Genomic DNA, 56,249 nt, shown 5'->3' with positions numbered 1-56,249 from the left:
AGAGTCCGCTAGCGAGCACTACCTGAAGTGAAGGAAGCAACTCCATCAGACCGATCAACTCGCGGCTCCCTTCCCGAAGGTCGTCCGCCGTCGGCTTGACGCTGGCAACGCCGAGGTACCAAGGCACGATATTCCAGTGCAGCGCCACATCGTGTCCGAGACCTGCCTCAGACCGCAAGTTCCAGCTGTTCTCCGCTGTCTTGTCGTTGTTGTCTACCGAAATGAACCCCGATCCCGGACGACGGTTGCCCTGATTCGTCATTGGTCCGGGCGCTTCGAACAAGATCAAGACCTTCGCATTGGCTCCTGCGTCAGCGGGATCGATGTGAGGAACCACCGCTTGGCGCCGTGATGCGAGATCGTCAGACCACGCGCGAATCTCCTGGATCGACTCCGTCGTATCGAGCATTTGATGTCTCTGTGCGAGAGTCACCGGGTCTTTGAGTCCGCGTGGGGAAGTAAGGAACATGGTCACAGGCTAGCGACTGCTGGCGACAACGAACCGATGCCCAAACCGTTCAGCCGACGGCATCCGCTCTCTGACTACTACCGCCCGAGGCGGTACCGCTCCTGACCGATCAAGGACTGCAGGTACGCGACTCGGTTGAACACATCCGCACGTTGTGCCTCGTTTGCCACCGGCACGTTCTCGACGAATGACTGCCCATTCGGCTCAATCGTGACCGTGATGTATCCAGAGATGCGCGACTCGCGTGCGAGAAGGAACAGCAGGCTCAGCAGGAAGAACAGATGAAAATGACCACCATGATGATCGCCCACGCGGGCGTGTGCGTGGTGACCTGGGTGCGATCCACCGCTGACACGTTGATCTCGGCGACTGGCCAGGTGCCCGCCGGTGTAACGACGTGATGCTGCGTCGCGTGGATGTTGCCGATGGACACGAGGAACGGTGCCGGCTGCTGATGCGTCGGGTTGGCGAGAGTCGCGAGCCGATACTAACGGCCGGGGCAGGCCGCACCCGGGCCATTGCCGATGGCTGCCGCCGTGTCTGCATCGCGCGGCAACATCACGTCGCGACGATGCACTCCGACTGCACATTAATCGAGATGCCGTCCGCCATCCCGCGGATCGACAACAACTCCAGTTCGACTCGTCCGGCGCCATCGTCGTGTGGGCCCAGCAGCGAGTAGAAGTCCCGGCCCATGGCGCGATCCGTCGCAGAGTATCCGTCTGCGACCCACGACGCCGTGATGGCTTCGAAGGCCTCGTCGGCACTTTCAGCGATCTCGAAAATCGGGATCACCACCGAACCGCTGACCTGCTCCCCCACGCCAGAGCTGCAGGCGACAGTCGAGACGTTCGCCGGCCCACGGATGCCGGCCGCGTCGCCCGCGTCGTTCAGCAGCATCTCGATCAGAAGCTGATCGCCCTGCAGTCGCGCGGCGGCGGCATCCGCTTCGAGTGGGATACCGAAGGCGGCCGGGTCGATGGGTGGCACGATATGGTCGTCGGGCTCTGCCGAACCGAGCGGCAGGCCCACATACCCTGCTCGCTCGATCGTCGTTGGGGTCTCAGTGGATGTGGCTCCCCCGTCGGCGGAGACCGTGAACGACGCCCGCGGAATGCCCTCCACGGCCATCTGCGAGTCGTCTAGTTGCACCAGCATCGCGGTGATCCGCTCGACATCAGCTTTCGCTGCTGCCCTGGCCTTCGACCTAGCCGTCGGCGCGCCGGTCGACCCCTCAGTGGCCTGCGCGGCCGCATCCGCTGACACCCTGACGTAAAGCGATGGCCGCCAGGTCGCCAACCCGCTGGAGTCGCCATTTGGTGGTGCACCGGAGTAGCCGAGCGCCTCAACCGCAGGATCCACAGCCAGCGCGCTGAGATCCGCGATGAGGCTCTGGCTTGGCGACACGGAATCGAGGGTCAGCAGCGAGCTGGAGAGCGAACTATCCATTGACACGGCGGCGAGAGCCCGATCGCCAAATCCGGGGACCGCGCGCACCGCAGTTGCAACGCGCGGCCACTCACGGGGTGAATTCACCGACACTCTCGCCGGTCGGTTGTCGTCCGAAACCTGGACGTCAATCACGCCGTCGATTCCTCGAAGCGACACTGCGGCGGCCGCAAGCTCTGCAAGGGTGAGCGGCCCAGCCGGATAGTCATCGTGAGAGGAGAACGTGAGCGATGCCTGCACGCCGCCAGCGTCCGCCGGGATGCGAATCGTCCCGAAGGTCGCAACTGTGGCATTTGCGGCCGCGACTTCCTGCTCGACGCTGTTGGACACCGCGCTCAGATCACGCAGGTTTGGTTCCACATCGATGCTGATGCTCGCACTCCAAGCCTCTGCCCTCGACAGCGGGCCGCCCCGCAGGACATCAGCCGATATGTGCGAGTCAGCGGATGCGACGCCCTCGACCATCTGAATCATCGCCACCGCGTGGTCAACGATCGCCGTGACCGCAACCGGTGGTGGTGGAATGACCGCAGTGCAGCCCATCAGCATGCTGCTCATCCCGGCTGTCACCACTGCCGCCGCGACCCACCGAACGCTCCCCCGAGTCTTCATTCGCTCACCATATCGTTCATGCGTCTGGGCAGGCGACGTCGCCTAGTGACACCAGATCATCGCGCTGCAACTTCGGTGGGAACGCCAGCTGTGTTCGTCAGTCGCGCAGCGGCGATCCGACGACATTGAAGCGAAACCCGCCGAACGCACCAGAGAGAAGCGGCCGTGCGGCGGCAATCGATGCTTGAACCTCCGGCAAGGAGAGCGAGGCCTGATGCGCTTCGGCGCTCTCCCATAGTTCGAGGACGAACACCGTGTCGAGGTCGTCGTCGTTGACCCCCACCTCATATGCCACGCAGCCGATCTGCGTGAGCGCGTCACTGCGCCGAGTCAGGTGAGCGACCAGCTCATCACGCTTGCCGGGGACCACACCGAGTGTTCCTGCGTTTGCGAAAGTCATGGCATCACCCTACTCAGGGGTGGCGAGTACGCGGTGGACTGAGGCGATTGCGCTAGACCCCTCGCCGACGGCGGCCGCAACCCGCTTCATCGATCCTCGGCGCACATCTCCGGCTGCGAAGACGCGTGGCGTGGACGTCTCGAAGGGAAGGGGCTCTCGTTCAAGAGCCTGCCAGCGCTCCAGCATCTGGGACGTGATGTCGCTTCCGGTCCGGATGAATCCCGCCTCATCGCAGTCCAGGTCCTTTACCCAGCCCGTCGCGGGGTCGGCGCCGATGAAACAGAACAGGCCGCGTGCCGGGATCGTGCCGGCCGTGTCGATCTGTACGGTCTCGAGGGCGTGACCGCCACCGAGGCTGATGATGTTCGACGACGTGTGCAGGTGAATCCGTGGGTCGTCCACGATCCGGTCGACGAGGTAGGACGACATCCGCGTGCCGAGGTCGTCACCGCGCACCACAAGATGCACGCTGCAGCCGTTAGTAGCGAGATAGATGGCGGCCTGGCCGGCGGAGTTGGCGCCGCCGACAACGACGACCGGGGAGCCGAGTACCTGCTTGAGCTCGAGCGCGGTCGCTGCGTAGTGGATACTCGTGCGTTCGAAGTCTTCCCAGCGCTCCAGGTGCAACCGTTTGTAGGCGGCGCCTGATGTCACGACAGCCGAACGTGCACGGATCACCCGCCCGTCATCAAGCACCACCTCAAGGCCGTCTGCGGTGGAGCGCAATTCGGCGGCCTCGCAGGGGGCGCAGACGCGCACACCGAACTTGATCGCTTGAAGAGTTGCCTGCCCGATCAGCGCCGTTCCGCTGACCCCGAATGGGAACCCGAGGAAGTTCTCGATCCTCGCGGTTGCGCCCGCCTGCCCGCCCGGAGCGACAGCCTCCAACAACAGCGTGCTGAGCCCTTCGGATGCTCCATAGATGGCCGCGGCAAGCCCTGCAGGTCCCCCGCCGATGACGACGAGATCGACGGCGTCCTCGCCGATCGGCTCGTAGCTCAGGCCAAGATGTTCGGCGACCATGCCGGGCGTCGCCCGCACGAACGCCTCCCCCTGGATGAACGCGATGGGCAAATCTTCCGGGCCCCACTCGTAGCCGGGATGCGAAACGGTCTCACCGGGCTCGAGTCCGATGGCCGCGTGCACGAGGTCGAGGCGCTCAGCGAATCGCCGCAGCGCGAGGAATTCGCGGGAGTCGCCGGCCCCGACGAACTTGAGGGTGAGCGCCGCCGACCCCTTCCGGAGCGATTCCCGGCGTGCCCACAGCGCGTGCAGGACCATGTCGCCCAGGTCGTCGTCTTCGGAGAGCACCCGGCGGAGAGCGGTGCGATCCAGACGCCAGACTCGGCTGGGTGTCTTCGCCCGAATGGACAGAAATGCGCGCTGACCATTGAGGAGGCCCAGCTCTCCCGCGAATTTGCGCGGGCCAACGATTGCCAGGACCTCCTCATCAATCCAACGCAACGCATCGCGAACGATCTCGACTTGCCCGGCCTCGACGAGGATCATCGGGTAATCCGGGTCGCCCGTGCCGACGATCTGCTCCCCCGCTGCAACGTCGAACGGCACGGCGTACTGCGTCAGATGGGCCCATTGCACATCCGTGGGCGTCGGAGTTGTCTCGGAACCCGTCTGGTATTCGACCACGGCAAATGCCTCAACTTTCGGTGGAGGCGGCGGCGTGCGGAACGCCCACGCGCGCCGCACGTTACCGCCACGTTGACTTTACGGAGTCCACCACGGGCGCAACGGCAGAGCATCGGCTACAGCCTTGGCGTGAGCGTCGGTGCGCGACATCAGCACCTGGTGCAGCTGGATGCCGTTCTTCTCGAACGCCAGTCGCGACCCCGCCATGTACAGGCCCCACACCTTCGCGGTGGGGAGCCCGACCTCGGCGACCGCCTCGTCCCAGTGCTCGACCAGGTTGGCGCACCAGTCGCGGAGGGTCAGCGCGTAGTGCTGCCGCAGATTCTCTTCGTGCAGCACTTCGAGGCCGGCATCCTGAGCCTTGCTGATGATCCGACCCGAGCCGGTGAGCTCGCCATCGGGAAAGACATAGTGATCGATGAACCCGTGAGCGGCCGGTTCTGAACCGTTCTCCGGCCGCGTGATGCAGTGATTCAGCAGCAGCCCCCCAGGGCGCAGCCTCGACCGCAGAAATTCGAAGTACGACGCATAGTTGCGCACCCCGATGTGCTCCAGCAGCCCAATCGACGACACCGCATCGAAGCCGCCCTCCGCGATGTCGCGGTAGTCGCCGTAGCGCACCTCTGCCAGCTCGCTCAAGCCCTCGTCGGCGATGGCCTGCTGTGCCCACGCCGTCTGCTCGGCCGACAGCGTCACCCCGGTGGCACGCACACCGCGACGCGCGGCGTACCGCACCATGCCGCCCCAGCCGCACCCGACGTCGAGCAACCTGTCCCCCGGCTTCAGCCGCAGCTTCTCAAACACCAGTCGATACTTGTTCTCCTGCGCCTCATCCAGCGACGCATCGGCGGCCGGATAGCACGCACAGGTATAGGTCATCGACGGCCCAAGCACCCACTCATAGAACGTGTTCGACACGTCGTAGTGGTGATGGATCGCATCCGCATCACGGCTTTTGCTGTGCCGAAGTCCCGCGGCCATTCGACGCCAGCGCGGCTGTGCCTCCTCTGGGGGCGGCGCAATCGGACGCAGATGACGGATGCCGATTGAGCGGATGACGTCCACCATCACCCGAGGCGGCGGCAGCTTGAAGACCAGCTCGTCGGCCAGCGCCTTGAGCAGTTCGTAGGGATCGCCGGGGTGCACGCCGTGGATGTCGAGGTCGCCCGCGATGTAAGCGCGGGACAGACCGAGGTCACCCCGACCCGTCGCCAGGTAGGTCGTGCCGCGCGGGGTCTTCACGTCGAGCCCGAACGGCGCATCGACCGGGCCGGACGAGCTGCCGTCGTACGCCGTGAACCGCAGTGGGAGTTGGCTGCCGGCCAGGATCTCCAGGACGTCGGCGAGGGAGAGTGACTTCCCTGCGTCGGCCTCTTCGGCCGCTTCAGCCGCTTCCGTTGCTTCGGCCTGTTCGGCCGCTTCAGCTGCGTCAGTGTTCTTCGCGGTGTCGGCCCCTGTGCCGACATTCTCTGCGGCGCCGACATTCTCCGCGGCACCGACCGCTTCCGCGCCGCCCACTGTCTCCGCCTGCCCAGCAACCTCTGGCGAATCATCCCTGAACGTCGTCATCGTCGTTGTACCGCCTTCGCATAGAGGTCGAGAAGTCGTGCATCGGGGTCGTACTGTTCTTTGACGGCGCGATAGATTTCCCCGCCGTACAGCTGGTTGAACTCCTCGCGGGAGTAATAGGAGTCTGAGTACAGCGACTTGTGGCCGTCGAAATCGGCGACCGAGCGTTCGATCTTCCGATTGGTCTCCCCCTCGGTGGACCCGACCGGCACCGTCGACCAGAAGCCCACGTTGACGTAGCGCCGCTGCGGCTGGATCGGGTAGAGCGGCCATCCGCTCACATCTCGCAACTTCAGCGGGCACAGCCAGATCGGCTCAATCGGCACGTTGTCGAGGAACCAGCCCAGGAACTCCGCACACCGCTCGATCGGCACCTCGACGTCTTGCACGACCCGCTCGCGCGGCGGCCGTCCGCCCAGCTTCTCGATGCGATCGCCGATGTGGAACCGCTGCTCGTACTTCATCAGCTTCCCGTAGACGCTGCTGCGTCGATAGCGTCTCGGCCACATCCGACGGATGCGCTGATCCTGCGCGCCGAACGCCTCCGAGCACCAGAACCAATCCGTGTCCCACCGCCAGAGGTAATCGTGGATGGTGAGGCGGTCATCCGCTGTCGTCTTGTCGTGCCGGCCGCTCGTGTGCTGGACGACCTGCTGCTGGCCGCTCTTCTCTTGAATCGACCGGTAGTAGATCTGCTGGCCGGTGTAATCGCTGACGGGGCCGGGCGCCATCGTCTGCCTGCCCACGCACAGGTAGCTTTCGTCGGCGCTGAACACCACACCGTCGAGGTAGTCGACGGCAACACCGTCGAGGCTGCCGGTGCGGGTGATACCGTCCATCGCGACAATCAGGTCGGTGAGCGAGTGGAACCGCAGGTGGGTGAGCGCGACGAACGGCTTCACCGGTTCGAGTTCGATGCGGAGGCGCACCGCGTAGCCGAGCGTGCCGTAGGAGTTGGGGAAAGCGCGGAACAGATCCGAGTTCTCGCGTGGCGATGCGGTGACCACCTCGCCGGCGCCAGTGAGGATATCCATCTCCAGCACCGACTCGTGCGGCAAGCCGTTGCGGAACGACGTCGACTCGATGCCAAGACCGGTGACCGCGCCGCCGAGCGTGATGGTCTTCAGCTGCGGCACCACCAGCGGCGCCAGCCCGTAGCGCAGCGTCTCGTCGACGAGGTCTTCGTAGGTGCACATGCCGGCCACCTCGGCCGTCCAGGACTCCGCGTCGACACCAATGACGCCCGTCAGCCCCGACGTATCGAGGCCCTTGGCCTGGGTCTTGGTTCGGGTGCGGAACAGATTCGACGTCGGTTTAGCCAGCCGAACAGCGGATGCCGCCGGCACAGCCCGATAGCTCGCCAGAAGGCGCTGCACGCCAGCGGCGTGAGCGCTCCGCACATCGGCTACGGGAGCGGGCACGCCTCCCACGTTAGTCCCGGGTGGTTGCGGGTGAACAGGGCTTTTGGCGGTGAAGTCGACCGGGTCTCGAGACGGCCTGGCGGCCTCCTCGACCAGCGGGAGGGCAGCATCCGACCCTGTCGAGATTGCCTTCTGAACTTGCGGCTCATATGAGCCGGAAGTTCAGGACGCTAAATCGGCACCCCTTCAGCTGAGGCGCTGGCCCGTCATCATCGCAACCACGACGCTCACCGCGAGCACCGCCACCAGCAGGGTCACTGCTGCGAGGGCGGCGAGCGGCCAGGAAGACACCGCCTCCAGCGAACCGGATGCCGTCAACTCGCGGTGCGTGTGCCGATATCGTCTGCGCGCAGTCACGTACGCGACCAGGGCAAGCACGACGCCCCCGGCACCGACCACCACCGCGGTGACACCGATGAGCGGTGCCGCCAGCCGAATTCCCACGGCGCAGCAGATCGCCAGCGACAGAGTGGTGCGCTGCCAGGCCAAAAGCGTGCGCTCAGCCTGCAGGCCAGGATCGAACGGGGACGCCGCGCTCACAACACCAGCCCCAGCACCACCAGCAGTCCGACGAATGAGAGGCCGAGGCCCAGGATCAGGGCGAGGGACGGCCCCGGCATCGGCCGGTTCAGCCGCAGGGCGAGTTCGATACGCATCCAACTGACCCACGCGTAGATCGGCGTGATCACGCCGAGGGCAAGCAGCACCGCGATCACCGTGACCCTGATCCACTCGACCATGTTCAGGTTCAGCGCCTCGACCGCCACTCCGCCGGCCAGCAGCGCGAGCGACGTGCGGATCCACGCCAGGAAGGTGCGCTCATTGGCCAGGCTGAAGCGCGGATCGGGCTCTGTTCCCTGCGCGTACACACGCTGGGGAAATCGTTTCGGACTCACGCTGCGAGTGTAGCGGGCGCGGGTTTCGAGACGCGGCCTCGTACCTCGGGCGCTCCTCAACCAGCGGGAGTCCGGTGGTTGAGGAGGCCGCCCGCGGCCGTCTCGAAACCAGCGCGGGCGTGAATCCCAGACAGATCAGAGATCGGCCTACGAGATTTCGAGACACTCGCTGGCGCTCGTTCCTCAATCAGCGAGGAGTTACTACGCGCTCTGCGACGCCTTCACGTCGGCGAGGCAGCCCTCGGCGGCGACCCAGCCGAGCATCGCGCACTTCACGCGCATCACGAACTTCGAGACGCCGTGGAAGGCGATCGCGTCGCCGAGCACATCCTCGTCGGGTTCGCCTGCACCACGCGAGCGCATCATCTCGCGGAACACATCGATGGTCGACTGCAGTTCAGCCATGGTCTGCCCGGGCGCGATCTCGGCCAGAACGGATGCCGACGCCTGCGAAATACTGCAGCCAGATCCGACCCAGCCCAGCGACGCAATCCGGTCGGAGCCGGACTCCAGCGCAATCTGCAGCGTGATTTCATCGCCACAGGTGGGGTTGCGTTCGAAGCGTTCGGCGTCGGAGTGCTCAAGCGCGCCGTATCCGCTGCGCTTCTTGGAATGGTCGAGGATGAGCTCCTGGTAGAGCCCGGCCAACGGGTCGGTCATGAGGTTTCTCCAAAGTACGGACGGACCTCGGCAACAGCGGCGAGAAAGCGGTCGACCTCTTCGGTCGTTGTGTACAGGTACGCGCTGGCACGCGTGGTGGCGGTGAGGCCGAGGCGACGGTGCAGCGGCTGCGCGCAGTGGTGGCCAACCCGCACAGCGATGCCCTTCGCGTCGAGGTACTGGCCGACATCGTGCGCGTGCACGCCGGCGACGTCGAACGCGACGAGTCCGGCACGCGGGGTGCCAGCCGGCTGGCCCACGATACGGATGCCGTCGATTTTGGCGAGGCCCACCAGCATCCGCTCTGCGAGGAATTCTTCGCGCGCTTCGATGCGGTCAAGGCCGAGGCGCTCGAGGTAGCGCACGGCCTCGGCGAGCGCCACGGCCTGGGAGACGGGCTGCGTGCCGGCCTCGAAGCGCTGCGGGGCTGGGAGGTACTGGGCCGAGTCCATCGTGACAGTCGTGATCATCGACCCGCCGGTGCGGAACGGCGGCAGCGCGTTCAGCAGTTCCTGGCGGCCGTAGAGCATGCCGATGCCGGTGGGGCCGAGCATCTTGTGGCCGGAGAACGCGGCGAAGTCGACGTCGAGGGCGACCAGGTCGAGGCGGCGGTGCGGGGCCGACTGGCAGGCATCGAGCACGACATACGCGCCGACGCCGTGCGCCAGCGTGACGATCGAGGCGACGGGTGCGACGAAGCCGGTGACGTTTGAGACGTGCGCGACGGCAACAACGCGGGTCTTCGAGTTGATGACGGCTTCGACGTCGGCGACCGTGTAGACGCCCTCGTCGTTGACCGGTACGTAGCGCAGCGTGGCGCCGGTGACCGCGGCCAGTTCCTGCCACGGGATGAGGTTCGCGTGATGCTCGGCCTCCGTGATGACGATCTCGTCGCCGGCGCTCAGCGCGAACCGGCGGGCAGCGTCTCCGCCACGGCCGCGACTGGCGTTGGCGAAGCCGTACGCGACGAGGTTGAGGGCATCCGTTGCGTTGGAGGTCCAGACGATCTCGTCTTCACGCGCGCCGACGAACGCGGCGACCGTGGCGCGGGCGTCTTCGTAGGCCTCGGTGGCGAGACCGGCGAGAGTGTGGGCGCCGCGGTGCACGGCAGCATTGCTGTGCACAAGGAAGTCGAGTTCGGCATCGAGCACAGCCTGTGGGCGCTGCGCCGTCGCTCCAGAGTCGAGGTAGGCGAGCGGCAGGCCGTTGACCTGCTCCGCCAGTGCGGGGAAGTCAGCGCGAATCGCCTCGACCTCCTGATCGGTCAAGGGTTCGGCGGCGATGCGATGCGCAGTGGCGCCTGCTTCGCGTGCTTCGGTGTGTGACACGGACTACCTCTCATTGCGGCCGCCCAGGCGACCAACGACTGTAACCATTCTCCTCGCCTTCGTGTTCCGAAACATGCGGACTAAGTGAAACGGATGCCGCTAGCCGCGAACACCCGCCGCTGGCGTTGACCGCGTGCCTGCTCGTGCCAATGCCCGTCGCCAAAACAGGACGAATCGACCATTTGTAATCGAAAACAGGAAGAAGCCGCCCGAATTCGCCCTGGCATCCTGTATTCGCGACATCCGCGAGCGGCGCATGCAGCGCAACAGCCGCGCATCCGCCGCGGGTCAGCCCTGTCCGCCCCCGCGCGACCGCCGCCGCGCATCGCGTTCGTCCACAGCTGCCCCTCAGCTGCCGTCATGCACGATGATGGTGAGATGGCGATGCGACGGGTGCGGGTGGGCGAGTACGACATCGCCTTCACAGACTCCGCCGTCGCCGATACTGCTCGCGACTCCGCTGACGATCCCAACTTCCCCGACATCGCCGTCTTCACCAGCCCCGCATCTCCACTCTTCCTGCTGGTGCACGGCATCGGCATGGGCACGTCGTACTTCGCCGAGCTGCGTGATGCGCTCGAACCGTACGGCCGCGTGATCGCGATCGACCTTCCCGGCTTCGGCGACTCCCCCGAACCAGACAACGACATGAGCATGGCCGAGCTGGGTCGGGTGCTCGTGGAATTCGTGGAGGCGCTGGCACTCGAGCATCCGGTGCTCGTCGGGCATTCCATGGGAACGCAGGTCGTGGCCGAAGCCGCCAGGCAGCGCCCCGACCTGTTCGATGAACTCGTGCTCATCGCGCCGACCGTCAACCGGCATGAGCGAAGCATCGGGCTTCAGGCGTGGCGGATGGTGCAGGACCTCTACAACGACGACCCGCGCGTGCTCGCCCTCGGCATCCAGAACTATCTCAAAGCGGGGCCGCGCTGGTTCGCGAAGAAGCTGCGCAGCATGATGGCGCACGAGATCGAGGCGACGCTGCCGCACATTCAGGCCCGCACCCTGGTGATTCGCGGGCTGCGCGACCCGGTCTGCCCACACGACTGGGCTGCGGAAGTCACGGCGCTCCTGCCGAATGCCCGCCTGGCCGAAATCGAGGGCAGGGGCCACGAAACCATGGTCAAAGACGGCGTCTGCGCCGCGGACCTCATTGTGGAACATCTGCAGCCCGCATGAATCTCCTGCGGCAGCTCGGGTGGCGAGGGCGTGACTACGCCTACGCCGGGTTGCAGCAGGCGCGCTCGCTGTTCCACCGGGACGTTCCCGCGCACTTCACGCACGGCGACCCGGCCCGCCCCGCGGTCGTGCTGCTGCCGGGCGTCTTCGAAACCTGGTTCTTTCTCGAACCGCTCGCGCTGCGGCTGAACTCCCTCGGATACCGGGTGTTCTCCGTGCCGGAACTCGCCTTCAACCGGATGCCGATCCGCCGCTCAGCAGAGATCGTCGAGGACGCGCTGCGCCAGCTGCAGACCGAACAGGGGGTGGACACGTTCATCCTGCTGGCGCACAGCAAGGGCGGCCTCATCGGCAAGCAGCTGATGCTCGCCGCGGCAACCGACCCGGACGACGCGGTCGTGTTGCACGACGCGAGCTTGGTGCCGGATTCGGCTGCACTGCGGGAAACGGATGCCGCGCCGCACGAAACGGACGCCGAGCCTGCCCCTGCTCCTGCTCCGCTCAACATCGTCGGCATGGTGGCCATCTCGACGCCGTTCTCCGGGTCGACGTACGCGCGGTTCATGCCGTCCCGGATCCTCCGCGACTTCTCGCCCCGCGACGAGGTCGTGATGGAGTTGCTTGCCCAGCAGGACGTCAACCAACGCATCGTGTCGATCTACGCCGACTTCGACCCGCACATTCCGAGCAAGAGTGCCCTTACGGGAGCGCGCAACGTTGAGCTGCCGATCGCCGGGCACTTCCTGCCGCTTGTCGACCCGAGCCTCGCGGATGCCGTCGAACAGGCGACGCTCGAGTTGGCCGACGCAGTACGCACGTCCACGGGTGCCAACCCCGATCCAGATCCCAACAGAGATTCCGACCCCGACCCGCGCATATCCCCGACCACACCCGGCGACTCCCCGTAGTTCCTGCACCGAGGTGAGAGTATGTCCACGTGCCTACTTCAGCCACTCGCATCCGTCGTCGAATCGTCCTCATCGCCTGCGCCGCGCTCGCAGTGCTGCTGCTCCTGGTCATCGGCGTGCTGGCGTGGGCCAACATCGTCATGCAGGGCGACCGCGCTGCGGCGCTCGAGGTCTGGCGCAACCCGGCGGTGGAGATCACCTCGACCGACCACTCCGTCATCCTCTCGCCCACCGAGGACCCCTCCGGCACCGGACTCGTCTTCATCCCCGGCGCCAAGGTCGACCCGTACGCGTACATGAATGTGCTGTCGGGCATCGTCGCCGAGAGCGGCGCGACCGTCGTCATCACGAAGCCGACCCTCAATCTGGCGTTCTTCGACACCCGTCCGCTCTCCACATTCACCGACGACGTGGCGGATGTCTCCACCTGGTTCATCGGCGGCCACTCTCTCGGCGGAGTGCGGGCCTGCCAGCTCGCCGACGCACCAGAGGTGAGCGGCCTCGTACTGTTCGGCAGCTACTGCGCCAACGACCTCCGCGACTCCGACCTTGACGTGCTCAGCATCGGCGGCACCGACGACGGCCTCAGCACGCCGGAGAAGATAGCGGATGCCGCCCACCTCCTCCCCGCCAACACCACCTTCGTCGAGATCGACGGCGCCAACCACGCGAGCTTCGGCGACTACGGCGACCAGCCGGGCGACGGAGAGGCGACGATCAGCAACAGTGAGGCGCACGAGCAGATCACGAAGGCGCTGGCCGCGTTCGGCCTGTAGCACTTCCCCCGCTGGTTGAGCAGCGACCGAGGAACGAGGGCGCGTCTCGAAACCGGCACCGGCTCCGCCGAGTGTCGCCGTTGCGACCGAGAGTCGCCGTTGCAACAGCGATTCTGGGTGGAAACGGCGACTCTCGGTGCCTCTGGGCGTGGTCAGTTCGGCGACGTGAGTGCAGAGCTCGCAGCGACGAATGCTGGTTTCGAGACAGCCCTGGCGGGCTTCCTCAACCACCGGAAGGAGCAGTTTCGAGACACCCCTGTCTGGCTCGTGGCTCTCGCGTCTTAGTGTGCGGCGATTACCACGGGGCGACGCTTTTCTCTCCGGGCTGGTTCGCCAGGAGGGAGCCCCAGAACGACCCGGTGGGTCCGTCGTCAGGGAGGAGCGCCAGAGCGACGCTGGCCGACGCACCCTCAGCGGGCGTGCTGTAGCCGGTGCCACCGTTGAGATCCGTGCTCACGTACCCCGGGATCGCAGCGTTGACCTTGATGCCCTGTTCGCGCAGTTCTTTGGCATACATCGTGGTCAGCATGTTCACCGCCCCCTTGGATGCCTGGTAGGCCATGTCGTGCATCTCGTACATATAGCTCTCTGGATCGGAGATGATCGTCAACGACGCGATCTCGCTCGACACATTCACGATGCGGGCGCTGTCCGACTTCCTCAGCAGCGGCAAGAATGCGTTTGTCACCGCGACAATGCCGAAGACATTGGTCTCGAACAGTTCGCGCATCACGTGGCGGCTCGTGGTGCTGGGAGTGGTTTCCGCATAAATGCCAGCGTTGTTGACGAGAGCATCGAGGCGGCCGTACTCATTGCCGATGCGCTCGGCTGCGTGGGCGATCGACGCGTCATCCGTCACATCGAGCTGGACCGCGACCGCGTCGAGGCCGTCTGCCCGCAGCCCGGCCGCCGCAGCCTCCCCGCGTTCTGCGTCTCGCGAGCCCACCAGAACGAGCATGCCGTTCTCCGCGAGCTGGCGAGCCGTCTCAAATCCGATGCCCTTGTTAGCGCCTGTGATCAATGCAATTTTCTTCATGCCTTCACTGTGCGGGCCGCTCGGGATTTCAGGGAGGGCCGACTGAGGCTGGCACAACCCGTACCACCCTCCCCGATGCCCTCTCGACACCGAGCAGTGGAGAATGAGGGGATGACGACGAAAGCAGAGTTCGGTGCGTTTCTCCGGCAACAGCGCGCCAAGCTGACACCGGCAGACGTCGGAATGCCGAGCGGCAGCCAGCGCCGAACCCCGGGCCTCCGCCGACAAGAGGTCGCCCAGCTTGCCGGCATCTCGATTGACTACTACATCAAACTCGAGCAGGGTCGTGGATCACACGCATCCGCTCAGGTGCTCGCTGCGCTCGCCCGCGCGCTGATGCTCACCCGCGACGAGCGCGAATATCTCTTTCGTCTGGCGGGCAATGTCGCATCGGCAGCCGACGGACCCTCCAACTCGGTTTCATCCTCAGTCCGCTTCCTGATCGAGAACATGCCAGAGGTTCCCGCCTATGTCGTCGACGCCGCCTGGAACCTGCTCGCCTGGAACGACCTCGCCGTCCACTTCATCGGCGAGCTCACGCGGATGCCGCCCGGCGACCGCAATCTCGCTCGGTGGATGTTCCGCGCTCCCGCCGACCACCCGCACTGGGAGGACCCTTCTGCGCTCGCATTCGCCCAGATACTCGTCTCTGACCTGCGCTCGTCATTTCTCCGCTACGGCGACTTTGCGGAGATTGAAACGCTCACGTCGGAATTGCTGGCAGTGTCGCCGCGGTTCCGACGGCTCTGGGAATCACGCGAACCCCACACGCATCCACCGGTCCTCAAGAAGTTGACCATTCCCGAACGCGGAGACTTCTTCTTCGAGTGTCAAATGCTGCACATCGCCGACACTGGGCAGCAGCTTGTGACCTACTGCGCCGAACCTGGGTCGCCCGTGCGTGAAGCACTCAAGCAATTCGGCAGCGGGTCGGCTGATGAAGCTCCCCGGGTGGTCCATTACATGTCGTAGGGACGCAGGAAGTCGCGGGCTCGGGTTTCGAGACGCGACCTCGTTCCTCGGGCGCTCCTCAACCAGCGGATGCCGGTTTCGAGACCGCCCTGGCGGGCTTCCTCAACCAGCGGAACTCAACCGGCGGAAAGAGCTAGTTTCCGACGCCGGTCAGCAGGTCGCCCAGCCACCACAGGCCGGAGACGGGCACGAGCACCAGCAGCGCGTAGCCGGCAACGCTCCAGCCCTTGCGCCGCGTGGCGGCGGAGCGAATCTCTGCGTCCAGTCGCTCGAACGCGGCCATGAGTCCGACCGATACGTCGGACCCGTCGTGATCAGAATCATCATCGTCGAGGTCAAGTGCGGGGAACCCAGACCAGGCATCGTCACCTGCCGTCGTACTCGCCTCAGGACGCGCAGCGCCGGAACCCACAATCACGTCAGCGGATGCCTCGCCGCGAGCACCCTCAGCGGCGCGCACATCGACCGTTGCATCGACGGTCGAAACGACAGCAGCCCACGTCGTCGGGTCTTCCAGGATCGAGGTGATCTCGTCCTGCTCCGGCTCGGTGAACACGGGCGAGAGGTTAGTCAGCCAGCGGTTCAGCTGCCACGACTCCAGCACCTTCACCTGCACCGGCTTCTCCCGGATGGTGAGCTGGGCTGGGGCGACGAACGCAAGGATCGGCTGCACAGGGGCGGGAAGCGGCATCCGCTTCTCAATCAAGGCGCCAACGCGCGTCGCCTCGAACTCAGCGTCGCGGATGTAACGGCGGCTCTGCCCGTCGACCAGCAGGGTGTCGGCGGCAACCCACACCTTCTTGTCCCTGTGGTGCTTGGTATTGATCGTGAAGACGCCGCCAGGACCCACGACAATGTGGTCGATGTCCGAGCCGCGGTTGCCGACCGGCAGCGCGTGCAGAACGGTCCACTCCGGGGGCAGGTTCGTGAGCAACCCGCCGACGGTGATTTCGCCTTTGGCGCCGAGGTACCACGCCATGGCATCCGGTGCGAGCGGCGTGCGCCCGAACATGCGGGCGACGCGCGACTGTGACGGAGCTTCGTCCTGCAGTCGCAGCAACTCTTCAATGACCGATTGCCCGGGGCAACGCTGGCGCATAGAGAGGGCTTGCGTCACGTCACTCCCCCTGGGTCTTGTTGTCAATCACGCGGAACTGGATAAACGCTCACGCGGGACTGAGTCGAATCTAGCGACAGGTTCCGGGAGCTGGCGAACCCCAAACGGGGCGCGCGTGACAAAAGTTCAGGCGATGCCGTGACGCGTTGTCAGTTCAGGCTACGCCTCGACGGGTTGTCTATCCCAATTGAGAGGGGAAATTACGACCCACTTTTTTGACTTTGGCCCCTGTTTCGCGTGATTCAGGCAGCGGATGCCTCCCCTCCGTCGTCTGCGACCCCAGATTTGCACATTGTGGCTTGCGCAGCAGAAAGAGTGAGTGTACAGTCACTCTCATGGCAACTCGAAGCTCGACTCTCTCCACCGCCGAGGTGCGCAAGCCCCTCGTCGCCGCCAGCGCCGTTCGAGAGTTTGCCCGCGGCGGCTACCACGGCACCACCATCGCCGACGTCGCTCGCGAATCGAAGATCTCGCCCGCGTACGTTTTCAAACTGTTCCCCAGCAAGGAACGCCTGTTTGTCGCAGCCCTGGAGGATTGCTTCGACCAGATCGTGACGACACTCGGGATCGGTGCCGATGGCGCAGCAGATCAGACGCCCGACTCGATCCTCTTTGCGATGGGCGACGCCTACGCACAGCTGATTCGGGATCGCACACTGCTCACGCTGCAGGTGCACGCCCAGTCGGTCGCCGATATCCCAGAGGTCGGCGACGCATTGCGCGCCGGCCTGGCCAGGGTGACGAAGTTCGCCGCCGCGCGCTCGGGCGCCGACGACGACTCCGTGCAACGCTTCATTGCCTACGGGCAGCTCTGCCACCTCATCGTGTCGGCCCGTATTGACGAAGTGCCCGAAGCCTGGGCCGCGATCCTGTCGCACGGCATCCGCCACCCCGAGTGATCGAGATTGCCGCTACCTCGTTTTATTTTGCCCAAAAGAGTGAGTGACCATTCACTCTCACCACTGATTGTTACGGAAGGAGAACGTCATGAAGAACGAAATCACCATGCGCTGGGTTGCCCTGGCTCCCCTCGCACTGATCGTCATCGCCATGTTCAGCCAGTGGTCGTAGACCGCTGCACCACGTCCACAACCAGACACCCAAACACCCAAACACCGAGACACCCACAACCAGAAAAGGAACGACCATGACGACACACATCGGCCCCAGCACACCAACCACCAACGTCACCGCCCCCAACCCTCGAGGCACAGAGCGCACAGCATGGTGGGTCGTGTTCAGCGTGCTCACTCTCAGCATCGTGATCATGCTCGGTGCCTGGGATTGACGCGGCCCGCGACAGCCTGACCCCCGCCGCAGCCCGTTCCGCAGCATCCGTTTCTCACCGCACTCCGCCCTGCAGCACGTCTGCCACCACAGCACCTCGTCCCACAGCATCTCGTCCCACAGCATCTCCTCCCAGAGGATCCCTTCCCGCAGCATCCCCTCCAAACAAGGAGCACCCATCATGAGCACCATTGCCCCGCCGCCCATTACGACCACTGTCCGGAGTACCCGGCGCTGGCTCGCACTCAGCATCCTCGCCCTGGCACAATTCCTGGTCGTGCTCGATGCGTCCATCGTCAACATCGCCCTCCCCGTCCTCGGCGAGCAGCTGGGCATGGACACCGTGGCCCTGGCCTGGGTCATCACCGCGTACGTGCTGCCGTTCGGCGGATTGCTTCTCCTCGGCGGCCGACTGGCCGACCGTTACGGCCACCGCAGGCTCTTCCTCATCGGCACCGTCGGCTTCATCGCCGCGTCCGCCCTGGCCGGCCTGTCGGTGAGCAGCGGCATGCTGCTCGGCGCACGCGCCCTGCAGGGCGCATCCGCTGCCCTGCTCGCCCCCGCGGCCCTCGCCCTGGTGACCCAGCTCTTCCCCCTCGCGAAGGACCGCACCAAAGCCCTCGGCATCTGGGGTGGAGTGGCAGGCATCGGCTCCGCTGCCGGCGTTCTCCTCGGCGGAGTGCTCACCGCAGCGATCGGCTGGCAAGCCGTGTTCTACGTCAACGTGCCCGTCGGCATCATCGTCGTTGCCCTGATTCCGTCACTCATCAGCCGCGACCGAGCGAGCACTCCCTCCCGCCTTGACTACCCGGGAGCCGCGACCATCACCGGCGCACTCGTCGCCGCCGTCGGAGCGCTCAGCGCCGTCGAACAGGTGGGATTCCTGCACCCGCTCACGATCGGCCTGGCCATCGCGGCGATCGTTCTCGGGATCGCGTTTGTGCTCATTGAGCGCCGTACGGCAGAACCGCTCGTTCCACTGACGGTCTTCGGCAACCCCGCAACCTCTCGGCCGGCAACCTCGTCATGCTGCTCGTCGGAGCAGCAATGGTCGCCCTCTTCTTCGCCCTCTCCGTCTACATGCAGGCCGTACTCGGCTACGACGCCCTCACCGCAGGACTGACCCAGCTTCCTCTCGCTGGCGCCCTCGTCGTCGTGGCGGCTTTCGTGCCAACCATCGTCAACTCGCTCGGCGTGAAGTCCACGCTTGTCGGCTCGCTCGTGGTTCTGGCCGGCGGACTCGTCTGGCTCGCCGCCGCACCGAGCGACGCCGTGTTCGCCATCCACATCCTCGGTCCAAGCATCCTCATCGGCATCGGCCTCGGTGGCGCGTTCGTCACCGGAACGCAGCTGTCCGTTGACGGAGTTGACGGCGGCGAGGCCGGACTGGCCGGAGGACTCGTCAACACCAGCCAGCAGATCGGCGGCGCCCTTGGACTCGCCATCCTCGCCTCCGTCGCAACGGCACGCACCGGCGCTCTTGAGGCCGCCGGAGAGCCGGCAGCGCAAGCCCTGACGGCCGGATTCTCCTGGGTGTTCCTCGGAGCAGCTGCGTTCACGGTCCTCGCCGCGGGCATCGCCTGCTTCGCCGCGAAGGAGACGACGAGCGCTACACGCTAGAGCAGACGCGACAGCGGATGCCGGGGAATCGTCGAAATGTGGCGGTTCCCCGGCATCCGTTTCGCCCTGCAAGAATGACAACCATGCTGTCTGACCTCCCGCTTCCTGTCGCGCTTGAGAGCCGGGCGGGAGCCGTGACGCTGCGGCGGGCCTCTGCCGACGATCTCGACGCGCTGCTGGTGCTGTTGTCCGACGACTCGATCAGCCGCTCTCGCGGCGATGTCGCCGGCGCCGGCGACCGGGATGCGTACCGTTCGGCATTGGAGGAGATCATCGCGGATGACTCGAACGATCTTCTCGTCGCGGTGAACGCCGCGAACACTCCTGTCGGAACAATGCAGCTCACGCGAATTCCGGGCATGGCCAGGCGCGGCACAACCCGACTGCTCGTCGAAGCCGTGCGGGTGCAGAGCGACCTGCGCTCAACTGGAATTGGTGGCGCCATGATGCGTTGGGTAACCGACAGCGCAGCCCCAGCAATGGGTTCGAGCCTGGTGCAACTCACTTCGGATGCTGCGCGGATTGAGGCCCACCGCTTCTACGAACGTCTCGGGTTTGTGGGGTCGCACGTGGGATTCAAGTACCCGGTCGTCTAGCTCTCCCTCATGGGTCGGAGGACCCCTGCGGAGCGCAGAGGGCGCTGCCGTCTGGAGTGAGGGTCGCCGTAGCTGGCGTGCCTGGCCGACGACGGGGCCCGCGTCTACTAACGTTGTTGGGTCGCATTAGCAAGGAGAACCGTGGCCACCCGAACTTCATCCCGGCGTCCACGACGCACTCGCACCACCCTCATCTCGCTCGTCGTAGCCGTGGCCATCGTGATCATTGGCGTGGCATCCGGTGATCTGCTCACCCAGAACGAGCCATCCGTTGGCGCCCAGCATGGCTCCCCCGGTGCGCAATCGGACACCATCCCCACCTCGTCCCCTGAACCCGTGGCTGAGCCGGGCGCAGTCGACCCGGTCGCTCCGATCGTTGTCGGCGATCCGGGCAGCGCGCTTGACGTATTGGCCACCCTGCCGGTGAAGGGAAAGAGCCCCATGACGGGCTACGACCGCGAGGGCGAGTACGGCAAGCCATGGGCGGATGTCGACGCCAACGGCTGCGACACCCGCAACGACATCCTCACCCGAGACCTCACCGACATCGTGACTGGCAGCGACTGCAAGGTGCTGAGCGGCACCCTGCTCGATCCGTACACGATCACGTCGATCGACTTCGTGCGCGGCAACACCACGTCGTCGGCCATTCATATCGACCACATCGTCGCTTTGGCGAACACCTGGGTGACCGGCGCGCAACAGTTGACCGCAGAGCAGCGGCTGTCGCTGGCCAACGACCCGCTCAACCTGATCGCCGTCGACGGCACGGCCAACCTGAAGAAGGGTGCCGGCGACGCGGCGACCTGGTTGCCCCCGGCGAAGTCATCGCGTTGCGCCTACGTCGCCCGCCAGATCTCGGTCAAGGCGGCCTACACCCTCTGGGTTGCTCCCGCGGAGAAGGAAGCCATGACCCGCGTTCTCGACACCTGCCCCAACCAGCCGGCCGTCGCATCCGCTGACGCCACCCTCGTCGCGGGGCTCGCGCCCGTCGCGTAGCCGCGTTTGCGGCTGCTCGCGCAGCCGCGGTCGGTCGCGCAGCCGGGGTCCCGACCGGCCGAACCTGCCGACGCACGTTCAGGCGGAGTTTTTCCAACACGCCGTCTCGGACTGGCGTCTTGCCCCGGCGATTCGCAATTTCTCCGCTCGAACTGCCGCGACATCCGCTCAAGCTGTCGACGGCACGGCCAATCGCCAGCTCCGATGAGTGCCTACCCGATGACGGACGCTATCGTGTAGGCATGACGCCCAGCCCAGAGCACCACACACTCAATTACGTTGAACTCACCGTCACGGATCTTGCTGCTGCCAAGGCTTTCTACACCGAGGCTTTCGGGTGGCGTTTCGTTGACTACGGCCCCGAATACGCGGGCATCGCGTCATCCGCCAACGACGGCGAGGAGGTAGGCGGACTCCTTGTCGCCGATCAGCCGCGACCGAATGGGGGCCCATTCGTGTTGCTGTATTCCGACGACCTCGACAAGACGGCGGATGCCATCGTCAGCGCCGGTGGCACGATCGTGCAGGCTCCATATCCGTTCCCCGGAGGCAGACGGTTGCATTTCGCTGATCCGAGCGGCAACGAACTCGGGGTCTGGGCGTCGCGCTAGTCCGTCGAAGCCCGCCAAGGGGCGTTCGCCGCGGAGTGTTCGCCGCGACCGTTCTGGGTCGTCGCGCCCGCTGTAGCGGTAGCGACGCGCCACAACGGGCGCGCTGATCTAAGCGGCGTCCTCACCCACCAAAGAGCCCTAGCGGTGCATCTCCGTCTTCTGCAGCTGCGCGTCGAGGTCATCCGGCGCCAGGTTCGCCTCCTGGAACGCGGGTGTCATCGGCAGGCGCAGGTGCAGGTCGGTCGCCAGGCACAGCTCGGCCACCCCGCTGCGCAGCTTGAAGTCGAGCACATGACCGCCGCGATCGTGGGCATCGTCGATGAAGTGCGCGTGGCACCCCGGCACCGAGATTCCTGTCTCATACAGCGGGGTGCGGAACCCGACAACCGTGCCGCGCACATTGTCGAACTGGACGACGGCGTCGTCATCCGTTGCCTCGGTCATGGGCCGATATGGCTTGCTCTGCTTCACCACGGTGCGGGTGCGCACCCACTCGAAATCGCCGGTGATGCGCAGCGCATACATGTAGTTCTCCGACACCGTCATGTGATCGATGATCTCCGACGCCTCACTGCGCAGGCTGCCGGACGGCAATTCCCGACGGATGCCCGGCGCGAAGTTCGTGATGACGGCATACGGCGTGCGGGCACCAGGCTCTGGCGTGCTCACCGTGCCGTCGCTGCGGAGCTGGAAGCACTCGCCGTCGAGGATGATCATCTCGCCGTCGAGCGCATTGAAGGTTCCGATGCCGAAATCGCCGTGGGTGAGCAGCTCGGCGACAGTGAGCTCGTCGTCATACACGCCGTCGAGCAAGGCACTCATCACGCTCGTCTGGAAGATCTCGTGGCGGTGCAGCTGGGCTGGAGCGTGCGCGAGGACTTCGGGGCTGTCGGTTGTGCTCATGGCAACGCATCCTTCGATGAACGATTGTCCGGTTCGGTCGGTATCACGCTACGCCGGCCCGCTGTCTTCCTGCTGGGTGATGTGCGGTTCCTCATCAGGTGCTGCTGATACCGTGAGAGGCGCACAACACCGTGCATCGAACCTCGTTCGACCCCCAAGATTTCTAACCCCGATGGGATGCGCCACTTCGTGAAGCACTGGTCATTCGACACCTGCGCGATCGCCGGATTCGCCTTCAGCTCCCTCGCGGTTCTGCTACTCGTCGTCAACGCCATCGCGAGCATCGTGCCGGTGGAGATTCTGATTCCGGTCGCCGGCGTGCTGCTGCTGATCGGCGGCGCCTTCTCGGTGCGCGCCCACTTCATCCGCTACAACCAGTCGAAGTCGAAGAAACGGCGCTAAACGCCGACTGACTGATCACAAGTCCTCTCCCGCGCAGTTACCCGCGCGCGGCCGGAAGCACGATCAGCCCGCGATACTCAGACTCCGGGCTGCCATACCGAGCCATGGTGTCAACGTTCGCCAGCGACAGCGGCAGCTCGTGCGCATCCACCCAGGTCTCGCCGCCCTCTGCATCGATCCACGGGTCCTGCACCAGAACGTGTTCCCCGCGGATGCTGTGGGCCAACACCCAGTGCGGCGTCTCGTCGTCGTGCATGTAGCGCTCGTCGATGAGGAGCAGCACACCGTCGCCCGCTGCCAGGTGCACGGCGATCTGCTCGACGTCCACCCAGTCGCGGTGCACCGGAATGCCCAGCTGCATCGCCCGCTCCAGTGACTGCTGCTGCAGGAGGTCGCGCAGGCCGCTGGCCTCTGCCGCACCGAGTTCAAGCAAGATCGGCTCCGTGGTGCTGAGATGCACCTCCGGCTCCACGCCGGCATCGGCCGCGCGCAGCCGTTCGGTCATCGCCACGACGAGTCCGAGTGGTTCGCAGGCCGGGAAGTTGGTGGCCTGCCGCCACAGCGCCAGCTCGATGGCCGTGGCTTCCGACGCCGGCGCGCCGGTCAGCGGCGCGAGGCCCTGCCGCTCCAGCGCGGTGAGGCCAGCGACGGCCCCGCAGGTGAAGTCGGTGGTCTGCCCGTAGTACGGCAGCTCGGTGTGCGGCCACGCGTCGGTCAGGCGCACGAAACCGCGCACCCCGCCGAGCGTGCCAACGGATGACGCCAGCGGAGCCGCGAACTCCGTGAAGCCTGCCGCGGTGAGCTGGGCAACGAGGAGGTCAACGGTCGCTGCAGGGTGCCAGGGGTGCAGCTCGAACTTGAGAGACACGAGGGCGCGCGCGGCGGCATCCGCTGCAATGGCGGTGAGGAGTGTGCCGACGGCTGCGGAGGCTTCGGCTGCTGCTGCTGCGTTCGTCTCGCCCGCTTCGGCGTCTTGCCCTGCCGGCACGACGACATCGACGATCTTGCGGTAGGCGGTGTGCGGCCGGCCGGAGACGAGCGCCGCCGCCAGGATACGCTCGCCATCGCGAACCACCACGACCTCTGGGCGGTAGTAGGCGCGCGGAGTCTCCCAACCGGCCAACTGGGAGCCGGTGAGTAGCGCAGCGACCTCTGTCGGGATGCCCGCCGTCACGTCGACAACGTCGATCTCGTAGTTCGCGGCACTCTCGTAGCGAGCGGCCGCCTCGCTGGGCGCGACACTCACGGTGCCGGCTTCACTCTCGGTGCCGGATTCACTCGCGGTGCCGGATTCACTCGCGATGCTGATGGGAGTCATCGGGTTACTCGCTTTCTCGCCGGGCCGCGGCAACCAGCTGGCGGGTGTAGATGTCGGCGGGGAAGGTCAGCACGCTCGCGGTGTTTCCCCCTTCGACCACCCGGCCCTGGTTCATGACATAGATGCGGTCGCTGATCTGCCCGACAACGGCCAGGTCATGCGAAATGAACAGGATCGACAGGGTGAGCTTCTCGCGCAGGTCGACGAGGAGATCCAGGATCTGCGCCTGCACAGAGACGTCGAGCGCTGACACGCTCTCGTCGCAGATGAGCACGCGTGGCTCCGGTGCAAGCGCACGCGCAATGGCCACCCGCTGCCGCTGTCCCCCTGAGAGCCTGGCCGGTCGCCTCGTCGCCAGGGAACGGTCGAGCCCAACGGTGTCGAGAAGTGCGCCGACGTCGTCCTTGCCGCGCCCCGCGGCACGCAGCGCCTCCGCCAGGGTCTGCTCGACGGTCATCATCGGGTTGAGCGTCGAATACGGATCCTGGAAGACCATCTGGATCTGGGACGGCGTGCGGTGACGACGCCCGGCCGGCAGCTCAGCTGAATCAAAGACCATCTCTCCGGCATCGGGGCGCTCCAGCCCGGCAATGCAGCGAGCGAGCGTGCTCTTGCCAGAGCCGCTCTCCCCCACGATCGCCACGATCTCGCCCTGCTGCACGCGAACGGACACGTCGTCGAGGGCACGGTGCGATCCGTATGCCTTGGAGAGGTTGTGCACTGAGAGAAGCGAACCAGGGGTCTCGAGACGGCCGTGGCCGGTCTCCTCGACCAGCGGGAGTCCTACGTCAGCCTCGCGCCCCAGGTCGAGGTCATCCAGGCTCGGGTTCGCCGCGAGCAGTGCCTGCGTGTAGTGGTGGGCCGGGGTGGCGAGCACGGTGGCGGCGCTCCCCCGCTCCACGATCTCGCCCGATCGCATCACGAGCACGTCGTCGGCGCGACCCCTGACCAGACCGAGGTTGTGCGAGATGAGCAACATCGACATCCGGTGCTTGATCTGGAGGCTGCGCAGCAGGTCGAGCACTTCGCCCTGCCTTGAGGCGTCGAGTGCCGTGGTGGGTTCGTCGGCGATGAGCAGGTCGGCCTCGGTCGCCAGTGCGGCGGCGATGGCCACCCGCTGGCGCATGCCGCCGGAGAGTTCGTGCGGGTACATTCGGGCGACGCGCTCCGGCAGACTCACTTCGGCGAGCCGTTCCAGCACCTCGAGCTCAATCGCGCTGGCCACCGCTTCGCGCGTGCTTCCGGCGAACTCATCGCTCCTGGCCACCCGCGCCTCGATGCTCTCGCGAATCTGTGCGCCGCAGCGGTGCACCGGGCTGAGGCTGGTGAACGGGTCCTGCAGCAGGAGCACCGCGCGCACCCCGCGCACCTGCTTCCAGGTGGCAGCGGATGCCGGCAGCACGGCCCGAAAATCGGCAAACGACACCGACCCCGTCGCGCTGACATTGCCGGGAAGTAGTCCCATGATGGCCTTGGCCGTCATCGACTTGCCAGAGCCGGACTCCCCGATGATCGCCAGGCTCTGTCCGCGCTCGATGGTGAAGCTCGTGTCGTGCACGATGACGCCAGCGCCACTCGTGACGCGCAGGTTCTGTACAGCTACGCCAGTGAAGCCTGGTCGGGAGACGGCGGCGGCAGCGGCATCCGCTTCAGTCACTGCTTCAGCTTCAGCTACAGCCTCGGCCACAGCCTCAGGCACGATCTCGGCGCTCATCGCGCTCCCCTCTGGGTGATGACCTTGCCGAGCCAGTCGCCCACGAGGTTGATGGAGCAGGCGACGAGGATGATGAGCAGCGATGGCACGACGACAGCGGCCGGATTGTCGAGCATGATGGCGCGGCCGTCGGCGATCTGGCGGCCCCAGTCGGCCGTGCCCGGTCGCACGCCAACGCCGAGGAACGACAACGACGACAGCGTCACGAGGGCGATCGAGGTGTTGAGCAGCAGGTTGGTGATGATGAGTGGCGCAACGTTCGGGATGATGTGGCGGAACATGATCCGCCAGCGCGACAGCGACAGCATCAGCGCCGCCTCGACGTAGGGCAGCGGAGCCTGCTCCAGCACGCCGGCCCGAACGATGCGCACGTCTGACGGGCTGAACAGCAGCACGAGCAGTAGCACGGTCATCCAGTAGCCGCTGCCGAAGATGCCGGCGACCACGATGGCCAGCAGCATCACGGGCAGCGCCATCACGAGGTCGACGCCGCGGCCGATGGCGAAATCGAGCGGGCCGCGGTGGTAGCCGGCGATGGTGCCGAGCACGATGCCGATGCCCATCGAGCCGAGCGCGATGCAGAACGGGCCGACGAGCGCCGACGCGGTTCCGGCGATGGTGAGCTGCAGGATGTCGCGGCCGAGTTCGTCGGTGCCGAGCAGGTGGCCTGGACTGCCGGGCGGCAGCAGTGAGTCGAGGATGCTTTGGGCTGTGGCATCCGCTGCAATCACCGGAGTGAGCACAATGGCCAGCACGCACAGGGCGAGGATGACGACGGAGACGGCGAGGCTGCCGGGCATGCGGCGCCCGGCACCCGCGATGCGACGCTGAATAACCATGGGGGTGCTCATCGGCTGAGCTCCTTCGCTCGCACGCGCGGATCAAGCAGCAGGTAACTGAGGTCGACGAGCAGGGTGATCACGGCGATCACGACGGCGATCAGCAGCGTGAGCGCCTGCACCACGGCGATGTCTTTATAGAGAACGGATGACTGCAGCAGCGTTCCAAGGCCCGGCAGCGCGAAGATCGTCTCCACCAGGATCGTGCCGCCGACCAGGTACGTGAGCACCAGACCGGCACCCGTCGTGATGGGGATGGCTGCGTTCCGCAGCGCCAGCGCGTGGATCCGCCGCTCTGGCAGGCCGCGCGCCCTGGCGAAGATGATGTAGTCAGACTCGAGCTCGCGCAGCATGGCCGTGCGGGTGAGGCGCATCAGGATCGCGCCCAGCCCGATCGCCAGCGCGATGGCCGGCAGCACAAGGTGGTACAGGGTGTCGAGCGGCCCGCCGTCGCCGCTGCCGTAGACCGGGAACAGCGGCAGATAGTAGGCGAAACCGTAGAGCAGCAGCAGGCCGATGGCGAACGACGGAGCGCTCAGCCCGACGAGCGAGACCGTCGTCGCCGACTTGTCGAGTGCGCCATCTGGCCGCACCGCGCTCAGCACGCCGAGCGGCACGGCCACGATCACGCCGACGACGAACGACAGCAGGCAGAGCGCGAGCGTGAGCCCGATGCGCGACGAAATGACGTCCGCAACGGGCGCCTGCATCCGCACAGACTCACCGAAGTTGCCGCTGAGCGCCTGCGTCAGCCAGTGCCAGTACTGCAGGTAGAGCGGGTCGTCGAGGTGATACTGGGCTCGAATCGACGCGATCACCTCAGCGGATGCCGGCCGACCGGTCAGGTTCTTCACCAAGTCGCCGGGGGCCAGATACAACAGCCCGAAGACCAGAATCGAGATGACGAACAAAATGGCGACCGTGCCCAGCACGCGCAGCACAAGCATCCGTGCAAGGGGGGCTCCCCACGGTACGTGCGTCTGGGTGGTCGTCATCATGCTGCTGCGCTTACTTGCCGGCGAAGAGCGCGGTCGGCCAGGACGACAAGAAGGCGAACGGGGTGACGGCGTCCATGCCGAGCGTGGACGAGAACGCGGTTGCGGACTGTCCCCACCAGAGCGGAACGTTGACGATGTCGGTCGCCTGCTGCGTTTCGGCCTCGATCAGCAGGCCGACACGGGCCGCCGGGTCCTGCTCAACGCGCTGTGCGGTCAGCAGAGCCTGCACGTCGGCGTTGTTGTACTTCGACAGGTTCTCCGGGCCGAGGAGGTATTCCGGAACCTCGGCAGAGTCACCGGTGGTCGAGAAGTACCACATGAAGCTGACGCCGTGCTCGCCGTCGCCGAGAGTGGCCAGCCATTCCTCGATCGGCACCTCGCGCACGTCGAGGGTCACGCCAATGTCCTTGAGGTTCTCGGCCAGAGCCTGGGCCGCGGTGCCGAGCTGGGGACCGGTGGACGGGTAGGTGATCTCCGCGGTGAAACCGTCGGCGTGATCGGAGGCGGCGAGCGCCGCCTTGGCCTTCTTGAGGTCGAAGTCGTACTGCGGAATCTCGGCCAGCTTGGCACGGGCTTCGTCGGCGCCGTATGCCTTGCTCAGGGATTCTGGCGTCATGATCGCAGTGGCGACTTCGCCGTGACCGCGCAGCAGGCTGGCCACCGTCGACTTCTTGTCGACGCTGTACGCGATCGCCTCGCGCACCTTCGGGTCGTCGAACGGTGCCACGTTGAGGTCGAAGTTCAGACCGACGTAGGAGAGGTCGTTGGCGTACTCGACGCGGAGGCTGTCGAGGGACTCCCACTGCTTCACCGAGGTGAGCGGAACGTTGAACGCCACATCGACGTCGCCCTTCTGCGCCGCGAGGAATCGGGTGTTGTCGTCGGGGATGAACGAAATGTTGATGGTCTTCACTCGGGGCAGCTCGCCCCACCAGGTGTCGACGCGCTCCAGGGTGACGTGCGAATCCGGCGCGAACTCGGTGACCTGGTACGGCCCCGTGCCGAGGGTTAGGGCTTCGGCGGTGCCGACCTTGCCGTCGTTGGCTTCCCAGAAGCTCTTCTCCGTGACGAAGAGGGCGCCTGCCACGCTCAGGTTGGTGAGGAAGGCGGCGTTCGGAGCGCTCAGCGTGACCGTCACCTGGTGCTCGCCGGTCACCGCTGCGGAGGTGATGTCCGAGAGGTAATACGACAGGCCAGGCGAGGTCGTTTCATCCTGTGCCTGCTCGATGCTGAAGACCACGTCTTCGGCGGTGAGCGGGTCGCCGTTCTGGAATTTCGCGTCGTGACGCAATTCGTAGACGTAGGTGACGTCATCCGGTTGGGTCCAGCTCTCAGCGAGCGCTGGCACCACGGTGCCATCGGCGTCGAGGCCGACGAGGCCCTCCTGCGAGATCGCAGCGACGTAGTAGTTCAGGATGCCGGCTTCCTGGCCCACATACAGATTGCTGAGTGACCCGGGCAGCGCAACGGTGATTGCGTCGATCTCGGCCCCGGTGTCCACCAGGTCGGCCGTGTTCGAAGAGCTGCTGCTGGCCGGCGCGCATGCAGAGAGCAATAGTGCTGCGGCGCCCAGCAGCGCCGTGGCGACGACCGTGCGACCGGCAGTTCTTGTCCTGATCATGAAGGATTCCATCCTGGTGGTGGTCAAAAAATGGCGGGCAACGCCCGCACGCGTTCTCGAGCTTCCTGGTTGACTCACTGATCACCATCGACCGAATGTGGTCAACCATCGCAAAGAGCCACTATTCGAACAATAGCTAAAAACTTTGCTCCGGCATTCACTCCGCTTATATCCGCGCCCGCCTACACTGCAGTGATGATCGAAATCAAGCATCTGCAACTGTTGCAGGCACTGGCCTCGGCGGGCAGCTTGTCGGGCGCCGCGCGCGAACTGGGCTATTCGCAACCTGCCGTAACACAGCAGCTGCAGAAGCTTGAGGCAGATCTCGGCACTCCGCTGCTCACCCGCACGACCAAGGGTGTGCACCTCACCAGCGCCGGCGAGGTGCTCGTGCGGCACGGGGCATCCGTTCTCTCGACCATGTCGCTGGCGAGGGCCGAAGTTGAGGCTGTCGCAGGGCTGCGCTCAGGGCAGGTGCGCGTCACCTCGTTCGCCAGCGCAGCGGCAACCCTGCTGCCTGGCGCGTTCGCCGCCGTCTCGCAGGCCCATCCAGGGCTCTCGTTCACCCTCGTTGAAGCGCTGCCGGGCCGCTCGCTCGAGGTGCTCCGCGACGGCGACTGCGACCTGGCTGTCGTCTACCACTATTCCTCCGGCAGCTCGCTTGATGAACCAGAACCGACCGTCTTCGCCGACGAGGTGAGCACCGATCTGCTCGAAGAGAACGTCTATGTGGCGCTCCCCCGCTCGCACCCGGCCAGCACCAAGACCAGGGTCACCCTGAACGATCTCCGCGACGACCGCTGGATCGCCGGCTGCCCCTCGTGCCGCGGCAACCTCGTCAACTCGTGCGAGTTGGCCGGCTTCGAGCCAGACATCGGTTTCGAAACGGATGACTACGTCGCCCTGCAGAGGCTCGTTGCCGCCGGCCTCGGGGTCGCGATGGTGACGGATCTGATGCTGGCCGCAGCCCGCCCCGACTCCGACATGCTGCTGCGGAAGCTCTCCCCTGCGCCGCTCCGCACCGTGCGCGTGGTGTCGTCGCACTCGCTGATGCGGGTGCCGGGCGTGCGGCAGACCATCGACGCGCTGCGCACCGCTGCCCGCGGTCTTGAGCTGGCCACCGTCGTCTGAGCGATTTCCCGGCCATAAGCAATTCTTATGAGTTGCGAAAGAAGTTGGCCGTTGTTCTAATAGCGAGCATTTGGCATCGTTGACAGCAGTCCCGGGAAACATCGACTCGGAGAAGACTGGTCTGTGACGAACCGGTACCCGCTGCGGTATCCGCTGCGGTATCGGAATGTCGAGCCGGAAGGAACTGCTCCACCATGCTCTCCGATACTCACCTCTGGGTGACAGAGGCCCTCCGAAAACTCGATGCTGATGCGGCTGGCACCGCGGGTGGTACGGCGGCTGGCACCGCGCGGGCTGCCGCTTTCTCAGGCGAAGCTCCCGCCCTCCCCGAGACCCCGCTGCGCGTCTTCCCCCTCCCCGCCTCCTGGGGTATCGACCTCTATTTGAAAGACGAGTCGGCGCATCCAACGGGTTCATTGAAGCACCGCCTCGCGCACTCCCTGCTCACCTTCGCCCTCGTCAACGGTGACCTCGACCAGAACACGACGCTGGTCGAAGCATCCAGTGGCTCCACCGCCGTGTCTGAGGCGTACTTCGCCCAGCTGCTCGGGCTCGATTTCGTGGCCGTTGTTCCCGCGACCACCAGCCCGTCGAAGCTCGCGCTCATCGAGCAGTACGGCGGCACCTGCTTGCTCATCGCTGACCCGAATGACGTCTACGCGGAGGCAGAACGCCTGGGCGCGCGGGACGGCTGGTTCTATTTGGATCAATTCACCAACGCATCCGTTGTCACCGATTGGCGCCGCAACAACATCGGCTCTGCGATCTTCGACCAGCTGGCCGGCGAGCGCTTCCCTGAACCACGCTGGATTGTGGTTGGGGCTGGCACCGGCGGCACGAGCGCCACGATCGGCCGGCACTGCCAGTACCGTAAGGCGCGCACGCGAGTCGTGGTCGTCGATCCAGAGGGCTCGGTCTTTGCGAGGGCGTGGGCAGAGCGGTGTCGTGACATCACCGGTATCGCCTCACGCATCGAAGGCATCGGGCGCCCGCGGGTGGAGCCGTCGTTCATTCCCGCCGTGATCGATGAGGTCTTGGAGGTGCCGGATGCCGGATCCATCGCCGCCATGCGCCTGCTGGCCGACGTGATGGGCATTCAAGCCGGCGGATCGACGGGCACCAACCTGTATGGATCGTTCCAGCTGATTGAGCGGATGCTCGCCGCCGGCGAGACCGGAAGCGTCGTCACCCTGATCTGCGACGGCGGCGACCGCTACCTCGATTCGTACTATTCGGACGACTGGGTCGCAGCCAGGGGCTTCGACCTCGCTCCTCCCACCGCGCAGTTGCGGTCGTTCCTGGCGTCGGGAACGTTCTCGGCGGCAGAGTAGCGCAGGCAGCCCCGCGTGGCAGAAGCGGAGCACAATGGGTGGGTGATCAGACGACATGTGATTGTGCATGGCCAGGTTCAGGGCGTGGGTTTTCGGTACACGACCAAGCAACGGGCCGTGCGCCTCGGCCTCTCCGGATACGCGCGCAACCTGCCAGACGGAACCGTCGAGATCGAGATCGAGGGCACGGAACCTGCGGTCGCGGCGATGCTGGAGTGGCTCGACGGTGGCCCGCAGGCCGCGGAGGTCTCGTCACTGGTCGTGACAGAGCTGGAGCCGACCGACCAGGCAGGGTTCGACGTTCGCGCCTGATCCCTTCCGTTGGTCGAGGAGCGAGCGCCAGCGAGCGTCTCGAGACCCCCCTGCCCGGTGCGCGACAGGCTCCTCCACAGGGCGTCGCTCCTGGCACTTATCCACAGCAGAATCGCAGATCAGAGTCGATTTCTGCCACCTTAGAGTGTCGGTGGTGCCGAGGATAATTCAGGACATGAACCCCCTTCTGAAACAACTCGGAATAGAAGTCGACGAGGTCGCCAGGTTCGACCGCCTCCTCGCCACGACCGCCGCGGCACGAGCCGTCGCAATCGACCGGGCTCGTATGACCAGCGAGTCCCTGACTACCGCCCCAATCACAGTGCCGTTGGCTGAACAGGCCTGGGCCAACGAACGCGTGCTGGTGACCGAACTGGCCTGCGCGTTGCGTATCCCTGAACGCACGATGGAAACGATGATCGCGGTCAGCCGCATCCTCGTGCACGAGCTGCCCGCGACGCTGAGTGTGTTGCAGACCGGGGAGATCAGCTACCGGCACGCCAGCACCCTCGTGGACCAGACGGCGGGGCTCTCCCCGGAGCACACGGCAGCGCTCGAAGCGGCGGTACTGCCCGACGCCGGCCGGCTCACCGTGTCGAAGTTCGCGCAGAAGACCCGCAGGGTGCGGGAACGACTCAACGCCGAATCGATCACGATCCGGCACGAGCGCAGCGTCGCAGACCGGGCGATCTTCTTCGAACCGGCCCGCGACGGCATGTGCTGGGTCAATGCATTCCTTCCGGCGGCGCAGGGTCAGGCGATCGTCACCCGGGCGACCAAATTCGCGATGAGCCTGCAGGGCCCAGACGAATCCCGCACGCTGACGCAGCTGAAGGCCGACGCGTTCGCCGATCTGGTGCTCGACGCCGACGGCGGTACCCGCGGCATCAAAGCCGACGTCGTCCTCCTAGTTCCGGCGCTGACACTCCTCGGCCGAAGCGACGAGCCCGCCGTGCTGGAAGGTTACGGGCCGATCGACCTCGACGCCGCCAAAGAACTTGTCGGCGACGCGACGAGCTTCCTTCGCATCCTCACCCATCCAGAGTCCGGTGCGTTCCTCTCCGTCGGGCGGGACCGCTACCGGCCACCCGCCGATCTCCGCACGGTGTTGCAGCTACGGGACGCAACCTGCCGGTTCCCCGGGTGCAACCGGGCGGCCAGACAGTCCGACCTCGACCACACGGTCCCGTTCAAAGAGAACGGCCAGCGAGGCGAGACCGACCTCACGAACATGGCCTGCCTCTGCGCGAAGAACCACCGTGACAAACACGAGATCGGCTGGCAAGTCAGCCAGAACGACGACGGCATCCTGCACTGGACATCACCAACCGGCCACAACTACGACACCGAACCCGAGCATCAGATCGGGATAGGAACTCCGGCCGAACCAGCAGCTGTGATCGTCACGGCCGAACTGGACACGAGCATCCCGCCGTTCTAGACCCATCGCTTGTTGCCCACCTGGATAAATGGCTGCGGCCCGGCCGCCTCCTCACCGACAAAGGAGGGCACCGAAGAAGGAGGGCACCGACGAAGAGGGCACCGACGAAGAGGGCACCGAAAAGGAGGGCGCCGGCGCGCTTTCTACCGTCTGGTCCAGCGATGAATCCCTGTAACCGCTCGTAATATCGGATGAACAATTGGTGTGGAATCCGCTGGATTGAGTATTCGGAGGTGCGGCCCTCGGTAGGCTGAGGCCACCTGAGGGGGGAACTGATGGATACTGGCGTTCGGATTCTGGTCAGTGCACCCATCTCTGCGATGGGGTTCTCCGGAGTGGTCGGCGAATTCGCGGGGTCGGTGCTGAGCGCGGTCGCCCTTGCTGTTGCGCTTGTCGTCATCTTCCTCGTCTATCGACTCGCCTCCACTTGGATTGTCACTCGCGCGTGGAATCGAGCGGCCCGCCGACAGAAGCGCGCGGACTTGTACGTTCGGGAGTCCCTCCTGTGGGACGGGTACAGTGATTCTGACGTTGACGATGCCATCGAGCACTCGCGCAGCTGAACTGACCTGAGCCGAATTGGAATGAACTGAGCGCTGGTTTCGTGCTCACGCGTGGCGCCGAATGTTCCCGTCCAACGCTATGACGCTCGTGCGCAAGGACTATTTGCATCGGCGTCGCGGGCGACGTGACTCTTCCGCAGCCCGATCAGCTCATCGGTTTCGAGCGGTGTCGAACCGCTGGCGCGGCATGGTGGAACACGTGAATGCTTGTTTCGGCGCGCAGCTAAGTCTGGGCGCGCGATATTCACTCAGGCGCGTGCTTTATCGCGCGCCTGAGGGAATACCCCGCGCCCAGCCCGAAGTCACGAAGGCCGTTTGCCTAACGGACACTACCGCCCGCCGCCTGCCGCCCGCCGCCCGCCGCCCGCCGCCTGCCGCCTGCCGCCTGCCGCCTGCCGCCTGCCGCGATGGTTCCTCAACTACGAACCCGCTCCGTCGCGGGTCGCTACCGACTACTCGGTCGGCGGACGCAGGAACCCGTCATCGATCAGATCGCGGAGGCGCGGCAGCAGATCGTCAGCCAGCGCATCCTCATCGACCTCGAGTAGCTGGGCGAGCGCACCGATGATGGCGCCGACGCTGAGGTCACCGTCGCACGCACCGATCAAGGCGGCGAGGGCGGTGTCGAGCGGAACCGACCGACCGAATCCGGCGCCCTGGTGGAGGGTCATCAGCGTGGGGTCATCGTTGCCCGGCCAGTAGTGGCGCTCCTCGGTGACATCGGGTGCGACCGTGAGGTGCGCGTGTGACAGGGCGGCGTCATCCGTTGCAGCCTGCCAGTCGCGTGCAGCCAGGCAGTCGGCCAGGTACGCGCCGAGGCCGGAGGAGTTCTGCCCGAGCGAGCCGTGCAGGCGCTCGAGGCGGCGGAACGGCGCGGCAACGGATGCTGCCGCCGACGCCGCTGCCGGTGCCCGCAGCAACATGTAGCCGAAGCCGACCTTGGCGACGTCGCGCGCGGCGAAGTCGTCGAGCCAGGCGTTGTACAGCCGGTCGAAGTCGGGGGTGTCTGGGCGGGTGCCGCCGTCGCGAATCCAGGTCTCTGCATACTCGGTCGGGAGCTCGACTTCGCGTTCGATGATCCACGCGTCGAGGTTCCCAGACTCCGGGCGATCGAGCCAGGCCGTCATCCGGTCGAAGGCGTCGACATCCGTTCGGTACTCCCAATTGCCGAGCAGCTGGGCGACGCCGCCTGGCGTCAAATGGTCGGCCGCGCCGGTGACGACAGCCTCGACGATCGCATCGCCAACCAGGCCGCCGTCGCGGTACTCGTAGCTCGGCACACCCTCGGTGCGCGGGGTGATGACGAACGGCGGGTTCGAGATGATGTGGTCGAAACGCTCCCCCGCGACCGGCTCGAATAGGCTGCCGAGCCGGAATTCGATGTTCGTGATGCCGTTCAGCTGCGCATTCAACGCGGCCAGCTCGAGCGCGCGCTCCGAGATATCGGTGGCGACGACCCGGTCGGCGTGGCGGGCAGCGTGCATGGCCTGGATGCCGCATCCGGTACCAAGATCGAGTGCCGATTCAACGGATGTCGGCAGCACCAGCCCAGCCAGGGTGAGCGATGCGCCACCAACCCCAAGTACGTGGTTCTCGCCGAGCTCGTGGCCGAGCGCGAGCTCGCCGAGGTCGGAGGCGATCCACCAGCTGCCGGCACCGTGCGCGTCGATGAAGCTGTACGGGCGGAGGTCGAGCAGCGGGCGGAGGAGCGCGTTGTCGTCGTCGGTGCTGACGACGCTGTCGGCACGACCGGCGCTGTCGGTGCTGTCGGTGCTGTCGGTGCTGTCGGTGCTGTCGGTGCTGTCATTCTCAGCGGATGCGACGAGCCCCAGTTCCACGGCCCCTGCGACGCCGAGCGATGGCAGGGCGGCGGCGAGGTCGCCGCGGGTGACCGGACGCGCCAGCACGAACAGCTGCGCAAGCGTGGCAGACCGCTCTGGGCGGCCCAGTTTCTGCCGGAGGGCGGCGAGCGCACGCTGGGCAGGGACCCGCTGATTGCGGTGGAGCGCGGCATCCGCTTCAACACCCCACAGCCCGGTCAGGGCGGTCACGGAATAGTTGGCGGCGGTCAGGTCAGCGCGCAGGAGGTCGATCAGTGGAACAGTCACGTATCCATTCTTCTGCACCCGGCGCCACCGCGCGCACCGGACGTGGCGGCCAGCGCTGGCGTCGCGCGGACTGCATCCGCGTTGAGCGCGCCCGTTGTGGCTGAATGCGCCCGCTGTGGCGGGCGCGACTCCCCAGAACGGGCGCGGTCACGGGCGCGGTGACGGACCCCGCGGCTGGGAAAGGCGCCTGCGCCAGCGCGCCAGCTTCAGCCCCTCACAGCCAGCGCATCGTGAAGGCCCTTGCCAGCACAGCGTCGGCGGGCGGAACCGCCAGCATCCGCACGAGCCCGTTGCGCGCCCGCAGCTGCAGACCGTCGCTCGGACGCCCCATCGCCATATTGAACCCGGCCTGCCGCATCGCCATTCGCGCCTTGGCCCGCCGATGCCGGTCGTAACTCCGGAGTGCAGCCACGTCATCGGCCGCACCCATGCTGCCCGCACCCATGCTGCCCGCACCGGCCGCGCCATCCGCACCACGCGCACTGCCCGCACCGACTGCACCACCACTGCCGCCACCACCGCCGCCGCCCGCAGCAGCACCAGCACCGCGCCCGCCGGCATCCTCACGCACTCCCTGCTCCAGTGCCGGCGCCAACTCCACCGCGTCGAGCCAGCCCAGGTTCATGCCTTGCCCGCCGATCGGACTGATCTCGTGCGCCGCATCCCCCACCAGCACCGTGCGTCCGGACACCATCCGCTCGGCCAGCCGTTGCCGCGCTGTGAACGCGCTTGGGGCATCCGTCGTCTGCGGTACCGCGATGCCAGTACGCGAGCGGATGATGCCAGCCAGCTCAGCGGCGCTCGCCCCGGCCTGCAGTCCATCCGTGAGCGCCACCCACCGTCGACGGCCGCCGGGAAGAGGCAGCGACTCCACCACCCCGCCCCGCTCGAAGTAGAGCACGGCGACCGACTCGAACGCGGCATCCGCCGGAAAATCGGCCATTAGGTACGTTTCGCTCCGGCCATACTCCTGCCAGCGGATGCCGGCCGCGGTGCGCACCGAGCTGCGTGCGCCATCCGCTGCGACGATGAACCGGGCCTCCAGGGTGTCCACCGCGTGCGATGCAGTGTCACCGGCCGCGGCCCCGGCACCAGCCCCGGCTATGGCTCCGGCTGCGGCCCCGGCGGTGGCTCCGGTACTAGCTCGATCACCAGCTCCGGCGGCGGTTCCGGCGCCAGATCTGTCACCAGCCCCGACAGCGGATGCCTCACCAGCCCCGGCCACCGGCTCAAGCGCCCCCGCCTCAGGCGCCACCACCTGCTCAAGTGTCACCGCCACCCGGTCTGGCAGTGTTCTGATCGCCGCCGCACGCACTCCCCTGCGCAGCGCACCGGGCTGCAACGCCTCGAGCCGGGCAGCCAGCAACTCCTCTGTGACATGCTGCGGCAACGACGCCACGAACTGATGCTCCGTCGGCAGCCGTTCAAACGACAGGGCGCCGAGCCGTGCACCGCCGCTCCAGACCTCGCCGTTCCGAATCCGAGCGGCATCGGCCAGTACCTCATCGAGCACGCCGGCCTCCCGCAACGCAACCAGCGACGGCGGATGTATGCCGATCGCCCGCGACAATCTGGCCGGCGCCTCCCGCTGCTCGACGACCTGAATGTCGAGGCCACGCCCAGCCAGCAGGCAGGCCAGCAGCATCCCGACGGGGCCGCCGCCCACGATGATGACGTCACGCATGAGGTGCGCCGCTGTCCAGCTCACGCTCCGCGCCGTGCTGCGTGCCGCCCAGCTCACGCTCCGTGTCATGCTGCGTGACGTCCACCGTGCCACGCTCCGTGGCATGCACCGGGTCACGCTCAATGCGGTCGGGCGACCAGCGCAGCACCAGCCGGGACGGCACCTCGCGCGTCACGCGCCAGCCACTCCCGATACCGCCACCGCTGCCACCGAGACGACTCCCGTCCCGCTCGCCGCCACCACCGCCCACACCCGCCGCAACGCGCAATCCCGCGCGCAGCTCGTGCGCCGTGTAGCTGCGCCTGATCGACGTGAGTCCGTCCTCACGAATAAACGAGTTCCGAAACAGCGGCCAGGTGCCGAGCCCGAATCCGAGGTACCCCCACAGGCTGCGCTCGATGTCGGAGTGCAGCACCTGTCGGCGGCAGAGCAGCTCCGAGTCGAGCATCAGCGCGCCCAGCTGCCTGGCACTCAGGTGGTGCAACACGTGGTTCGAGATCACGAAGTCGAAGCGTTCACCCCGCGCCACAAGGTCAGAGCTGAGCTCCTGGCGAAAGCTGAGCCCCGGCATAGTGGGCTGGCTGGTCGCGAAGTCGTGCGCCCTGGCATCCGGGTCGATGGCGACGATGGTCAGCCGCAGCCGATCACGCATCGCCCAGCGAGCCAGCGCCCGCGCCACATCGCCACCGCCCGTACCGATATCGAGCAGCGTGCTCTGGTATTTCGCAGACAGGGACGGACGGATGTCGCGCACGTACATCCGCCGCCACCCCGACAGCACGGCATTGATGTAGCGGAAGTTCTCGTAGGTGTTCCGCAGGCGTTCAGGGTCACAGTCCGGCGAATCCATGACCTCTTCGATGTCGTCGGCCCGCAGTCCGAGCGACGGAATCCCCCGCACGCCTTACCCGACGATGACGGTCATCAACGCGCTCTCGACGGTCAGCCCCGGGCCGAATGCCATCGCGCACATGCGATCGCCCTCGACGGTGTCGTCACTCTCGAGGATCGCTTTCATCACGAACAGCACGGTGGCGCTCGACATGTTTCCCCAGGTGCGGAGCACCTCCCGGGCCGGCACCAGTTGCTCAGCGCTCAGCCCCAGCTTCGCCTCTGTCTTGTCGAGGATGCTGCGTCCGCCTGGGTGGATGGCCCAGTGCGCGATCGCCCTGTCTAACGGCTGTTCCAGTGTCGCCGTCTGCCGCTCGCCGGCCGAGGGAGAGCGGAGCGCGGCATCGGCATCCGCTGCCATTGACAGGCTGCCAGGGGACGCAATCGCCCCCGGGGTTTCGCCCAGCACCTCACGCAGCAGCGCCGTGACCGCCAGGTCTGCCGTCGCCTCGCCGTTCGGGGACAGCGCGCCGACATCCGCTCTGCTGGCACCAGAGTCGAGGCTCGCGCCGAGCTCACTCTGCCCCTCGTCACCGACCCGGCCGTCGTCACCGACCCGGCCGCCGTCGCCGTTCCGCAGGGCGTCAGCGAAGACGCACAGCTCCTCGTCCTGGGCGAGCAGCGGCGCGAGCGCACCCTCGATGTGTTCGTCGATGATGTGCGGCACGTACGAGCTCAACACCATTTCGAAGCCGGCATCACCGATCTTCCACGCCATCGACTCCTCACCGACCGGCGTGATCACCGTCGAGAAATGGTCGAGCGTGAACGCCTTCTCCCCCGCAACCGGATGCCGGCCACTCACGATCGCTGCCCCAGCGCCGTCGCCGAACAGCGACGAGGCGACGATGGTGTCTGGATCGTTCGAGGTGCGAAGGTGCAGCGAACACAACTCGGCGCTGACGACCAGCACCACGGCGTTCGGGTCGGCCTCGACGAACTGCTTGGCTGTGCGGAGGGCCGGCATCGAGGCGTAGCAGCCCATGAAACCCAAGTGGTAGCGCTGGGTGGCCGGATTCAGGCCCAGCTCGCGCACCAGCATGAAGTCGGGTCCAGGAGCGTAGAAGCCCGTGCACGACACCGTCACCACGTGCGTGATGTCGGCGGCCTCCACGCCGGGGCACGCCTCGAGTGCGAGCCGCCCCGCCTCCACGAACAGCTTCGTCGCCTCGGTGATGTACAGCTCATTGCGCGCGCCGGTGCCCGGCACCAGCAACCGCCGCGTCTCCGGATCGAAGAACTGCGGCTCATGGTCACCCGCCTGGGCATCGAGCGTGAGCTCTTCGATCACCGTTCGCCGGGTATCGATACCCGACATATTGAACGAGGTGGTGACCAGCCGTTGGGCAAGCCGACTGAGATCAGGCTGCGCGGCGAACACGTCGCGTACCTGGTCCTGCACGAGAATTGTGGGAGGGACAGCAGTCTGCAGCCCTCTGAGCGTGACGACCATAGGGCCAGTGTTACACGCGACTTCCCGGGATGGTAGACCTGCCCCGCAACCGGCCTGCGGCGGAAAGGTCGGGGTCAGGGCAAGCGCGAGAACGTGCGGACGGCCATCGCTGCGAGCGAGAACCCCACTGCGATGATGGCTGCGACCCCGCCGATGTACGCGATGACGGTGTTCGGGTCGTCTTTGGCCGAGTTGACCAGCGTCAGCACGAACGCAATCACCGTGACCACCAGGAACGGCCCGATGAGCCAGATGAGCAACGCGATTGGTCGCGCAGCACGCACCGGCGCCCGCCCAGGAACCAGGACAGCCAACAGGAATCCCGCCGCGCACCCCCAGAACGCCACGACGAGAAGCGCCGCGATCACGTCGCTCGGCCGATGCCACTGATTGGCCAGCGTCGACACCCCCGCGACGACGGTATAGGCGGCGCCGAGTCCGGCCACTGCCGGCCTCGTTCGAGCGCTTGACACCAGGAAAACAGCGAGAGCGGATGCCGCGGCAACCGTCGTATGCCCCGAAGGGAATGAGTTGTCGGCGAAGCCCTCAACACCGAAGTCCGGCCGGCTGAGAATCGCGTACTTCAGGATCTGCGTGGTGGCGGCAGCCGCTGCAGCCGCAGAAAGCGCGACGACCAGGGTGATCCAGTTGCGTCTGACCAGGGCAATAACGATGGTGAGCACGAAGCCGACGATGCCCGAAATTGCCGGCAGCGCATCGAGAATGCGCCGCGTGAACGGGGTGACGCTGCGCCAGCCGAAATCAGCGCCGTTGTAGGCGAGCTGGTCGATGAGCTGCCCGGCCTCCGTGCGCACGAAATAGACGTAGAGCACGATGAAAGCGGCAACGAGGCAAACGGCGGCGACCAGGTAACGTCCCGGCGAGTTCGTCTGGTTCTGGCGCACCCTTCAACCTTTGCACACCGAAATCGGTGATCGAGCCACCAGCCTCCAGCGGCGGCCCAGACCAGGCCCAGTCAGACCAGGCCCAGTCAGACCAAGCCCAGAACGACCTTGCCCCGCAAATGTCCGCCGATCAGGTGCGCGTACGCATCTTTCACGCGTTCTAACGGATAGACGCTGTCGATGGGGAACACGAGATCGCCCGCCGCGATGAGTTCCGCCACCTTCTCCAGTTCGCTCACGCCGGCCTGTGCGCCGCCGACACCCTGGATTCCGGCATCCGTTCGATGGCCGCGCGCAGCGATGGTGTTGATGCGGTGCCCTGGCACGCCGAGCTTGAGTGCCGCGTCGATGCTGGAAGGGCCGTTGTTGTCGAGGGCCGCCGTGACGTGCGGCGCGACGGCGCGAATGCGGTCGACCATGCCCTCGCCATAGGCGACAGGAATGATGCCGAGGCCGCGCAGAAAGTCGTGGTTGGCCTCGCTCGCCGTGCCGATGACGGTGGCGCCGGTGCGCTTTGCGAGTTGTGCAGCCAGCACGCCGACGCCGCCGGCCGCCGCGCTGACGAGCACGGTGTCGGCGGAGGTGAGTCCGAGCGAGCGCACGGTCGCCCATGCCGTTCTACCGACGATATCGAGTGCGCCGGCCTCGTCCATGCCGAGCGCCGGGGGCTTGCGAACGACCTGGTCGGCGTCGATGACGAGGTAGTCGGCCTGGGCGAACATCCGCTTGCCCCCCAGCACCTCGTCACCAAGGTCGAAATCGACAACGCCTGTGCCGATCTCATCGATCACTCCGGCGAAGTCATTTCCGTTACCGCACGGAGGCTCAGCGTGATAGGCGGCAGCCGTTGGCCCGCCGCGAAAGATCTTCCAGTCCACCGGGTTCAGGCCGGCAGAGTGAACGCTCACGCGCACTTCTCCTGGCGCAGGCGACGGCGGATCGTCATGCACGATGTGCAAGACCTCAGTGCCACCGAATTCGTCAAACCGCACGTAGCGAGCCATGCCGACAGCCTAGGCAGTGCTTTGTGCTTCGGCTAGGGCAGCCGGCACCGCGACGGCGAACGACTAGAGAGCCACCGGCGCGGCCACGCTCAATTCGGCTATGAGCGATGGTGCTGCCGGCCGCCAGCCGAGTTGTTGCCTGGCCGCGTCTCCCCTGGCCTGCTGGTCGAGCAACAGGGCGTCGGCGAACGCGCCTCCCAACCGCGCGCGGGTGGCATCGGCGCTCTCTGGCACGATCTCGCCCGTTGGCCCGACGACGGCACGTCCGAGTTCCCGCACCGTCGGATTCTCACCGCTTGCGCCGACGAACCGCGTGTTGCCAGGTGATGTCTCAAGCGCCCGCACGTACAGGTCGGCGAGGTCGTCGACGTGCACTGTCGCCCAGTGCTGGTCTCCGCTACCAACCAGCGTGAGCGCGCCGCTCTGCGTGCGTGGTGCGTCGCGGATGATGCTGATCGGGATGCCACCGCCGTTCCCGTAGACGATGGCCGGCGACACCACGCTGGCTCTCACAGCGGATGCGAGGACTCGCGCTTCCCGTGCAGCTCGCCACTGTGTCAGTGCTGGCGGATCGAGGGGGCTGTCTTCGGTGATGGCCGCGTTGTCGCCCCATGACCAGATGCCACCCGTGTGGACGTACGGTTTTCCGGTGCCACCGAAAGCTGAGATCACCGCGTTCAGGATGGCGTCGTCAAACGCTGCGGCGCTGCCCTCCGCGGGGGCTGCAGCGTGAATGGCCCCGTCGACCTCACGCAAGCGGGCGACCAGCCACGCCTCATCCGTCACATCGTGCACGAGCGCCGTCGCCCCATCGGACGCGACTCTTTGGGCTGCCCCGTCGCTGCGCACGACGGCCGTGACAGTGTGTCCGCTCTGCTGGAGCCGTCGAAGAACCGCCGAGCCGATGTAGCCGGTGGCACCGGTGAGAAGAATATTCATGCCTGCATCCGTTCTGATTGTCGTTGTGGTGTTGATTCGTTGTGCTGTTGACCACTTTCGCCAATAGTATGAATTAGATACTGGATACTTCAACGGAAGTCGGTTACCCCTTGGATAGCATCGCGATCCCGAATGACACAGGCGCCGTGTCATACGACGCCCTCAAGCCGTCATGTCCGAGCCGCGTGATCCTCGGTCGCATCGGCGACAAGTGGACTCTCCAGGTCTTGCTCTCGCTGAACACGGGGGTGAAGCGCTTTTCGCAGCTCAAGAACGACATCGGCGTCGTGACACCGAAGGTTCTCACCGAGACGCTGCGCGCGTTGGAGCGCGACGGCCTGCTCAGCCGGGAAGTGTTCGCCCAGGTTCCCCCGCGCGTCGAGTACACCCTGACACCGCTCGGGATCTCACTGCTCGAACCCGTCCAGGCGATTCGAGTGTGGGCCGAAGCCAACGTGGAGCAGATTCTGGCGGCGCGCGAGCAGTCCGACGACGCTGGCCAGGCCGCAGCCTTGCGTTCGCTCAAAGCCAACTGAGAATTCGTCGTGTCCGTTGGCAGGCATCCGGCACCGGTGTTTAATTGTCAATAGTTGAGTCCCCTCGACTCAAGTTATTGACATGCGATTGAGAATCGGGTCTCGACCCGGAGCTAGGGAGTAGACAATGGCGAACTTTGACCCACTACGCGACATCGACCGTTTCGCGGGCGCACTGCTCGACAACCGACTTGGGCCGCGCCGGATGCCCATGGACCTGTACCGCGACGGCGATGTTTACCTGTTGAACGCCGACATGCCCGGCATCGATCCTGGTTCGGTGGACATCGATGTCGACGGTCAGCTCCTCACCATTCGTGCAGAGCGCACGCTCGCCAACCACGAGGGCGTCAAGTGGATCACGCGCGAGCGCCAGGCCGGATCCTTCCTGCGCCAGCTCCAACTCGGCGAAGGCGTCGATGTTGAGCGGATCAGCGCCAGCTACGCCAACGGAGTGCTGAGCGTCACCATCCCGGTCAGCGAACGGGCGAAGCCGCGCAAGGTGAAGGTGACGACCTCAAGCAGCGAGGGCGCGCTCTCGGTCGGCGAGAACAAGCCGCAGTCCGCCGAGTAGCCAGCACCGCTTTGCCAGCACCGCGAAAGCGCACTGTGTGTCGATCTGACATTGTCAGACAGACACACAGTGCGCTTTCGTGTGACGCACACAGTGCAGCAGGCGTACAGGCGCACTGCGCGTGGCGTACACCGGATGTTCAACTACCCGTGTTCGAATATCGGCAGTACCGTTAGTGCATCCGCGCAGAGTGTGCACGTGACAACGAATGGAATCTTCGTGAGCATGCGAACGGCCGAATACCCCAGGCCGGACCACTTTCTCATCCACCTCAGTGATACGCACCTTCTTGCAGGGGGCAATCGCCTCTACAACACGGTGGACAGCACGCGACACCTGGTTGAACTCTTCGCCGCTGTCGAATCATCTGGGAGCCGCCCAGAGGCGATCATCTTCACCGGTGATCTTGCCGATCGCGGCGAGCCAGGCGCATACGACGAACTACGAGCGATCGTCGACCCCGTTGCCAAACGCCTCGGCGCCCAGGTGATCTGGGTGATGGGAAACCACGACGACCGCGCCGCGTTCCGCACCGGGCTGCTCGACCAGGGGCCGACGACAACCCCCGTCGACAGCGTCACAGAGATCAACGGCCTGCGCATCATCACGCTCGACTCGACTGTTCCTGGCGCGCACCACGGCGAGGTCACGCCTGCCCAGCTCGAGTGGCTCGATGACGTGCTTGCCGTTCCAGCGATCGACGGTTCCATCCTGGTCATGCACCACCCGCCGATCCCGAGCGTGCTCGACCTGGCGGTGTCCGTCGAACTGCGCGATCAGGGCCCGCTCGCCCAGGTGCTGCGAGGAACGGATGTCCGCAGCATCCTGGCCGGACATCTCCACTACTCGTCCACTGCGACCTTCGCGGGAATCCCCGTGTCCGTGGCATCCGCCACCTGCTACACCCAGGATCTCACCGTGCCCGTCGGCGGCACCCGCGGTCGCGACGGTGGCCGCGCGTTCAACCTGGTGCATGTGTACCCCGACACGGTGCTGCACTCTGTGGTTCCGCTCGGCAGCTACGAGGCTCTCGACTACATCGACGCAGACGAGAGCACTCGCCGACTGGCGGCATCCGGAATTCAGATCCTGCCGGCCGGATCGGTCCCGGTTTTCCGGGAGCCGCCGATGACCCGGCCTATCCCTGTATTGCGCTGATCGGCAGTGAACTGACCGGCGTCGAATCGCTGGCCGCCGTGCCCGCTACGGTGCCCGCTGCGGGCTCGCTGGCGCCACGAGAGTCGTCACTGGCCAGGCCAGGTGCGCTCACGCCATCGGCAAACCCGCTCGCACTGGACTGTTCCACATGCTCCCATGGGGCAGGGAACGGGAAGTAGCGGTCGAGGAAGCTCGTGACTGCCTCGCGGCGCACCTCGTCGGAGATTTCGGGGAAGCTGCCGTCGTTCAGGCAGAACATGTCCTGGTCGCGCCGCTTCCGCAAACGATCCATCTGGTGCAGTGCACGCTTCAGCGTCGTTTCAACGTAGAGCGAGCGAGCCTGGGTCTGCGCGACGGCGCGCCCGGTCATGAGCCCGTAGTAGTGGTACAGCGAGTTCGTCACCGAGATGTCGGTGGACGACCTGAACCGGCTGGCCGCCGTGCGGGCGAAGTCCTCGGGGAACTCGGCCTCCAGCTCGCGCATCACACTCTTCCGCATGGGAGCTGCCGTGTGCTCCAGGTGCCGGGTGGTCACCTTGCCGAAACGCTCATGCAGCAGTGCGCGGTTGACGCGCGCAGCGTTTTCGAAACCACTGCGCTCCGGCTGGTTCTCGCCGAGGCCGATGCGCGTTGACGCTTCGATGAACTTGGAGATGCCGCCGGGAGAGAAGAACAGGTCTGGCCCGATCGGACGACCGAAGAACATGTCGTCGTTCGAGTAGAGGAAGTGCTCCGCCAGGCCGGGGATGTTGTGCAGCTGGCTCTCCACGGCGTGCGAGTTGTGCGTTGGGAGCACGCTCGGATCGGCGAAGAACTCTTCGCTGCGCATGATGGTGACCCGCGGGTGGTCGGCCAGCCATGCCGGTGCTGGCGAGTCCGTCGCGATGAAGATTCGACGGATCCACGGCGCGAACAGGTACACGCTGCGCAGCGCGTACTTCAGCTCGTCGATCTGACGGAAGCGAGCGTCGGAGTCGTCACCCTCTCCCACTACGTATGCCTGCATCCGCTTGGCGCGTTCGCGCTGGAAATCGCTGGATGACCCGTCGACCCAGGAGAAGACGAGGTCGATGTCGAAGCTGACGTCGCTGGCGAGGTCGTCGAACATGCTCTGGAAGGTGCGCCACGTTCGACCGTGCAGGTCGATCGTGGTCTCGCGGGCCTCTGAGCGAGGCAGCCGGAGCCGCATCAGCGCGTTCTCGACGGGGGCGATGATCTCGTCTTCGCCAAAGCGCCACAGTTCAAATTGGAAGGCGGTGTCCGCGCCGTAGCGCAGGCGACCGATCGGCTCGATCCGGGGGCGATACACCCGGAAGACGTTGGCTGAACGGTACGTGAGCAGCCCGTCGTCGGCGAGGAGGGCCGATCCGGTGTCGTCGGTGTGCGTGTCACCGTTCGGCTCGATGGTGACCGGACGCACGTAGAACGGCTCGTTGGCGAACTCCTCGGCGAGCACGCGGGTGATCTTCTTGCGCGCTGACCGATTGACGGCGATGACCAGCCGGCCGCCGTCGCCCCTGACGAGCAGGAATTCGATGCCGGCACGCGTCAGCGCGTCGTGTACGGCAACCAGGTCACTGACCATCGACTCGTGTGGCGTGAAATGCCCCTGCGACAGGGTGATCTCACCCTTCCGCACGACGACATCGTCTCGATCGAACCGGCGAGTTCTGGCATCCGTTGCCACCAGCACAAGTTCCGGTTCACGACTGAGGGACAGTACCGGGATCGCAGCTGTGTCAGTGCTCGCAGCATCAGCCTTGCGGAAGCCGTCGCCGTCGCCCTGAGGCGAGATGTCGTCTGATCGATCGATGGGTGCCATGGTCCTCCTGGAAGTGGAATCACGTGAGTAGGGCACAGTGTTCTGTGCCGAAGAATGTGCGTTCGATGGTGAACGTCGGCGCCGGGCGAGGGGTTCTGCGATTCCCAGCCCCCCGGTGGAAATCGCCAGAAGATCAATGGTGGCGCTTGGCACAGTCTACGCCGCAGATTGCTGCTTCCATGCACGTTCTGAGAGCGTGGTTTTTCGTGGCCCATTCGGGGGCCAGTCCGAATCTATTCGTTCAGGAATTCAGCCAGGATCCTGGCGTGATTTACCCGTGGATCATGCGCCGCATACAACAGGGTCGTCGGCCGCTTCGCCTCGTCGTTCTGCGCGATGAGACCCACCAGCGCGGCGACGGCTGCGACGCTGTCCGGGTTCTCGGTGAGCTCGGCTCGATATCGCGTCGCGAACTCGTCCATCAGGTCTGGATCGTGGTTCCACCACGTGCGGAGCTCAGGACTGGGTGCCACGTCCTTCACCCAGGCGTCAAGGTGCGCGTCTTCCTTGCGCACGCCGCGCGGCCAGAGTCGATCGACCAGCACGCGGCAGCCGTCCTCCGGGCTCAGGTCGTCGTAAATCCGCTTAATCTGTACGTCGCTCATCTCTCCATTGTGCTGTCAGCGTCCCCCGCCGCCAACCCGCGCACCCACTCAGTGGGGTCGGTGACCGGTACCCGGCACACGAAGTTCTGGCACAGATAGGCCGTCGGCATCCCCTCGAGAGCGGTGCGACCGGCGACCAGCTCGAATCCCGCCGCCACCCAGTCTTTCGCCTGGGCTTCGGTCACGATGACCGCGGTGACCGTGGCCAGCGACACGGCAGCGGATGCCAGTGCGGCAGCCGATGCCGGTGCGCCAGCGGATGCCGGTGCGCCAGTCTGGCCGACGGGGTTGCGCAGGTGGCCGAGGAGCCCGCGAGGATCTGCACTGGCCGCCTCTGCATTCGGAGACACCACCACGAGCTGCCGGGGAGGAACGACCAGCCGCGCCATGACGCCAAGTGCGGCACCGAACGCCAGCGGGCGCTCTGGGGCGATCGCGGCCAGCGCTGCGAGGCCGGCCTCTGCGGCCTCCCGGTAGCGCTGCTCCTCCGTCAGCTCGTAGAGCAGCCGGCATGCATCGGCCAGCGCGCTGATGCCAGACGGGTAAGCCCCCTCAGATGGATCGATCTGCACAGCGAGCCTCTGTCCGACCAGGATCGGGTCTGCGCCATGAGGGGGCGCGAACACCGCGGCGCGCGCCTGCGATCCAGGGCCGGTGCCCGCATCAGCTTCCGTGGCAGCGTCAGCGTCGGTGCCCGTGGCAGCGCCAGCGTCGGTGGCTGAACCTAGAGTGCTGTCAACAAGGTCCCGCGCAATCGTGGCGTATCGCGACTGCCCCGTCACCATCGCCAGCTCGAGGAGGCCCCGTGCGAACATGCCGTAGTCCTCCAGCGTCGCCCGCGCCGCAGAGAGTCGCTGGCCAACGGAGGCACGCACCAGCTGCCCGTCAGCCAGCAGATGGTGCGCGATGAGGTAGTCGGCGGTCGAGCGGGCAGCGGATGTCGCTGTGTCGTCTCCGAACACGAATCCAGCACGCGCCAGCGCACCGATCGCCAGTCCGTTCCAGCCGGTGAGCACTTTCTCGTCGAGGGCCGGCGGGGTTTCCGCGGCGCGGTCATCCGCTTCGAGTGAGTAGTACCCACCCTCTGTGCGCTGGCCGTTGACCGTGCTCTCCGAGTCTTGTGCGCTGGCGAAACCGCCGCTCGGCAGCTGCATCACGTCGGTCAGGAAGCGCGTGATTCCGGTCGCGACGATGCGCGCCCACTCCTCGCCGGTCAGTTGCCAGGCGCGAGTATAGAGATCGAGCAGCTGCGCGTTGTCGTAGAGCATCCGCTCGTAGTGCGGTTCGCTCCAGTCCGCCCGCACGGCGTAGCGGAAGAATCCGCCCTCGACCGGGTCACGGAGCGGCGAAGCCCCCATTCGCTTCAGCGTGCGCAACGCCAGTTCCGTTCCCGACGATGAGGACGCGCTGAGCAGGAAGCCAAGAGCAGGCGCCACGGGAAACTTGGGGGCACCGTCGAATCCACCATGCGTCTGGTCTTCGTAGGCGATGAGTTCGTCGACCGCCGCCTGGAACTCTGCATCAGTCGGCAGCGGCTCCGTCGATCCGCTCAGCTGGCCGGCCGCATCGGCAATCGCAGCGGCGATCTGATCGGCGCTGGCCTCGACGGCGACTCGCTGGTTCGTCCAGGTCTCGGTGACGGCTTCGAGCACCTGCGGGAACGAGGGGCGCCCGAACGATGGCGCCGGCGGGAAATAGGTGCCGGCGAAAAAGGCCTTGCCCTGTGGTGTCACGAAGACGTTGAGTGGCCACCCCAACTCTGGAGTGAAGGCGCTGGCCGCGGCCAGATAGCTGGCATCGACATCAGGATGCTCTTCCCTGTCGACCTTGATACTCACGAAATGGTCATTCAAGTACTCGGCAATTGCCGGGTCGCTGAAGGATTCCCTGGCCATCACGTGACACCAGTGACAGGTCGAGTACCCGATGGAGACGAGCACCGGAACGTCGCGCCGGGCAGCTTCGGCGAATGCCTCTTCGCCCCAGCCGAACCAGTCGACCGGATTGTCGGCATGCGAACGCAGGTACGGACTGATGGCCTCTGCAAGTCGGTTAGGCATGTTCTATTCTGCCTCCTACTCGTATGCAAAAGGCGGAGTAATCTTCACCCTAACGGACGGTTTTCACTCAGTGATGCGGGCAACAGAGGCCGAAGAATTGTGGTCGGCTGCGCAAGCCAATGCGCAACTGCTGGTTCTGCTACGCACCGAGTATGCCGGGCGCCATGACGTACTCGACGCGCTCTGGTGGGCCGCGCATCCGCTCACGACCTCTCCACGGCAGGTGCCGGACCCGGCGTCGCACCTCGCGAGCCTGCAGGCCGCGGTGTTCTCTCGCCGAAACGAGACGGAACCCCTAATCGAGGTCACGTACCACACCGGGTACAGCGTGCGGATGACGAAATCGGAGCACAAGCTCAGGGTGCTGCTCCAGGAACTGGCCGACGATGAGTCAGCGCTCGATGCCCTCCTCGAGCGGATGCGGGATCACCCGGCGGCGGACACCGGAACGGCTGTGCCACCCGACGCTGACACTCGCGCTAACCCTCGCGCTAACGCAGACGCTGACCTCGACACTTCCCCCGACCCTGCCCTCGCTACAACAAGCCTGGCTGATCCGACGCACCGCTGGGGCCAGCGCTCACCCCCGGCCTCGCCCCCAGAAACGCCGCCAGAATCACCCCCGAACACGCGATGGCGGAAGCGGCCGGCCACGAGCGTCCTCGTGGCGATCGGCGCCTGCGTCGGAATCGTGGCTGGCCTTATCGCTGGATTGTGGTTGAAGGGCATGCTCGATCAGCCAGGGACAAGCACGGCCGCCGTGTCGAATATGTTCGCCGCCTTCGAGACCACGGGCTCCCCGCAGCCACCCGGCAGCGCGAGCGACGTGCTGCAGGTCTTCGACCAGCCCGCTGGGCTCCCGGGCGGCGAGACGTTGAACCTCGGGCGGGGTTTCGTCAACGAATCGATCAGGAGTGTGTTCGGCACGGTGCGGCAGCCGGGCGGATACGGGGTCTACGCCGTGCAGCGGGAAACGGATGACTATTGCCTGGTCATCCTCGACGGCTACCAGGGCATCAGCTCTGCGTGCGCGAGCTTGCGCGTGCTCCAGCAGAACGGGCTCTGGCTGATGAGCAGGGTCGTCGCGAAGTTTGCCGGCGGGGACAACCCACACAGCCCGCTCTATGTTGATGTCGCCGTACGGTGGGCGCCTGATGGCACGTTCTCCCAGCACGCCGTCCCGTCGCACTGATGGCCGAGGTGCAGACTACGCGAGCACCGTGCGTGCGCTGGGTATGACGCACCAGCCAGAAGCGTTACCGCGGCAAGACGTGGAGCAGGCGACGAGGCGACGGCTCAGTCAAGTACGGCGTATGCCTCGAGTTCGACGAGCACGTCGGGTTCGAACAGAATGTCGACACCGATGAGCGATGCCGGCGGCATCGGCTGAGGCAGACCGAGTTCCCTGGCCACGAGTTCGACGCCTGCCATGAAGTCGCCCATCTTCTCTGGCGACCACTGGGTGGCAAAGAAGCGCAGGCGCACGACGTCGGCGAACGTCGCACCCGCTCCGGCGAGCCCGCGGGCGGTATTACGCAGCGTCTGGGCGACCTGCCCGGCCAAGTCGTCCGCCATGTAGTCGGTGTCGGGGTCCCGGCCGACCTGTCCAGCGACGTGCACATGGCGGGTACCCGTCGCGACGGAGACGTGGGCGTAAGGCACGGGCTGGATCATGCCCTCAGGGGATAGCAGCTGCACGGTCATAGGTTTCCTTAGTTCGAGCGAGTAGGTACCCCATGTCTACCTGGTGCACGAAGGGAACTTCAACGAGACTAGGTGTCATGAACGAAACCTCCCACGCCGACGCTGCCCTGCTCCTGGTCGATGAACCGCACCGCGAACTGCTCGACCAGGTTCTCGACAAGTGGTCACTGCAGGTACTCGATGTGCTGTGCGGCCATCCCCTGCGTTTCAACGAGCTGCGCCGCGAGATCCCGGCCATCGGGCAGAAGTCGCTCACCGCTACGCTGCGTCGCCTTGAACGCAACGGTATGGTCGAGCGCGTCGTGATCACCACGCGTCCCCTCGCCGTCGAGTACCGAGTCGCCCCGATTGGCGACACGCTCAACGAGCTCATCGACGCGCTACTGCGCTGGACGACGGCGAACATGTCCGAGGTGGAGCGGGCGCGGGCACGGTTCGACGACGAGGAATAGCGCGCCGCTCGCCTGCGCTGCTCGCCCTACGCCGTCCGGCTACCTGCCTGCTCCTGCTGCTCCCGTTCGACGGCGTGCAGGTTGCGCGGACGCTCAAGGCCCAGGTGATCGCGCAGGGTTGACCCGGTGTACTCAGTGCGGAACAGCCCGCGCCGCTGCAACTCAGGCACCACCAGGGTGGTGAACGCCTCGAACTGGTCGTTCATGAAGGCCGTGAGCACGTTGAAGCCATCGACGGCACCAGAGGTGAACCACTGCTCGAAGTGATCGGCCACCGAGACGGCATCCCCCACGACGACCGATGCCGGAATCACGTGCGTCACGAGCAGATGCCGGTACGTGACCGGCCGCGATGCGCTGCCGAGCCTGCGCCCGGTGCGCGCGGCAACCGTCTCGAGGAGTTGCTTGCCGACATCGCTGAAGCGGGCAGCCACCCGAACGGGAACGAGGTCGTCGAGCCCCCGAGGGCCGAGCGCCACCCCGACCACCTGTGACAGCGCACGGATGCTACGACCCTTGGGGAAATCATCCGCTTTCGAGAGCTCTGACCCGTCGTCAAGGGGAACCAGAGAGATCAGGGTGTCGAAGATGTCCCAGGCTTCCTCCCGCGTCTCGGCCACGATGGGCAGAACAGGCGTGATCACCTTGAGCTGGCCGGGGTCGCGTCCGACGTCCGCCGCTTCCTGCTTGATGCGCGCGGTGAATGCCACGGCTTCGGCGAGCGACGGCAGGGCGACGAGGGCCAGGTCCGCTTCGTCCCGCACCAGCTGCCGCGAGCGCAGCGAGGTGCCGGCGTGTACCAGCGGCAGGTGTCCCTGCACGGGCCTCGCAACGTTCAGCGCCCCCGCCACGCGCACGTGTTCGCCGCCGTACTGGGCGCGGTGCAGCTTGGACGGGTCGATCAGCGCACCGGTCACACGATCGCGCACGAATGCGTCGTCCTCCCAGCTATCCCAGAGCAACCGCAGCGCATCAACGAACTCGCCAGCCTGGTCGTAGCGGTGCTCGTTGCCCCAGTGCTCGTCGCGCCCGTGGTTGCCGGCCGCGCGCGGCTCGGCGCCTGTCACGACGTTCAGTCCGGCTCGCCCACCGCTCAGCCGGTCAACGGATGCCGTCGCCCTGGCCAATGCGTAGACATCCGTGTATGTGGTGTTGGCCGTTGCGATGAGGCCGATCTTCTTCGTCACGCCGGCCAGGAAGGTGATGGCGGACAGCGGGTCGATACGGGCCAGCAGGTACGGGTCGCGGAACTCCAGGTCGTGGCCGGTCGCCAGCCAGTCGCCGAAGAAGAGGTAGTCGAGTTTGGCGGCTTCGGCCAGTTTCGCCGTCTTGCGGAGCACGGCCGTGTCGTCGAGTGGGTTGTTGTGGGCGCCGGGGTACCGCCAGCCAGACGGGTATGCCCCGAGGGCCCTGAACATTGCTCCGAGAATGATGTGCTCGCTCATGCCTGCACGCTATGCGCATCGGGCGCGCCCCGGCGAGCGTGTTACGCCCGGCAGTTCACATGACGCAACCGGACGTAATGTAGCCCGGTGGTCGAGGAGACCCTAGGTGAGGGCTGGTGCGCCACTCTGCCTGCGCTGCACGCGCATCCAGACGAAGAAGCCGGCGAGCGTGAACGCCCCGTAGAACACGTACATCAAAGCGGATGCGTAGAAGCCCGCGCTGAACAGCAGGGGAACGCCCACGAGGTCGACGGCCACCCAGATGAGCCAGAACTCTGTCCAGCCCTTGGCCATGCCGTAGGTGGCGAGCAGCGAGCCGGTAAAGATCCAGGCGTCGGCCCAGACCGGTTCGTACGATCCAAGTGCGGTGAAGATCGGCGTCAGCACCAGTGTTCCGGCAACCATGCCGACGCCGAGGAGAATGCGCACGCGGTTGCCGGCCCACCGCGGGGAGACGGCAATGTGCGTCGTCGAATTCCGACTGCGCGACCACTGGATCCAGCCGTAGATCGACACCACGATGAACATGATCTGTCGACCGGCCTGGCCCCACAGGTTGATCGGGTTCGGGGTGTCGAACACCGCCCCAAGGAACACCGTGAAGAGCAGCGCGTTACCGACAATACCCACGGGCCACGCCCAGATCTTGCGGCGCATGCCACCGAGTGCACTGGCCAGCCCGAATGCGTTGCCGACGATCTCGCGCCAGAGAACCACCTGGTCGCCGATATGCAACTGGGCGTCGAACAGCCACTCGATCAGGTTCATCGGCGGGTGGAGCGTTCCGGGATCGTTGCGTCGGACTGCGCAGTGTCGGACTGCGCAGTGTCGGACTGCGCGGCCTCGACCTGTGCTTCTGCCTCGTCGACAGGGGCGTTCCAGTCGCGCTTGGCCGAGCGCCAGCCGTCTTCGGCCAGGCCGCGCTTCCAATATCCGGAGATGGAGAGGAAGTCACGGGGCACGGCCTTGTCCACCCGCAGGAAACGGCGGATCTCGCGCACGAATCCGGCGGCCCCGTGCACGAACGCGTGCACCTGGCCCTCAGGGAACGGAAGCTCGCGCACGACGGCGACGATGGCGGCATCGGGGTCTGTGCCCGAGTCAGAGCCAGAGCCAGAGCCAGAATCAGTAGTGCCCTGCTCGTCGCGGTGCACCCAGGTCACATCGAGCTGCGCCGCCGTGACGAGGGGGTACTCATCAGCCGCAGTGCCAACCTCGATCACGGCAACGGCTGTCGCCGTGGCGGGCAGTGCCTCGAGCGCGCGGGCGATGGCGGGCAGTGCCGAGTCATCGCCGACGAACAGGTGCCAGCCGGCATCCGCTCTGGGTGAATATGCCCCGCCGGGACCACGTACGTACAGTTCGTCGCCGGGCTGAGCGGATGCTGCCCACGGACCGGCGACACCCTCATCGCCGTGCACCACGAAGTCGATTGACAGCTCGCCGAGTGCGGCATCCCAGCGACGCACCGTGTAGGTGCGGAGGACTGGCCAGAACTCTGTCGGGTGATCGAGCTTGACCTGTTCGACGTCGTACGGCACCGCATAGGGCGCACCGGTGGGCGCGAAGATCAGCTTCACGTAGCTGTCGGTGGGTGCGGACTCCGCCATCGGGAAGTCGGCCAGGCCTTCGCCGCCGAACACCACGCGCACCATGTGCGGGGTGATCCGCTCTGTGCGCAGCACGCGAGCGCGCGCAACCGACTGAACTTTTCGCTCACGGGGCAAGTCTGTAGCGGACACGAGTGGGATCCTCTCTGGGCGACGGGACCATTACTGTGGCCAAGGACCAGCCTACGCAGTGCAGAGAGTTGGCGCGGCCCGTCCCGCCCGCCCGTCAGGCCAGGACCTGAACCACGTTCTTTCCGTGCCCGCCGCCTGCCTCGAGCGAATGGTGCGCCTGTGCGATCTTCTCGAGCGGATAGATCTCGTCAATCACCGGAACGATCCCACCGGCCTCGACGATCGTGGTGAGCTCTGCGATCACGCCCCGCGCGGGTTGGCCGAAGAACGTCCGAATCCGCTTCGGTCCGTACACAGCCGACAGGATCACAGCCGCCATGCTCTTCATCGAGCTGAATGCGATCGTCACCATGCGACCATGCGTTGACAGGTGTCTCCGATACCGCAGGAGGTCGGATCCAACGGTGTCTACGATCACATCGAACGTTCCGAGGTCGTCAACTGCTGTCGTCCTGCGATCCAGGGCCACGTCGGCGCCCAACGACAGAACAAGGTCGATGTTCCGCTCGCTGACGAGAGCGGTCACGTGGGCTCCGAGGAAGTGCGCGTATTGCACCACCACGCTCCCGACCCCACCGGCACCACCGCGGACGAGCACGCGGTCACCCGCCTCGACCCGACCGGTGTCGCGCACGGCGGTGATCGCCGTGACGCCAACAGCAGGCAGGGCAGCGGCATCCACCTCATTCAGGTCGAGCGGCATGATCGCGAGCAGGGACGCGTCAATAACCATGAATTCGGCCGCAGCGCCGGTCGAACGGGGGAAGAATCCGGCCTTGATCCCCCAGACTCGGTCACCCGCCCGAAATGTTGTGATGTCGCTTCCCACCGCTTCAACCGTTCCGGCCACGTCGATGCCGGTGCCCTGCGGAAAGCGGCGCCCAGCGAGAAACCTGAGCGAACCGCTGCGAGTGTCCGTGTCCATTGGATTGACGCTGGTGGCGGCCACGCGCACCAACACCTGTGATGCCGTCGGCACAGGCACCGGAACCTCGACAATTGCAAGAACGGCCGGACCCCCGTACCTCAAGAATTGAGCAGC

General features: G+C 65.9%; 57 protein-coding genes (1 of these 57 only partly in view). 23 read left to right on the top strand and 34 right to left on the bottom strand.

The annotated features are described in order from the left end of the window. From AC25Z0_RS00560 to AC25Z0_RS00510, 11 genes are all read right to left on the bottom strand, one after another. Nucleotides 1-469, bottom strand: partial view of a uracil-DNA glycosylase gene (locus AC25Z0_RS00560; RefSeq protein ID WP_488131929.1) — the 5' portion only. Its footprint begins 152 nt before the window's first position; the window shows 469 of its 621 coding nt (coding positions 1-469); the start codon lies at nt 467-469; the stop codon falls past the left edge of the window. Between the two features lie 77 nt (nt 470-546). Further along, a complete protein-coding gene (locus AC25Z0_RS00555; protein ID WP_488131928.1) occupies nt 547-780 on the bottom strand; it encodes a hypothetical protein in 234 nt (77 codons plus the stop codon). Nucleotides 781-1,027: 247 nt separating this feature from the next. Next, the gene (locus AC25Z0_RS00550) at nt 1,028-2,530 is read right to left on the bottom strand and encodes a hypothetical protein (RefSeq protein WP_488131927.1); all 1,503 of its coding nucleotides are present in this window, start codon (nt 2,528-2,530) and stop codon (nt 1,028-1,030) included. A 97-nt stretch (nt 2,531-2,627) separates the two neighbouring features. After that, nucleotides 2,628-2,930 carry a putative quinol monooxygenase gene (locus AC25Z0_RS00545; RefSeq protein ID WP_488131926.1) on the bottom strand — a complete coding sequence of 101 codons (303 nt, stop codon included), beginning with the start codon at nt 2,928-2,930 and terminating at the stop codon, nt 2,628-2,630. A gap of 9 nt (nt 2,931-2,939) precedes the next feature. Then, nucleotides 2,940-4,577 (bottom strand): FAD-dependent oxidoreductase, encoded by a 1,638-nt coding sequence (locus AC25Z0_RS00540; protein WP_488131925.1) that lies wholly within the window; start codon nt 4,575-4,577, stop codon nt 2,940-2,942. Nucleotides 4,578-4,655: 78 nt separating this feature from the next. Beyond that, on the bottom strand, nt 4,656-6,146 hold the full coding sequence (locus tag AC25Z0_RS00535) for a class I SAM-dependent methyltransferase (protein ID WP_488118326.1): 1,491 nt from the start codon (nt 6,144-6,146) through the stop codon (nt 4,656-4,658). Continuing rightward, nucleotides 6,143-7,492 (bottom strand): FAD-binding protein, encoded by a 1,350-nt coding sequence (locus AC25Z0_RS00530; RefSeq protein ID WP_488131924.1) that lies wholly within the window; start codon nt 7,490-7,492, stop codon nt 6,143-6,145. Before AC25Z0_RS00530 ends, AC25Z0_RS00535 begins: the two co-directional genes overlap by 4 nt. A 261-nt stretch (nt 7,493-7,753) precedes the next feature. Then, complete coding sequence (locus AC25Z0_RS00525) at nt 7,754-8,107, bottom strand: DUF202 domain-containing protein (RefSeq protein ID WP_488118324.1); 354 nt, start codon at nt 8,105-8,107, stop codon at nt 7,754-7,756. Further along, nucleotides 8,104-8,463, bottom strand: a complete 360-nt coding sequence (locus AC25Z0_RS00520) for a YidH family protein (protein ID WP_488118323.1) — start codon at nt 8,461-8,463, stop codon at nt 8,104-8,106. Before AC25Z0_RS00520 ends, AC25Z0_RS00525 begins: the two co-directional genes overlap by 4 nt. A gap of 201 nt (nt 8,464-8,664) precedes the next feature. Then, nucleotides 8,665-9,123: a Fe-S cluster assembly sulfur transfer protein SufU gene (gene sufU / locus AC25Z0_RS00515; RefSeq protein WP_488131923.1), complete on the bottom strand. Its 459-nt coding sequence runs from the start codon at nt 9,121-9,123 to the stop codon at nt 8,665-8,667. Then, complete coding sequence (locus AC25Z0_RS00510; RefSeq protein WP_488131922.1) at nt 9,120-10,451, bottom strand: aminotransferase class V-fold PLP-dependent enzyme; 1,332 nt, start codon at nt 10,449-10,451, stop codon at nt 9,120-9,122. The genes sufU and AC25Z0_RS00510 overlap by 4 nt, the downstream gene beginning before the upstream one ends. 360 nt (nt 10,452-10,811) lie before the next feature. On the opposite strand from AC25Z0_RS00510, the gene AC25Z0_RS00505 reads away from it, so the two are divergent. The 4 genes from AC25Z0_RS00505 (at nt 10,812) to AC25Z0_RS00490 (ending at nt 13,599) form a co-directional block, all read left to right on the top strand. Next, complete coding sequence (locus AC25Z0_RS00505; protein ID WP_488131921.1) at nt 10,812-11,630, top strand: alpha/beta fold hydrolase; 819 nt, start codon at nt 10,812-10,814, stop codon at nt 11,628-11,630. Next, nucleotides 11,627-12,538, top strand: coding sequence for an alpha/beta hydrolase (locus AC25Z0_RS00500; RefSeq protein WP_488131920.1), 912 nt, complete (start codon nt 11,627-11,629; stop codon nt 12,536-12,538). Before AC25Z0_RS00505 ends, AC25Z0_RS00500 begins: the two co-directional genes overlap by 4 nt. A 29-nt stretch (nt 12,539-12,567) precedes the next feature. Continuing rightward, nucleotides 12,568-13,314: an alpha/beta hydrolase gene (locus AC25Z0_RS00495; protein WP_488131919.1), complete on the top strand. Its 747-nt coding sequence runs from the start codon at nt 12,568-12,570 to the stop codon at nt 13,312-13,314. A 117-nt stretch (nt 13,315-13,431) separates the two neighbouring features. Further along, on the top strand, nt 13,432-13,599 hold the full coding sequence (locus tag AC25Z0_RS00490; protein WP_488131918.1) for a hypothetical protein: 168 nt from the start codon (nt 13,432-13,434) through the stop codon (nt 13,597-13,599). A 10-nt stretch (nt 13,600-13,609) separates the two neighbouring features. Here AC25Z0_RS00490 and AC25Z0_RS00485 read toward each other — a convergent pair whose 3' ends face one another. After that, on the bottom strand, nt 13,610-14,350 hold the full coding sequence (locus AC25Z0_RS00485; protein WP_488131917.1) for an SDR family oxidoreductase: 741 nt from the start codon (nt 14,348-14,350) through the stop codon (nt 13,610-13,612). Nucleotides 14,351-14,461: 111 nt separating this feature from the next. Here AC25Z0_RS00485 and AC25Z0_RS00480 point away from each other — a divergent pair, with 111 nt between their 5' ends. After that, complete coding sequence (locus tag AC25Z0_RS00480) at nt 14,462-15,322, top strand: helix-turn-helix transcriptional regulator (protein ID WP_488131916.1); 861 nt, start codon at nt 14,462-14,464, stop codon at nt 15,320-15,322. Nucleotides 15,323-15,455: 133 nt separating this feature from the next. Here the strand turns inward: AC25Z0_RS00480 and AC25Z0_RS00475 are convergent, their stop codons facing one another. Next, complete coding sequence (locus AC25Z0_RS00475) at nt 15,456-16,439, bottom strand: nuclease-related domain-containing protein (protein WP_488131915.1); 984 nt, start codon at nt 16,437-16,439, stop codon at nt 15,456-15,458. Nucleotides 16,440-16,774: 335 nt separating this feature from the next. Here AC25Z0_RS00475 and AC25Z0_RS00470 point away from each other — a divergent pair, with 335 nt between their 5' ends. The 7 genes from AC25Z0_RS00470 (at nt 16,775) to AC25Z0_RS00440 (ending at nt 21,552) form a co-directional block, all read left to right on the top strand. Next, entirely contained in the window at nt 16,775-17,338 is a 564-nt protein-coding gene (locus AC25Z0_RS00470; protein WP_488120889.1) for a TetR/AcrR family transcriptional regulator, read from the top strand. Nucleotides 17,339-17,586: 248 nt separating this feature from the next. Next, nucleotides 17,587-17,727 carry a hypothetical protein gene (locus AC25Z0_RS00465; RefSeq protein ID WP_488131914.1) on the top strand — a complete coding sequence of 47 codons (141 nt, stop codon included), beginning with the start codon at nt 17,587-17,589 and terminating at the stop codon, nt 17,725-17,727. Nucleotides 17,728-17,907: 180 nt separating this feature from the next. Next, nucleotides 17,908-18,849 (top strand): MFS transporter, encoded by a 942-nt coding sequence (locus AC25Z0_RS00460; RefSeq protein ID WP_488131913.1) that lies wholly within the window; start codon nt 17,908-17,910, stop codon nt 18,847-18,849. Further along, nucleotides 18,774-19,346, top strand: coding sequence for an MFS transporter (locus AC25Z0_RS00455; protein WP_488131912.1), 573 nt, complete (start codon nt 18,774-18,776; stop codon nt 19,344-19,346). Before AC25Z0_RS00460 ends, AC25Z0_RS00455 begins: the two co-directional genes overlap by 76 nt. 83 nt (nt 19,347-19,429) lie before the next feature. Then, the gene (locus AC25Z0_RS00450) at nt 19,430-19,942 is read left to right on the top strand and encodes a GNAT family N-acetyltransferase (RefSeq protein ID WP_488131911.1); all 513 of its coding nucleotides are present in this window, start codon (nt 19,430-19,432) and stop codon (nt 19,940-19,942) included. Between the two features lie 141 nt (nt 19,943-20,083). After that, nucleotides 20,084-20,941 (top strand): HNH endonuclease family protein, encoded by an 858-nt coding sequence (locus AC25Z0_RS00445; protein WP_488131910.1) that lies wholly within the window; start codon nt 20,084-20,086, stop codon nt 20,939-20,941. A gap of 242 nt (nt 20,942-21,183) precedes the next feature. Continuing rightward, nucleotides 21,184-21,552, top strand: a complete 369-nt coding sequence (locus AC25Z0_RS00440) for a VOC family protein (RefSeq protein ID WP_488131909.1) — start codon at nt 21,184-21,186, stop codon at nt 21,550-21,552. Between the two features lie 138 nt (nt 21,553-21,690). On the opposite strand, the gene budA is transcribed toward AC25Z0_RS00440, so the two are convergent. Next, nucleotides 21,691-22,455 (bottom strand): acetolactate decarboxylase, encoded by a 765-nt coding sequence (budA, locus tag AC25Z0_RS00435; protein WP_488131908.1) that lies wholly within the window; start codon nt 22,453-22,455, stop codon nt 21,691-21,693. A gap of 189 nt (nt 22,456-22,644) precedes the next feature. Here budA and AC25Z0_RS00430 point away from each other — a divergent pair, with 189 nt between their 5' ends. Then, nucleotides 22,645-22,857 (top strand): hypothetical protein, encoded by a 213-nt coding sequence (locus tag AC25Z0_RS00430; RefSeq protein WP_488120883.1) that lies wholly within the window; start codon nt 22,645-22,647, stop codon nt 22,855-22,857. Nucleotides 22,858-22,894: 37 nt separating this feature from the next. On the opposite strand, the gene AC25Z0_RS00425 is transcribed toward AC25Z0_RS00430, so the two are convergent. Genes AC25Z0_RS00425 through AC25Z0_RS00405 form a run of 5 tightly spaced genes read right to left on the bottom strand, consistent with a single transcriptional unit; the run spans nt 22,895 to nt 29,347 of the window. Further along, the gene (locus AC25Z0_RS00425) at nt 22,895-24,175 is read right to left on the bottom strand and encodes a peptidase C39 family protein (RefSeq protein WP_488131907.1); all 1,281 of its coding nucleotides are present in this window, start codon (nt 24,173-24,175) and stop codon (nt 22,895-22,897) included. A gap of 4 nt (nt 24,176-24,179) precedes the next feature. Beyond that, nucleotides 24,180-25,889: an ATP-binding cassette domain-containing protein gene (locus AC25Z0_RS00420; RefSeq protein WP_488131906.1), complete on the bottom strand. Its 1,710-nt coding sequence runs from the start codon at nt 25,887-25,889 to the stop codon at nt 24,180-24,182. Next, nucleotides 25,886-26,740, bottom strand: a complete 855-nt coding sequence (locus AC25Z0_RS00415; RefSeq protein ID WP_488131905.1) for an ABC transporter permease — start codon at nt 26,738-26,740, stop codon at nt 25,886-25,888. Before AC25Z0_RS00415 ends, AC25Z0_RS00420 begins: the two co-directional genes overlap by 4 nt. After that, entirely contained in the window at nt 26,737-27,726 is a 990-nt protein-coding gene (locus AC25Z0_RS00410; RefSeq protein WP_488131904.1) for an ABC transporter permease, read from the bottom strand. The genes AC25Z0_RS00415 and AC25Z0_RS00410 overlap by 4 nt, the downstream gene beginning before the upstream one ends. Nucleotides 27,727-27,736: 10 nt before the next feature. Continuing rightward, complete coding sequence (locus AC25Z0_RS00405; protein WP_488131903.1) at nt 27,737-29,347, bottom strand: ABC transporter substrate-binding protein; 1,611 nt, start codon at nt 29,345-29,347, stop codon at nt 27,737-27,739. A 195-nt stretch (nt 29,348-29,542) separates the two neighbouring features. Between AC25Z0_RS00405 and AC25Z0_RS00400 the strand changes: the two genes are divergently transcribed. The 5 genes from AC25Z0_RS00400 to AC25Z0_RS00380 all read left to right on the top strand — a co-directional run bounded on the left by AC25Z0_RS00400 (nt 29,543) and on the right by AC25Z0_RS00380 (nt 34,125). Then, nucleotides 29,543-30,478: a LysR family transcriptional regulator gene (locus AC25Z0_RS00400; RefSeq protein WP_488131902.1), complete on the top strand. Its 936-nt coding sequence runs from the start codon at nt 29,543-29,545 to the stop codon at nt 30,476-30,478. A 194-nt stretch (nt 30,479-30,672) separates the two neighbouring features. Next, the gene (locus AC25Z0_RS00395) at nt 30,673-31,809 is read left to right on the top strand and encodes a PLP-dependent cysteine synthase family protein (RefSeq protein ID WP_488131901.1); all 1,137 of its coding nucleotides are present in this window, start codon (nt 30,673-30,675) and stop codon (nt 31,807-31,809) included. A gap of 42 nt (nt 31,810-31,851) precedes the next feature. Continuing rightward, complete coding sequence (locus AC25Z0_RS00390) at nt 31,852-32,121, top strand: acylphosphatase (protein ID WP_488120875.1); 270 nt, start codon at nt 31,852-31,854, stop codon at nt 32,119-32,121. Between the two features lie 175 nt (nt 32,122-32,296). Further along, nucleotides 32,297-33,562 carry an HNH endonuclease signature motif containing protein gene (locus AC25Z0_RS00385; RefSeq protein ID WP_488131900.1) on the top strand — a complete coding sequence of 422 codons (1,266 nt, stop codon included), beginning with the start codon at nt 32,297-32,299 and terminating at the stop codon, nt 33,560-33,562. Nucleotides 33,563-33,837: 275 nt separating this feature from the next. Beyond that, on the top strand, nt 33,838-34,125 hold the full coding sequence (locus AC25Z0_RS00380) for a hypothetical protein (protein WP_488131899.1): 288 nt from the start codon (nt 33,838-33,840) through the stop codon (nt 34,123-34,125). A gap of 452 nt (nt 34,126-34,577) precedes the next feature. Here AC25Z0_RS00380 and AC25Z0_RS00375 read toward each other — a convergent pair whose 3' ends face one another. The 7 genes from AC25Z0_RS00375 to AC25Z0_RS00345 all read right to left on the bottom strand — a co-directional run bounded on the left by AC25Z0_RS00375 (nt 34,578) and on the right by AC25Z0_RS00345 (nt 43,109). Beyond that, nucleotides 34,578-36,233: a DUF7059 domain-containing protein gene (locus tag AC25Z0_RS00375; RefSeq protein ID WP_488131898.1), complete on the bottom strand. Its 1,656-nt coding sequence runs from the start codon at nt 36,231-36,233 to the stop codon at nt 34,578-34,580. A gap of 214 nt (nt 36,234-36,447) precedes the next feature. Beyond that, entirely contained in the window at nt 36,448-37,941 is a 1,494-nt protein-coding gene (locus AC25Z0_RS00370; protein ID WP_488131897.1) for an FAD-dependent oxidoreductase, read from the bottom strand. Beyond that, on the bottom strand, nt 37,910-38,818 hold the full coding sequence (locus AC25Z0_RS00365; RefSeq protein WP_488131896.1) for a methyltransferase domain-containing protein: 909 nt from the start codon (nt 38,816-38,818) through the stop codon (nt 37,910-37,912). The genes AC25Z0_RS00370 and AC25Z0_RS00365 overlap by 32 nt, the downstream gene beginning before the upstream one ends. Nucleotides 38,819-38,821: 3 nt before the next feature. After that, nucleotides 38,822-40,339, bottom strand: coding sequence for a type III polyketide synthase (locus tag AC25Z0_RS00360; RefSeq protein ID WP_488120908.1), 1,518 nt, complete (start codon nt 40,337-40,339; stop codon nt 38,822-38,824). After that, the gene (locus tag AC25Z0_RS00355; RefSeq protein WP_488120868.1) at nt 40,336-41,166 is read right to left on the bottom strand and encodes a phosphatase PAP2 family protein; all 831 of its coding nucleotides are present in this window, start codon (nt 41,164-41,166) and stop codon (nt 40,336-40,338) included. The genes AC25Z0_RS00360 and AC25Z0_RS00355 overlap by 4 nt, the downstream gene beginning before the upstream one ends. An 86-nt stretch (nt 41,167-41,252) precedes the next feature. Continuing rightward, entirely contained in the window at nt 41,253-42,170 is a 918-nt protein-coding gene (locus AC25Z0_RS00350; protein WP_488120867.1) for an NADP-dependent oxidoreductase, read from the bottom strand. A 63-nt stretch (nt 42,171-42,233) separates the two neighbouring features. Continuing rightward, nucleotides 42,234-43,109 carry an NAD-dependent epimerase/dehydratase family protein gene (locus tag AC25Z0_RS00345; protein WP_488131895.1) on the bottom strand — a complete coding sequence of 292 codons (876 nt, stop codon included), beginning with the start codon at nt 43,107-43,109 and terminating at the stop codon, nt 42,234-42,236. A gap of 146 nt (nt 43,110-43,255) precedes the next feature. Between AC25Z0_RS00345 and AC25Z0_RS00340 the strand changes: the two genes are divergently transcribed. The 3 genes from AC25Z0_RS00340 (at nt 43,256) to AC25Z0_RS00330 (ending at nt 45,377) form a co-directional block, all read left to right on the top strand. Further along, complete coding sequence (locus AC25Z0_RS00340; RefSeq protein WP_488131894.1) at nt 43,256-43,645, top strand: winged helix-turn-helix transcriptional regulator; 390 nt, start codon at nt 43,256-43,258, stop codon at nt 43,643-43,645. Nucleotides 43,646-43,772: 127 nt separating this feature from the next. After that, nucleotides 43,773-44,219, top strand: a complete 447-nt coding sequence (locus AC25Z0_RS00335; RefSeq protein ID WP_488120864.1) for an Hsp20/alpha crystallin family protein — start codon at nt 43,773-43,775, stop codon at nt 44,217-44,219. Nucleotides 44,220-44,444: 225 nt separating this feature from the next. Beyond that, the gene (locus AC25Z0_RS00330; RefSeq protein WP_488120907.1) at nt 44,445-45,377 is read left to right on the top strand and encodes a phosphodiesterase; all 933 of its coding nucleotides are present in this window, start codon (nt 44,445-44,447) and stop codon (nt 45,375-45,377) included. On the opposite strand, the gene AC25Z0_RS00325 is transcribed toward AC25Z0_RS00330, so the two are convergent. The 3 genes from AC25Z0_RS00325 to AC25Z0_RS00315 form a co-directional block, all read right to left on the bottom strand. After that, nucleotides 45,358-47,199: a stealth family protein gene (locus AC25Z0_RS00325; protein WP_488131893.1), complete on the bottom strand. Its 1,842-nt coding sequence runs from the start codon at nt 47,197-47,199 to the stop codon at nt 45,358-45,360. The genes AC25Z0_RS00330 and AC25Z0_RS00325 overlap by 20 nt on opposite strands. A 233-nt stretch (nt 47,200-47,432) precedes the next feature. Then, nucleotides 47,433-47,804: a DUF488 domain-containing protein gene (locus AC25Z0_RS00320; protein ID WP_488131892.1), complete on the bottom strand. Its 372-nt coding sequence runs from the start codon at nt 47,802-47,804 to the stop codon at nt 47,433-47,435. Continuing rightward, entirely contained in the window at nt 47,801-49,864 is a 2,064-nt protein-coding gene (locus AC25Z0_RS00315; RefSeq protein ID WP_488131891.1) for a thioredoxin domain-containing protein, read from the bottom strand. The genes AC25Z0_RS00320 and AC25Z0_RS00315 overlap by 4 nt, the downstream gene beginning before the upstream one ends. Before the next feature lie 73 nt (nt 49,865-49,937). On the opposite strand from AC25Z0_RS00315, the gene AC25Z0_RS00310 reads away from it, so the two are divergent. Continuing rightward, the gene (locus AC25Z0_RS00310) at nt 49,938-51,056 is read left to right on the top strand and encodes a hypothetical protein (protein WP_488131890.1); all 1,119 of its coding nucleotides are present in this window, start codon (nt 49,938-49,940) and stop codon (nt 51,054-51,056) included. A 104-nt stretch (nt 51,057-51,160) separates the two neighbouring features. Here AC25Z0_RS00310 and AC25Z0_RS00305 read toward each other — a convergent pair whose 3' ends face one another. After that, nucleotides 51,161-51,568: a RidA family protein gene (locus AC25Z0_RS00305; RefSeq protein WP_488131889.1), complete on the bottom strand. Its 408-nt coding sequence runs from the start codon at nt 51,566-51,568 to the stop codon at nt 51,161-51,163. A 77-nt stretch (nt 51,569-51,645) separates the two neighbouring features. Here AC25Z0_RS00305 and AC25Z0_RS00300 point away from each other — a divergent pair, with 77 nt between their 5' ends. Further along, complete coding sequence (locus AC25Z0_RS00300) at nt 51,646-52,020, top strand: winged helix-turn-helix transcriptional regulator (protein ID WP_488120858.1); 375 nt, start codon at nt 51,646-51,648, stop codon at nt 52,018-52,020. A 26-nt stretch (nt 52,021-52,046) separates the two neighbouring features. Here AC25Z0_RS00300 and AC25Z0_RS00295 read toward each other — a convergent pair whose 3' ends face one another. The 4 genes from AC25Z0_RS00295 to AC25Z0_RS00280 form a co-directional block, all read right to left on the bottom strand. Next, entirely contained in the window at nt 52,047-53,465 is a 1,419-nt protein-coding gene (locus AC25Z0_RS00295; protein ID WP_488131888.1) for an NtaA/DmoA family FMN-dependent monooxygenase, read from the bottom strand. A gap of 102 nt (nt 53,466-53,567) precedes the next feature. Beyond that, entirely contained in the window at nt 53,568-54,233 is a 666-nt protein-coding gene (gene pnuC / locus AC25Z0_RS00290; protein WP_488131887.1) for a nicotinamide riboside transporter PnuC, read from the bottom strand. Next, nucleotides 54,230-55,207 carry a siderophore-interacting protein gene (locus AC25Z0_RS00285; protein WP_488131886.1) on the bottom strand — a complete coding sequence of 326 codons (978 nt, stop codon included), beginning with the start codon at nt 55,205-55,207 and terminating at the stop codon, nt 54,230-54,232. Before AC25Z0_RS00285 ends, pnuC begins: the two co-directional genes overlap by 4 nt. A gap of 94 nt (nt 55,208-55,301) precedes the next feature. Next, nucleotides 55,302-56,162 carry an NAD(P)-dependent alcohol dehydrogenase gene (locus tag AC25Z0_RS00280; RefSeq protein ID WP_488133094.1) on the bottom strand — a complete coding sequence of 287 codons (861 nt, stop codon included), beginning with the start codon at nt 56,160-56,162 and terminating at the stop codon, nt 55,302-55,304. Between the last annotated feature and the right edge of the window lie 87 nt (nt 56,163-56,249).

This window comes from Leifsonia sp. Y862, from assembly GCF_057669585.1.
The sequence above is the reverse complement of the archived record's forward strand: the minus strand, read 5'-3'. Positions and strand labels throughout refer to the sequence as shown.

What these genes read in the sequence shown, in the direction of transcription:
- pnuC (WP_488131887.1), bottom strand. Translation starts at nt 54,233, where the DNA reads ATGAACCTGATCGAGTGGCTGTTCGACGCCCAGTTGCATATCGGCGAC.
- AC25Z0_RS00310 (WP_488131890.1), top strand. Translation starts at nt 49,938, where the DNA reads ATGCGGGCAACAGAGGCCGAAGAATTGTGGTCGGCTGCGCAAGCCAAT.
- sufU (WP_488131923.1), bottom strand. Translation starts at nt 9,123, where the DNA reads ATGACCGACCCGTTGGCCGGGCTCTACCAGGAGCTCATCCTCGACCAT.
- AC25Z0_RS00455 (WP_488131912.1), top strand. Translation starts at nt 18,774, where the DNA reads ATGGTCGCCCTCTTCTTCGCCCTCTCCGTCTACATGCAGGCCGTACTC.
- AC25Z0_RS00480 (WP_488131916.1), top strand. Translation starts at nt 14,462, where the DNA reads ATGACGACGAAAGCAGAGTTCGGTGCGTTTCTCCGGCAACAGCGCGCC.
- AC25Z0_RS00300 (WP_488120858.1), top strand. Translation starts at nt 51,646, where the DNA reads ATGAACGAAACCTCCCACGCCGACGCTGCCCTGCTCCTGGTCGATGAA.
- AC25Z0_RS00505 (WP_488131921.1), top strand. Translation starts at nt 10,812, where the DNA reads ATGCACGATGATGGTGAGATGGCGATGCGACGGGTGCGGGTGGGCGAG.
- AC25Z0_RS00295 (WP_488131888.1), bottom strand. Translation starts at nt 53,465, where the DNA reads ATGAGCGAGCACATCATTCTCGGAGCAATGTTCAGGGCCCTCGGGGCA.
- AC25Z0_RS00485 (WP_488131917.1), bottom strand. Translation starts at nt 14,350, where the DNA reads ATGAAGAAAATTGCATTGATCACAGGCGCTAACAAGGGCATCGGATTT.
- AC25Z0_RS00500 (WP_488131920.1), top strand. Translation starts at nt 11,627, where the DNA reads ATGAATCTCCTGCGGCAGCTCGGGTGGCGAGGGCGTGACTACGCCTAC.
- AC25Z0_RS00545 (WP_488131926.1), bottom strand. Translation starts at nt 2,930, where the DNA reads ATGACTTTCGCAAACGCAGGAACACTCGGTGTGGTCCCCGGCAAGCGT.
- AC25Z0_RS00425 (WP_488131907.1), bottom strand. Translation starts at nt 24,175, where the DNA reads ATGACTCCCATCAGCATCGCGAGTGAATCCGGCACCGCGAGTGAATCC.
- AC25Z0_RS00405 (WP_488131903.1), bottom strand. Translation starts at nt 29,347, where the DNA reads ATGATCAGGACAAGAACTGCCGGTCGCACGGTCGTCGCCACGGCGCTG.
- AC25Z0_RS00315 (WP_488131891.1), bottom strand. Translation starts at nt 49,864, where the DNA reads ATGCCTAACCGACTTGCAGAGGCCATCAGTCCGTACCTGCGTTCGCAT.
- AC25Z0_RS00345 (WP_488131895.1), bottom strand. Translation starts at nt 43,109, where the DNA reads ATGAATATTCTTCTCACCGGTGCCACCGGCTACATCGGCTCGGCGGTT.
- AC25Z0_RS00395 (WP_488131901.1), top strand. Translation starts at nt 30,673, where the DNA reads ATGCTCTCCGATACTCACCTCTGGGTGACAGAGGCCCTCCGAAAACTC.
- AC25Z0_RS00450 (WP_488131911.1), top strand. Translation starts at nt 19,430, where the DNA reads ATGCTGTCTGACCTCCCGCTTCCTGTCGCGCTTGAGAGCCGGGCGGGA.
- AC25Z0_RS00440 (WP_488131909.1), top strand. Translation starts at nt 21,184, where the DNA reads ATGACGCCCAGCCCAGAGCACCACACACTCAATTACGTTGAACTCACC.
- AC25Z0_RS00420 (WP_488131906.1), bottom strand. Translation starts at nt 25,889, where the DNA reads ATGAGCGCCGAGATCGTGCCTGAGGCTGTGGCCGAGGCTGTAGCTGAA.
- AC25Z0_RS00465 (WP_488131914.1), top strand. Translation starts at nt 17,587, where the DNA reads ATGACGACACACATCGGCCCCAGCACACCAACCACCAACGTCACCGCC.
- AC25Z0_RS00550 (WP_488131927.1), bottom strand. Translation starts at nt 2,530, where the DNA reads ATGAAGACTCGGGGGAGCGTTCGGTGGGTCGCGGCGGCAGTGGTGACA.
- budA (WP_488131908.1), bottom strand. Translation starts at nt 22,455, where the DNA reads ATGAGCACAACCGACAGCCCCGAAGTCCTCGCGCACGCTCCAGCCCAG.
- AC25Z0_RS00305 (WP_488131889.1), bottom strand. Translation starts at nt 51,568, where the DNA reads ATGACCGTGCAGCTGCTATCCCCTGAGGGCATGATCCAGCCCGTGCCT.
- AC25Z0_RS00400 (WP_488131902.1), top strand. Translation starts at nt 29,543, where the DNA reads ATGATCGAAATCAAGCATCTGCAACTGTTGCAGGCACTGGCCTCGGCG.
- AC25Z0_RS00380 (WP_488131899.1), top strand. Translation starts at nt 33,838, where the DNA reads ATGGATACTGGCGTTCGGATTCTGGTCAGTGCACCCATCTCTGCGATG.
- AC25Z0_RS00460 (WP_488131913.1), top strand. Translation starts at nt 17,908, where the DNA reads ATGAGCACCATTGCCCCGCCGCCCATTACGACCACTGTCCGGAGTACC.
- AC25Z0_RS00385 (WP_488131900.1), top strand. Translation starts at nt 32,297, where the DNA reads ATGAACCCCCTTCTGAAACAACTCGGAATAGAAGTCGACGAGGTCGCC.
- AC25Z0_RS00535 (WP_488118326.1), bottom strand. Translation starts at nt 6,146, where the DNA reads ATGACGACGTTCAGGGATGATTCGCCAGAGGTTGCTGGGCAGGCGGAG.
- AC25Z0_RS00415 (WP_488131905.1), bottom strand. Translation starts at nt 26,740, where the DNA reads ATGAGCACCCCCATGGTTATTCAGCGTCGCATCGCGGGTGCCGGGCGC.
- AC25Z0_RS00410 (WP_488131904.1), bottom strand. Translation starts at nt 27,726, where the DNA reads ATGATGACGACCACCCAGACGCACGTACCGTGGGGAGCCCCCCTTGCA.
- AC25Z0_RS00470 (WP_488120889.1), top strand. Translation starts at nt 16,775, where the DNA reads ATGGCAACTCGAAGCTCGACTCTCTCCACCGCCGAGGTGCGCAAGCCC.
- AC25Z0_RS00325 (WP_488131893.1), bottom strand. Translation starts at nt 47,199, where the DNA reads ATGGCACCCATCGATCGATCAGACGACATCTCGCCTCAGGGCGACGGC.
- AC25Z0_RS00320 (WP_488131892.1), bottom strand. Translation starts at nt 47,804, where the DNA reads ATGAGCGACGTACAGATTAAGCGGATTTACGACGACCTGAGCCCGGAG.
- AC25Z0_RS00350 (WP_488120867.1), bottom strand. Translation starts at nt 42,170, where the DNA reads ATGGCTCGCTACGTGCGGTTTGACGAATTCGGTGGCACTGAGGTCTTG.
- AC25Z0_RS00330 (WP_488120907.1), top strand. Translation starts at nt 44,445, where the DNA reads ATGCGAACGGCCGAATACCCCAGGCCGGACCACTTTCTCATCCACCTC.
- AC25Z0_RS00335 (WP_488120864.1), top strand. Translation starts at nt 43,773, where the DNA reads ATGGCGAACTTTGACCCACTACGCGACATCGACCGTTTCGCGGGCGCA.